We start from the raw sequence: 55,582 nt of genomic DNA, 5'->3' as shown, positions 1-55,582 counted from the left end.
GCGACCCGCCTGGCCCCGGCGCCGATCAGGCCGGGCAGCTCGCCCAGCAACTGGTGGCCGACGAGGACCTCGTACGGCGCGGAGCCCTCGCTGGCTACCCGGATACGGGTCGGGGCGTCGGTCATGCGTTCCTCACTGCGTGGTGTCATGGGTACGGTCCCGGGGCAACGCCAGCGCCTCCAGTACGGCATCGGCCACCTCGTCGGGGGTACGGCCCCCGGTGGCGACGGTGGCGCGGGCGACCTCGGTATAGAGCGGACGGCGCGCCTCCATCAGCTCACGCCACCGCTGCCGCGGATTGACCGCGAGCAACGGACGCGGAGCGTCCAGGCCCACCCGGTGCACGGCGTCGGCGAGTTCGACGTCGAGGAAGACCACCGGCAGGCCCTTGAGGAGGGCGCGGGTGCCGTCGTCCATGACGGCGCCGCCGCCGAGGGCGAGCACCCCGGGGTGCTCGGCGACGGCGGCGCGGACGGCCTCCCGCTCCAGCGCGCGGAAGTGCGGCTCGCCCTCGTCGATGAAGATCTCCGGGATGGGCTTGCCCGCGGTCCGCTCGATGTCGGCGTCGGTGTCGCGGTAGCCGGTGCCCAGCCGCTGGGCGAGCAGGGCACCGATGGTGGACTTGCCCGCTCCGGGCGGGCCCACCAGCACGACGGCGGGAGAGGTCACTTGATGGCCAGGTTGTCGAGGTAGCCCTGGATGTTGCGGCGGGTCTCGGCGACGCTGTCGCCGCCGAACTTCTCCGCCACCGCGTCGGCCAGCACGAGCGCCACCATGGCCTCGGCGACGATGCCCGCGGCCGGGACGGCGCAGACGTCGGAGCGCTGGTGGTGCGCCTGCGTGGCCTCGCCGGTGACCACGTCGACGGTGGCCAGGGCGCGCGGCACGGTCGCGATCGGCTTCATCGCGGCGCGGACGCGCAGCAGCTCGCCGGTGGTGAGACCGCCCTCGGTGCCGCCGGAGCGGCCGGAGGTCCGGCGGAGGCCCTCGTCGGTGGCGACGATCTCGTCGTGCGCCTTGGAGCCGGGCACCCGGGCCAGCTCGAAGCCATCGCCGACCTCGACGCCCTTGATGGCCTGGATGCCCATCAGCGCGGCGGCAAGGCGGGCGTCCAGGCGGCGGTCCCAGTGGACGTGCGAGCCGAGGCCGACGGGCACGCCGTAGGCGAGGACCTCGACGACGCCGCCGAGGGTGTCGCCGTCCTTGTGGGCCTGGTCGATCTCGGCGACCATCGCCTTGCTCGCGTCCTGGTCGAGGCAGCGCACCGGGTCGGCGTCGAGGCGCTCGACATCGGAGGGCTTCGGGTAGACGCCGTACGGGGCCTTGGCCGCGGCCAGTTCCACCACGTGGGAGACGATCTCGATGCCCGCCGTCTCCTTGAGGTAGGAGCGGGCGACGGCGCCGAGGGCGACACGGGCCGCGGTCTCGCGCGCGGAGGCGCGCTCCAGGATCGGGCGGGCCTCGTCGAAGCCGTACTTCTGCATGCCCGCCAGGTCGGCGTGGCCGGGGCGGGGGCGGGTCAGCGGGGCGTTGCGGGCGAGGGCCGCCAGCTCGTCGGGGTCGACCGGGTCGGCGGCCATGACCTTGTCCCACTTGGGCCACTCGGTGTTGCCCACCATGACGGCGACCGGAGAGCCCATGGTCAGGCCGTGGCGGACGCCGCCGAGGAAGGTGACCTCGTCGCGCTCGAACTTCATGCGCGCGCCGCGGCCATAGCCCAGGCGCCGCCGGGCCAGGTGGTCCGCCACCATCTCGGTGGTGATCGGCACACCGGCGGGAAGCCCCTCCAGCGTCGCCACCAGGGCCGGTCCGTGGGACTCTCCGGCCGTCAGCCAGCGCAACCTGCTCAACGGGACTCCTCTTGCTCGCGCCTCGAGATCATGCGGCGGCGCGGCCTGGGGACTTCTCCAGCGGCCCCGGCCCGCCGTCTCCGATCCTCCCACGTCCCACGGGCTTTCCCGGCCGCAGGTCCGGGTTGTGGACGGACAGCGTCAAGTCGTGGTCAGTGGGCGCGGGCCGCGAGGGCCGCCTCGCCCGCGGCGCGCATCGCCCCGAGGGGTGCCGGGGCACGGCCGGTCATCTGCTCGACCTGGAGCGCCGCCTGGTGGACCAGCAGGTCCAGGCCGCCGAGGACGGCGCCGCCGCGCGCCGACCAGGCGGCGGCCAGCGGGGTCGGCCACGGCTCGTACAGCACGTCGAAGAGCGTGCCGGGGCGGTCGGGAACCGCGGCCGTGAGCTCGTCGGTGGCCCCGGCCGGGGTGGTGGCGATCACCAGCGGGGCGGTGAGGGCCTCGGCGGCCCGGGACCAGTCGGCGGTGGTGACGGCGACGCCGAGCCGCTCGCCCCAGTGGCACATCTCGGCGGCGCGCGCCTCGCTACGGACGTAGGCGGTGACCTTTCCGGAGCAGATCCGGGCGAGGGCGGCGAGGGCGGAGGAGGCGGTGGCCCCGGCGCCGAGGACGGCGGCGGACTCGACCCGCTCGACGCCGCGCTCCCGGAGGGCCGCCACGATGCCGGGGATGTCGGTGTTGTCGCCGACGCGGCGGCCGTCGGGGGTGAAGACGACGGTATTGACGGCCTCGACGGAGGCCGCGGTGTCCCGGACGGCGTCGAGCAGCGGGATCACGGCCCGCTTCAGCGGCATGGTGAGCGAGAGCCCGGCCCACTCCCCCGCGGCGCCGAGCCCCTCGAAGAAGCCGGGCAGCCCGGCCTCGTCGACCTCGAAACGGTCGTACGTCCACTCCGCCAGGCCCAGCTCCGCGTAGGCGGCGCGGTGCAGGACCGGGGAGAGCGAGTGGCCGATCGGCGATCCGAGCACGGCGGCCCTGTGACGCCCGGGTTCGGGGCTCATCCCTGCTTCTTCCTCTGGTTCTCGTTGAACTCCTGGACGAGCTTGTCGTGCTCGGCCAGCGTGTTGGCGAACTTCGTCGTCTTGCCGTCGACGGAGACGAAGAAGTACCACTCGCCCTGCTCGGGGTCCATCGCGGCCTTCAGCGCCTCTTCGCCGGGGTTCCCGATGGGACCGGGCGGCAGGCCCTTGACGTGGTACGTGTTGTACGGGTCGTCGTACGACCGGAGCTGCTTGGGGTCGAGGTCGAGCTTGCTCTGGTTCTTGATGTAGTTGTACGTCGAGTCGAACTCGAGCTTGCCGTTCGTCACGGTATTGGTCGGCTTGAGCCGGTTGTAGATGACCCGGGACATCTTGCGGAAGTCGTCGTGGGTCATGCCCTCGGCGTTGACCAGGCTCGCCACGGTGATCAGCTGGAGCGGGGACTTCAGGCCGAGATCCCTGGCCTTGCCCTCCAGGTCGACCTTGGCGTAGTTCTCCTTGGCCCGCGCGACCATCTGCTTGAGGATCTCCTCGGGCTTGGTGCCCTTGCTCGCGTTGTACTGCGAGGGATAGAGGAAACCCTCCAGGGGGTCCTTGATCTTGGGGTCGCTGTCGGCCCAGTCGGGCAGCCCGAGGTTCTTCGCCTGGTTCTTGGCGACGTCCTTGGTGGTGCCCTGCGCGAGACCGAGCTTCGTGTCGATCGCGGCGTAGATCGCGACGGCCCGGCGGCCCTCGGGGATGGTGAGGAAGTTGGCCGTGTTGGTCATCATCGTCACGGCCGCCGCACCCGACATCTCCTTGTGCAGGGTGTACGTGCCGGGCTGGATGGCCTTGCCCTTGGGGTCCTTGCCCGCGGCCTCGGTGAAGGCTCCCGCGCTCTTGACGACACCCGCCTTCTGGAGGATCTCGCCCATCTGGCCGAGACCCGCGCCCTTGGGGATCTCGACCTGGACCTGTCCGGTGCCCTCGCCCTCGTAGTCGGGCGCGGCGCCGAAGTGGGTCTGCCAGTAGTCGTAGGCGAGGTAGCCGCCACCACCCACGACACCGACGAGGACCACGGCGACGAGGAGGCAGGCGGTACCGCTGCGGCGCTTGTTCTTCTTGGACTTCTTGCCGCGCCGGTCCCGGCCGCGGGAGCGTTCCTCGCCCGGCTCGTCCCCGTCACCGGGCTCCGTACGGGCGGGCTCGGGGCGGTCGTCGAAGAGGGAGATCTTCTCCTCGTCGGGCTCCGAGCGCCATTCGGCGTGCTGCTCGAACGTCTGCGGCTGATGCTGCTGGGCCTGCTGCGGCACCTGCTGTTCGTACTGCTGAGGTGCATGCTGCTGGGGTACGTGCTGCTGGTGCTGCTGCGGGTACCCGCCCTGGGTGCCGTAGTAGTCGGGGTGCGCGCCGGCGTAGGGGTCGGCGGACTGCTGCTGCCCGTACTGCTGCTCGCCCGGACCGGCTACGTAGGGACCCCCCGCGTTCTGCGAGGGGTCCCAGCCGTACTGCTGTTGACCGTACTGAGGCTGCTGCGGCTGCTGGGGGTGCTGCTGCTGCCCGTTGTATCCCTGTTCCCCGTACAGAGGGTCCTCGGGATGCCACGGTTGGGAGCCGGAACCCCGGCCATACTCAGTCATCAATCCCCTAGTGCCGCACAGCGGCAGCCGGTCGGTGCTCCGTGGAGCGCGGGTTTTCGAATCGTCCAGTCCTGTACGGGAGACGTTCGAACGGCTGCCATGTCAGCGCGGAACGTTACCGTACTGCGATTAGATGACCACTTCGACAGCCTCGCCGGGAGGCCGGCCCGAGACCTTCTCGATCTCCAGCGCGTTCTGCAGGATGACCACGGCAGCGGCCTGATCGACCACCGACCGGCCCTTCTTGGCGTTGACCCCGGAGGCGCGCAGCCCCTGCGCGGCTGTGACGGTTGTCATCCGCTCGTCGACCAGCCGCACCGGTACGGGCGCCACCCGCCGGGCCATCTCCTTGGCGAAGGTCCGGACCTTGGCCGCGGCCGGCCCCTCTCCCCCCTTGAGGGAGCGGGGCAGACCGACGACCACCTCTATGGGCTCGTACTCCGCGACGATCGCCGCCAGCCGCTTGTGCGCCTGCGGGATGTCCCGCCCCGGCACGGTCTCGACCGGGGTGGCGAGGATCCCGTCGGGGTCGCACGAGGCGACCCCGATCCGGGCGTCCCCGACGTCGACGGCGATGCGCCTGCCTCGTCGCACGGCGATCAGGCCGCTTCCGCGACGAGGCGCTCGACGGCGGCGACCGCCTCGTCGACGGCCTCCGGGTTCTGGCCGCCGCCCTGGGCGACGTCCGGCTTGCCGCCGCCTCCGCCGCCGAGGGTCTTGGCGGCCGTGCGGACCAGGTCGCCGGCCTTCAGCCCGCGCTCGCGCGCGGCCTCGTTGGTGGCGATGACGGTCAGCGGGCGGCCGTTCACCACGGTGAACAGGGCCACGACGGCGGCGCGGCCGCCCTGGATGCGGCCCCGCACGTCGAGGACCAGCTTGCGCAGGTCGTCGGCGCCGGTGCCGTCCGGCACCCGGCCGATGGCCAGCGCCACGCCGTGCACGTCCTTGGCGCCCTCGGCGAGCCCGGCGGCGGCCTGCAGCACCTTCTCGGCGCGGAAGCGCTCGATCTCCTTCTCGGCGTCCTTGAGCTTGGCGAGCATCCCGGAGATCTTCTCCGGCAGCTCCTCCGGACGGCCCTTGACCAGCTCCTGGAGCTGGGCGACGACCGTGTGCTCCTTGGCCAGGAAGTTGTAGGCGTCCGCACCGACCAGGGCCTCGACGCGGCGCACACCGGAACCGATCGAGGACTCGCCGAGCAGCTTCACCAGACCCAGCTGGGCGGTGTTGGCGACGTGCGTACCGCCGCACAGCTCCTTGGAGAAGTCGCCGATGGTCACGACGCGGACCCGCTCGCCGTACTTCTCGCCGAACTCGGCGATGGCGCCCTGCTTCTTGGCCTCGTCGATGCTCATGACCTCGGCGTGCACGTCGAGTTCACGGGAGAGGACCTCGTTGATCCGCTGCTCGACGTCCGTGAGGACGCTGCCCGGCACGGCGGCCGGGGAGCCGAAGTCGAAGCGGAAGCGGCCGGGCGAGTTCTCCGAACCGGCCTGGGCGGCCGTCGGGCCCAGGGCGTCGCGCAGCGCCTGGTGGGTGAGGTGGGTGGCGCTGTGGGCGCGGGCGATGGCGCGGCGGCGCGTGACGTCGATGGAGGCATAGGCGGCGGCACCGACCGTCACCTCGCCGACCTGGACGACGCCCTTGTGGACGTGGACGCCCGGGACGGGCTTCTGCACGTCGCGGACCTCGATCACGGCACCGCTGTCCAGCCGGATGCGGCCCTGGTCGGCGAGCTGGCCGCCGCCCTCGGCGTAGAACGGGGTGCGGTCGAGGACGACCTCGACCTCGTCGCCCTCGGTGGCGGCGGGCGAGGGCACGCCGTCGACGAGCAGGCCGACGACGGTCGACTCGTTCTCGGTGCGGGTGTAGCCGGTGAAGTCGGTCTCACCGGTGGTGTCGGCCACCTCGCGGTAGGCGGACAGGTCGGCGTGGCCGGTCTTCTTGGCCTTGGCGTCGGCCTTGGCCCGCTCCCGCTGCTCCTTCATCAGGCGGCGGAAGCCGTCCTGGTCCACGGTCAGGCCCTGCTCGGCGGCCATCTCGAGGGTGAGGTCGATCGGGAAGCCCCAGGTGTCGTGGAGCAGGAAGGCCTTGTCGCCGGAGAGGACCGTGCCGCCCGAGGCCTTGGTCTCGGTCACGGCGGTGTCGAGGATGTTGGTGCCGCCCTTGAGGGCCTTGAGGAAGGCGGCCTCTTCGGCGAGGGCGACGGTCTCGATGCGCTTGCGGTCGGTGACGAGCTCCGGGTACTGCTGACCCATCGTGTCGATCACGACGCCGAGCAGGTCCTGGACGACCGGACCGGTGGCACCCATGAGCCGCATGTTGCGGATGGCGCGGCGCATGATGCGGCGCAGCACATAGCCGCGGCCCTCGTTGCCGGGGGTGACGCCGTCGCCGATGAGCATCACGGAGGTGCGGATGTGGTCGGCGACCACGCGCATCGACACGTCCGACGCATGCTTGTCGCCGTAGCGGACGCCGGTCAGCTCGGTGGCCTTGTCCATGACGACGCGCAGGGTGTCGGTCTCGTACATGTTCTGCACGCCCTGCAGGATCATGGCGAGACGCTCGAGGCCGAGGCCGGTGTCGATGTTCTTGGAGGGCAGGTCCCCGAGGATCGGGAAGTCCTCCTTGCCGTCGCCCGCACCGCGCTCGTACTGCATGAAGACCAGGTTCCAGATCTCCACGTACCGCTCGTCGTTGACGGCGGGGCCGCCCTCGACGCCGAACTCCGGACCGCGGTCGTAGTTGATCTCGGAGCAGGGGCCACAGGGGCCGGGGACACCCATGGACCAGAAGTTGTCCTTCTTGCCCAGGCGCTGGATGCGCTCGGCGGGGACGCCGATGACGTCGCGCCAGATCCGCTCGGCCTCGTCGTCGTCGAGGTAGACGGTGATCCAGAGCTTCTCCGGCTCCAGGCCGTAGCCGCCGTCCGCCACGGGAGTCGTCAGCAGCTCCCAGGCGTACTTGATGGCGCCTTCCTTGAAGTAGTCGCCGAAGGAGAAGTTGCCGCACATCTGGAAGAACGTGCCGTGGCGGGTGGTCTTGCCGACCTCTTCGATGTCCGGCGTGCGGATGCACTTCTGCACGCTGGTGGCGCGCTGGAAGGACGGCTTGACCTCGCCGAGGAAGTACGGCTTGAAGGGGACCATGCCCGCGTTGACGAGCAGCAGGGTCGGGTCGTCCGCGATGACTGACGCCGAGGGAACGACGGTGTGTCCGCGCTCCTCGAAGAAGCGCAGCCAACGCCTGCGGATTTCAGCCGACTCCATCAGTGGTCCTCTTTCCGGGTGAACGGGTGGTAGGTGTGCTGCTGTTCGAGTGCGACCAGCCGGCGCTGCTCGGGGAGCTCGCGGAGCTCCTGGCGCTCGGGGTCGGGTGCGGCCGCGAGACCGAGCGCGTCCTTGAGCGCCGCCTCGCGGTGCGCCATGCCGTCGCGCACGTCGAGGGCGAAGAGCTTGACCTTGCGGCCCGCGACGACCGCGCGGTCCGCTGCCTGGAGGGCCAGGCTCTCCGGGGTGAGCTTGGCGAGCTTCCGGTTGACCTTGGTGGTGGCCCAGACACCGGCTGCTACACCGGTCGTGAACCAGAAGGTGCGGCGGAACATTCCTGGGGTCAACCCTTCCCACGGGTACGGCGGCTGCCGCGCCGGGCGGACGGCAGTGACGTGCCGGCGAACACGGAGCCTCGCGGCGCGGGCTCCGCGGGCGCGGACTTGCGGCCGATCGCCCGCCGCACGCCGTAGCTGAACGCCGCGACCTTGACCAGGGGTCCACCGAAGGCGGAGGAGACGGTCGAGGAGAGCGCAGAGGCGTTCGCCGTGACCTCCTGGACGTCCGCGGCGATCGAGTCGACGCGGGCGAGCTGGGTGTTGGCGGAGCGCACGGTCGCGGAGGCGTCGGCGAGGAGCGGTACGGCCTGCTCGGAGACGTCGGCCACCAGCTTGGTGGCGGCCTTGAGCGTCTGCGCGAGCCGCACCAGCACCAGGGCGAGGAACGACACGAGGATCGCCCAGAAGACGGCCACGAGGATCCCGGCCACCTCTCCACCGGACACGCTGCACCGCTCCCTGCTGGTCGTCTTCGCCCGGCCGCTCGCTCGCCGCCGGGACGTCTGCGGACGCCCATTGACGTCCAGTACGACCTTATCGCGCCGGGCCTGGACGCCCGTACCGGATTGTCGCCGCGCCCCCCGCGCCCACCAGCCGGAGTTTACGGTGCGCACACTCATCAGTACGCTCTGTGTGCCATGCCACCACTCTCCGGCTCCGCGTCCCCCGACACCCCCTCCCCCGGCCCTCGCGGCGGCGCCGTGCCGGGCCCCGGCCGGCCGGGGCCGCCGGGCAACCTGCCCGCCGAGCCGAGCCGCTTCGTCGGCCGCTGCCGTGAACTGGACGCCCTGGCGGGGCACTTGGAGCGGTCCCGGCTGGTGACGGTCACGGGCGTCGGCGGCGTGGGCAAGACCCGGGTGGTGACACGGCTCGGGGCGGCTCTGCAGGATCGCTTCTGCGATGGGGTGTGGCTGGCCGAACTGTCGGCGCTGACCGACCCGGACCTCCTCGACCACACGGTCGCGGAGGCGCTGGGGCTGACCGACCACACCGACCGGCCCCCGCGCGCCTGCCTGCTGGAGCAGCTCGCCGACCGCCGGCTGCTGCTCGTCCTGGACGGTTGCGAGCAGCTCACCGAGGGGTGCGCGGCACTGGTCCACGCGCTCCTGAGGCGGGCGCCGGAGCTGCGGGTGCTGGCGGCCTCCCGACGGCCCCTGCGCGTCGCGGGCGAGCAGGTCTTCCCGCTGCCGCCGCTGTCCGCCCCGGAGGCCGCGGAGCTCTTCGGGGACCGGGCGGGGCGCGCGCGGCCCGGGGCCGGGGAGGCGGAGCGCACCGCCACGGACGAGCTGTGCCGCAGGCTCGACGGCATCCCGCTGGCCCTGGAGCTGGCGGCGGCACGGCTGGGCGCGCTGTCGGTGAACCAGGTGCTGGAACGGCTGGACGACCGGTTCCGGCTGCTGACCGGCGGCACGCGGGGCGCGCTGCCGCGCCACCAGACGCTGCGCACGGCCATCGGCTGGAGCCACGAACTGTGCACGCCGGCCGAGCGGCTGCTGTGGGCCCGGCTGACGGTCTTCGCGGGCCTCTTCGACCTGGAGGCGGTGGAGTACGTCTGCTCCGGCCCCGAGCTGCCCGCCGAGCGGGTGCTCGACGTGCTCGCCGAGCTGGTGGCGCAGTCGGTGGTGGTACGGGAGGACACCCCGCTGGGGCCGCGCTACCGGCTGCTGGACACCGTGCGGATGTACGGGGCGGGCTGGCTGGACGCGCTGGCGGACGGCGAGCGGATGCGGCGCAGGCACCGCGACTGGTACATGGGCCTGGTCACCTGGTGCGAGCTGGACTGGTTCAGCCCCCGGCAGGCAGAGGTCGCGGCCCGGGTCGACGCCGAGCTGCCGAACCTGCGGATCGCCCTGGAGTACAGCCTGGAGGAGAAGGGCGAGGCCCACATCGGCCAGTACCTGGCGGCGACGCTGTGGTTCTACTGGGTCGGCTGCGGGCGGCTGGCGGAGGGGCGGCACTGGCTGGACCGGGCGCTGCGCGCCGAGGCGGACAACGAGGAGACCCGGCTGAAGGCCCTGTGGGTGCTCGGTCACGTGGCGGCGCTGCAGGGCGATCCGGCGGGTGCCGTCGGGGCGCTGGCGGAGTGCCGGGAGACGGCCTCGCGCAGCGGCCACGCCCGCGCCCTGGCCTACGCGGAGCACCGGACGGGCTGTCTGGCGCTGCTCTCGGACGACATGCCGCGCGCCGAGGAACTGCTGCGGGCCGCGCTCGCGCGCTACCGGGAGATCGGCGAGCTCAACAGCAACGTCCTGATGGGACAGGTGGAGCTGGCGATGGCCGTCGCCTTCCAGGGCGATCTGGCGGGCGCGGTGCGCCTGTGCGAGGAGGTGCGCGACATCTGCGCGGACCACGGCGAGCGCTGGTCGCTGGCCTACGCGCTGTACGTCCTGGGCTTCGCGGCGTGCAGCGGCGGGGACACCGTACGGGCCCGGCCGCTGCTGGAGGAGTGCCTGGCCATCGACCACGCCTTCCACGACCTGGTGGGCGCCGTCCTCGCGGTGGAACTGCTGGCGCTGGTGACGCTCGACGAGGACGAGGGGAACGACGCCGGGGCGGAGGAGGCCGCGGTGCTCCAGGGTGCGGCGGGGCGGCTCTGGCGCTCGGTGGGGCTGCCGCTGTTCGGTTCGCGCCACTTCAACGCGCCGCACGCGCTGTGCGAACGCAGGCTGCGGGAGCTGCTGGGCGCCCGGCGGTACGACGCGTGCGTGCGCGAGGGGGCCCGGCTGGACCTGGACGCGGTGGTGGCGAGGGTGCTGCGCGGGCCCGCGCCGGGCGGGGCGGCGGCGCCGGGGCCCAGGGAGCCCGCACGCGCCCCGCTGCCGGGGGCGCCGGAAACGCACGAGCCCGCCGGCTCGCCGGCCACGGGGGCCGGGGAGACGACGGGCTGAGCTGAGCGCTCGGGAGAGCTACTCCGCTGGATCAGCGGGCGTAGTACTCGACGACGAGCTGCTCGTCGCAGATCACGGGGATCTCCTTGCGGTTCGGCTCGCGGTCCAGGCGGAAGGCCAGCGCGGCCAGGTTGACCTGGAGGTAGCGCGGGGTCTCGCCCTCGGTGTCGTAGCCACCGGCCATGGCGACCTGGAACGGGTGCTTGGCGCGGCTGCGCTCGCGGACCATCACGACGTCGTCGGGACGGACGCGGAACGACGGCTTGTCGACCTTGCCACCGTTGACCTCGATGTGGCCGTGGACGACCATCTGGCGGGCCTGGTAGATGGTGCGGGCGATGCCCGAACGCAGGACCAGCGCGTCGAGGCGGCGCTCGAGCTCGACGACCAGGGCCTCGCCCGTCTTGCCTTCGGCCTTCTTGGCGCGGTCGTAGGCGCGGGCCATCTGGCGCTCGCTGATGTCGTACTGGGCGCGCAGACGCTGCTTCTCGAGCAGACGGACCTTGTAGTCCGAGTTCTGCTTGCGGCCACGGCCGTGCTCGCCCGGCGGGTAGGGGCGGGCCTCGAAGTACTTGACGGCCTTCGGCGTCAGCGCGATGCCGAGCGCACGAGACTTCTTGACCTTGGGACGCGACTGGTTAGGCACGTTCTCCAGACCTCCGTTGTAGGTTAGGTTAGGCTCACCTTACTCAAGGAGATCGCATGTCTCGTCCGGGGAACACCAGTCACATCACGGACAGCACGAAAGAGGCCGACGCAACTGATGGCGTCGACGCGACGGAGGTCCGATCAGATCGTGGTCAGCCGCGTCCCAGCGGACTTGAAATCGCACGGATGCCGTCAGCAGCCGAGCGCACACGAACTCTCGTACAGAGTACATGCTCGGCGGTGCTCATCGTCCCGGGCCTGGTCGGGAGCACCGGCACACGGCCCGAGCTGCTCATGGACCTGCTCGCACCGCTGGCCCGGAGCGTGGGGCCCGACGGCGAGGTGTTCCTGGTCTTCCCCGTGGACTCACCGGTGGTGCGCGCCGCCACGCACGCGCAGGACGACGAGCTGGCGGCCGTGCTGGAACTCACGGACGTCGCGCCGGTCTCGGTGCCCAACCGTATCCGGGGCCGCGCCTGGCTCTCCGGCTGGCTCACCCCGGTGCCCGGGATGACCGAGCCCGGCCGGATGATGCTGCGGCTGGAGGTCGGCGAGAGCAGCGTCGACGACCTGTGGGGGGCGGAGAGCGTCGAGCCGGACGACTTCGCCCGCGCCCAGCCCGACCCGCTGGTCGAGCACGAGGCGGAGCTGCTCCAGCACCTCCACTCCGCGCACGGCGAACAGGTGCGGGCCCTGAGCTCGCTGCTCGGCCCGCGGCGGCCCCGCTGCGCGCGCGACCGCGCCGTGCCGGTGTCCCTGGACCGCTTCGGGCTGCGCGTGCGCTTCACCTCCGCGCACGGTGAGGGCGCCCCGGCGGACCGCTCCTTCGACGCCCGCTTCGAATTCCCCGAACCGGTACGGGACATCGCGGGCCTGCGCCAGGCGATGCACGCCCTGTTCGATGCGGCGGAGGAGTAGCGCGCCCTGTCAGGGGCGCGGGGAACCGTCAGGGCTGAGCCCCGGGGCTCAGCCCTCCGCATCGCCCCGCAAGCGCGAGCGGACCCGCTCCACCACGTCCGCGTACCGCGCTTCCGCACCGTGCCGCGTCGGCTCGTAGTACCGCTTGCCGTGGATCGCGTCCGGCGCGTACTGCTGCGCCGCGATCCCGCCCGGCAGGTCGTGGGGGTAGACGTACCCCTGCGCGTGCCCGAGCTTCTCGGCGCCCTTGTAGTGCCCGTCCCGCAGATGCGGGGGCACCGGCCCGGCCAGGCCCGCCCGGACGTCGGCCAGCGCCGCGTCGATCGCGAGGTACGCCGCGTTGGACTTCGGGGCCAGGGCCAGCGCCACGGCCACCTGGCCGAGCACGATCCGGGCCTCGGGGAAGCCGATCAGCGCGACGGCCTGCGCACCGGCGACCGCGGTCTGCAGGGCGGTGGGATCGGCCAGGCCGATGTCCTCGCTCGCGGAGATCATCAGCCGTCGGGCGATGAACCGGGGGTCCTCCCCCGCCTCGATCATCCGGGCCAGGTAGTGCAGCGTGGCGTCCACGTCGGAGCCGCGGATCGACTTGATGAGCGCGCTGGCCACGTCGTAGTGCTGGTCGCCGGCGCGGTCGTAGCGCACGGCGGCGCGGTCGACGGCGTCCTCCAGCGTCTCCAGGGTGATCTCCGCCTCGCCCTTGGCGATGGCCGATCCGGCGCCCGCCTCCAGAGCCGTCAGCGCCCGGCGCGCGTCGCCCCCGGCGATCCGCAGCAGGTGCGCCTCGGCGTCCTCGGGCAGCGTCACCGCGCCGCCCAAGCCGCGCTCGTCGGCGAGCGCGCGGCGCAGCAGCCCGCGCAGGTCGTCGTCGGTGAGGGCCTGGAGCGTGAGCAGCAGGGAGCGCGACAGCAGCGGCGAGATGATCGAGAAGTACGGGTTCTCCGTCGTGGCCGCGATGAGGGTGACCCAGCGGTTCTCGACGGCGGGCAGCAGGGAGTCCTGCTGGGCCTTGCTGAAGCGGTGGATCTCGTCCAGGAAGAGGACGGTCTCCTTGCCGTAGCCGCCCGAGGCGCGGCGGGCGCCGTCGATGACGGCCCGCACCTCCTTCACCCCGGCGGTGATCGCGGACAGCTCCACGAAGCGCTTGTTGGTGGCCTGGCTGACGACGTAGGCCAGGGTCGTCTTGCCGATGCCGGGCGGACCCCAGAGGATCACCGACGACGGCCCGGCCGGCCCGCCGCTGCCCTCGCCCACCAGCCTGCGCAGCGGTGATCCCCGCTTGAGGAGATGGCCCTGGCCGACGACTTCGTCGAGGGTGCGCGGGCGCATACGGACGGCCAGCGGACTGCTCGCCGGGTCTTTCTCCTGGCGGTCCTCTGCGGCTGCGGTGAACAGGTCGGGTTCCACGTCGGAAACCCTAAGCCACCCCTCCCCCAGCTACCGCTGGGAGGTGCCCCCAACAACGCCGCCGGACCCAGGGGTCCGGCGGCGTTCGTTCAGGCGTGGAGGGCGGCGGTCAGGCGGTGCCGCCGGTCCAGAAGTCCCACCACTTGGTGAGGATCAGCATCCCGATGATGCCGATGTGCAGCACCGGCACCACCCAGTGGAACTCCAGGAACACGCGCTTCAGGCCCTGCGGCGCGGGGATGAAGCCGCTGCGGACGTTCTGCACGGTCACGTACCAGAACATCACGATCGTGCCGACCCAGGCGAGGCAGCACCACAGGCACAGCGACCCGATGACGTACAGCGACTGGTACTGGAGCCAGCTGACGAAGCCGACGCCGAAGAGGCAGCCGGCCTCCATGCCGAGCCAGTACCAGCGGGGGAAGCGGGCACCGGAGAGCAGCGCCAGGCCGATCGCGATGATCGCGCCGTAGCAGGCCAGGCCGAGCATCGGGTTGGGGAACCCGAACGCCTCCGCCTGCTTGCTCTGCATGATGTTGCCGCAGGAGACGATCGGGTTGAGGCTGCACCCCGGGACGTAGTTGGGGTCCTTCAGCAGCTTGAACTTGTCGAGCGTGATGACCCACGACGCCAGCAGACCCATGGCACCGGTGACGACCAGCAGCAGCGCGAAGGAGCGGCTGCCCCCCACGGCGCCCGGGGCGGGGCCGTCCCGCTCCTCGCCGTCGGTGTCGGAGCGGTCGAGTGCCGAAGTGGTCATAGCGCCCTTGATCCCATCAGTCGGTCCTTGCGGCCCATTCTGCACGAGCCGCCGGCGAATCAGCCCTGCCGGGAGAGGAGTTCGCCCACCACGGTGTCGAATGCGACAGGTGTCTGCTCCCCGGACTCCAGGTCCTTGAGCTGCACGACGCCCTCGGCGAGATCCCGTTCGCCCGCGACGAGCGCGAAGCGGGCGCCCGAGCGGTTGGCCGATTTCATGGCGTTCTTCAGGCCCTTGCCGCCGAAGGCGAAGTCCGTGGCGACCCCGGCCCGGCGCAACTCGGTCACCAGGCCGAAGAGCACCCGGCGGGCCTCGTCGCCCACCGGCACGGCGAACACCTGGGTGGCGGCGGGCAGGTCGAGCTCGATGCCCTCCGCCTTCAGCGCCAGCACCGTGCGGTCGACGCCGAGCGCCCAGCCGACGGACGGCAGCGCCGGTCCGCCGATCATCTCGGACAGGCCGTCGTAACGACCGCCGCCGCCCACCGCGGACTGCGAGCCGAGGCCGTCGTGGACGAACTCGAAGGTGGTGCGGGTGTAGTAGTCCAGACCGCGGACCAGCTTCTCGTCGTCCTCGAAGGCGACGCCCGCCGCGGTCAGCAGCTCGCGCACCTGCTCGTGGTACTCCTTGCACGCCTCGCACAGGTGGTCGCGGAGCATCGGGGCGCCGACGAGCTGCTTCTGGACGGCCTCGCGCTTGTCGTCGAGGACGCGCAGCGGGTTGATCTCGATGCGGCGCCGGGTGTCCTCGTCGAGGTCGAGGCCGCGCAGGAAGGACTGGAGGGCGTCCCGGTAGGCGGGGCGGCACTCCTTGTCGCCGAGCGAGTTCAGCAGCAGCCGGAAGTTCTTCAGGCCCAGCGACCTGTAGGCGTCGACGGCCAGGATGATCAGCTCGGCGTCGAGCGCCGGGTCCTCGGCACCGATGGCCTCGGCACCGACCTGCGAGAAGTGGCGGTAGCGGCCGGCCTGCGGGCGCTCGTAGCGGTAGTACGAGCCCGAGTACCAGAGCTTGACCGGCAGGTTGCCGGCCTTGTGCAGGTTGGCCTCCAGGGCCGCGCGCAGCACGGAGGCGGTGCCCTCGGGGCGCAGCGCGAGCTCGTCGCCGCCGCGCGTGGTGAGGGTGTACATCTCCTTGGTCACGATGTCGGTGGACTCGCCCACACCGCGGGAGAAGAGCTCGACCTGCTCGAAACCGGGGGTCTCGATGTAGCCGTACCCGGAGCGCTTGAGCGGCGCGGCGATGGCCTCGCGCACCGCGAGGTAGACCGCGGAGTCGGGCGGGGTCAGGTCGTAGGTGCCCTTGGGGGCCTTGAACGTACTCACGGGAAAATCTTCACATTCCTCGTCGCGGAGCGGCGGTGGCGCCGCCTCCGAGGCCGTGCTGCGCTTCGGCCACTTCCCGCAGGTACGGGTTGGTGGCGCGCTCGCGGCCGATGCTGGTCTGGGGGCCGTGGCCGGACAGCACCACGGTCGAGTCGTCCAGGGGCAGGCACACGCGTGCCAGCGACCGGATCATCTCGGTGTGGTCACCGCCGGGCAGGTCGGTGCGTCCGATGGAGCCGGCGAACAACAGGTCGCCCGAGAAGAACACCGAGGGGACCTCGGCGGTCTCGGGCATCCGGAAGGTCACCGACCCCTTGGTATGGCCGGGCGCGTGCGCGACGGAGAACTCCAGCCCGGCGAGATCCAGCCGGGCGCCATCGGTGAGCTCCTTGACGTCGTCCGGCTCGCCCACGGTGAGCTCGCCCATGAGGGGCTGCCCGATGGAGCGGCCCAGGGCCTTCTCCGGGTCGCTCATCATGTAGCGGTCCGCGGGGTGGATCCAGGCGGGGACGTCGTGGGCGCCGCACACCGGGACGACCGAGGCGACATGGTCGATGTGCCCGTGGGTGAGGACGACGGCGACGGGCTTGAGCCGATGCTTCTTGAGTGCTTCCTCGACGCCCTGGGCGGCCTGGTGGCCCGGGTCGATGATCACGCACTCCTCGCCTGCGGCCGGGGCGACCAGATAGCAATTGGTGCCCCAGGCCCCGGCGGGGAACCCGGCAATAAGCACATTCGTCCTTAAAGATCGACCAGCAGAATTCCAGCAGTGGACCGGCGGGACTCCCCGGCGGGGAGACCCGGCCGGTACAGAGCCTACCGGCGGCACTCCGGTCACAGCGAACCCGTATACGGTACGGGCACACCCGCAACATCCGGACCGCATTCATGGACAAGACGGTATGAGGAGACGACCCGGTGGTCAGTAACGAGCAGCGGCGGCGGCAGCTCGCCCGGGAGAAGTTCGAGCGGCAGCAGGAGCGCCGCGAGGCGGCCCGCCGCAAGGCCCGGCGCCGGAACGCGGTGATCGCGGCGGGGCTCGCCGTGGTGCTGGCCGCGGGCGCGACGGCGTACGCCACGGGCGCCCTGTCCGGCGACGGCGAGAAGAAGGACACGACGGACGCCGCGGCGCCGGACAGCTCCACGCAGCCGAGCAAGGGCCCCGACCCGTGCGCCAAGGCGGCCCCCGGCTCCCCCACCACGAAGACGTGGAAGTCGGAGCCCTCGATGACCATCGACAAGTCGGCCTCCTACGCGATGAAGCTGAGCACGACCTGCGGCGGCATCGACCTCAAACTCGACGCCGAGAAGGCCCCGCACACGGTCAACTCCTTCAACTTCCTGGCCGGCGAGGGGTTCTACGACCACACCAAGTGCCACCGGCTGACGACGGCGGGCATCTACGTCCTGCAGTGCGGCGACCCCACGGGCAACGGCACCGGCGGCTCGGGCTACACGATCCCGGACGAGAACCTCAAGGACTCCCGTATCAAGGACGGCGTCTACCCGGCGGGCACGGTCGCGATGGCCAACACCGGCCAGCCGGACTCCGGCGGCAGCCAGTTCTTCCTCGTCTACCAGGACAGCAAGCTGGACCCGAAGTACACGCCGGTCGGCACCATCGGCGCCGAGGGCATGAAGGTGCTCAAGAAGATCGCCGGCGCGGGCGTGCAGGGCGGTACGCCGGACGGCATGCCCAACGCGACCGTCACGATCGACAAGGCGACCGTGACCAAGTCCTGACCCCTGCCGGTGCGTTCCGCCGTCCAGGGTCCCGCCGCCGTCGCCGTTCCGCGCGTTCGCGGGGTCCGCGTGGCGAAATTTCGGTCGCGCGGGATACGGACAGCCGGGCCGCCGGTCGCCTATGTTGGCGTTGTGTAGGGTGCCTGATCCGACGGCTGCCCGCACCCAATCGATCAAGCCGTCGGACCGGTCAGGGCGCGGCCCTGCCGGAACAACTGTGGACGATGCCCGAGGGGCCGCGCACCGGCCCCGGCATCATGTGGAGGAGGCGCTGTGAGCAGCGACCCATGGGGCCGCGTCGATGAGACGGGGACTGTGTACGTGCGTACCGCCGACGGCGAGCAGGTCGTCGGCTCGTGGCAGGCGGGTTCCCCCGACGAGGCACTCGCCTACTTCGAGCGCAAGTACGAGGGCCTGGTCGTCGAGATCGGCCTCCTCGAGCGCCGGGTCAGGACCACCGACCTGTCGGCCAAGGACGCGACGATCGCGATCGACCACCTGCGGACGCAGGTCGACGAACACCACGCGGTCGGCGATCTGGACGCGCTGCGCGTCCGGCTCGACAAGCTCGTCGCCACGGTCGAGACGCGCCGCGAGGAGCGCAAGGCCGCGAAGGCGAAGCAGTCCGACGAGGCCCGTACGGCGAAGGAGGCGCTGGTCGCCGAGGCCGAGGAGCTGGCCGCGAGCGAGCAGTGGCGGTCGGCCGGCGAGCGGCTGCGCGCCCTGGTCGACACGTGGAAGGGCCTGCCGCGGCTGGACCGCAAGACGGACGACGAGCTGTGGCACCGCTTCTCGCACGCCCGGTCCGCGTTCTCCAAGCGGCGCAAGGCGCACTTCGCCTCGCTGGACGCCCAGCGCGAGGACGCCCGCAAGGCCAAGGAGAAGCTGGTCGCCGAGGCGGAGTCGCTCTCCGGGTCGCTGGACTGGGGCCCGACGGCGGCGCGTTACCGCGAGCTGATGACGGAGTGGAAGGCCGCGGGCCGCGCCCAGCGCGAGGCGGAGGACGAGCTGTGGGCCCGCTTCCGCGGCGCGCAGGACGTCTTCTTCCAGGCGCGCGGCGAGGTGTTCGCCGAGCGCGACGCCGAGCAGCAGGTCAACCTCACCCGTAAGGAGGAGCTGGTCACCGAGGCGGAGAAGCTGCTCCCGGTGACGGACCTGAAGGCGGCGCGGGCCGCGTTCCGTTCGATCAACGAGCGCTGGGAGGCCGTCGGCCATGTGCCGCGGGACGCCCGGCCGAAGATCGAGGGGCGGATGCACACGGTCGAGCGTGCCCTCCAGGAGGCGGAGGAGACCGAGTGGCGGCGCACCAACCCGGAGGCGCGGGCCCGTGCGGCCGGGCTGACCGGTCAGCTGCAGGCCGCGGTCGACAAGCTCCAGGAGCAGGTGGACAAGGCGCGGGCCGCGGGCAATGACGCCAAGGCCGACAAGCTCTCCAAGGAGCTGGAGGGCCGCAAGGCCCTGCTGGACCAGGCGCTGAAGGGCCTGGAGGAGTTCGGCGGCTGAGCACCCCCGCTTCGTAACGGAAGATGGCTCCGACAATCGTCGGAGCCATCTTCCGTTGTGCGGCTACGGCCTGCGGGCCGAGGTCACGCGGTAGACGTCGTAGACGCCCTCCACACCGCGCACCGCCTTGAGGACGTGACCGAGGTGCTTGGGGTCGCCCATCTCGAAGGTGAAGCGCGAGGTGGCCACCCGGTCGCGGGAGGTCTGCACGGCGGCGGACAGGATGTTGACGTGCTGGTCGGACAGGACGCGGGTGACGTCCGACAGCAGCCGGGACCGGTCCAGCGCCTCCACCTGGATGGCGACGAGGAAGACCGAGGACTGGGTCGGCGCCCACTCGACCTCGATGATCCGCTCGGGCTGCTGCGACAGCGAGTCGACGTTGACGCAGTCGGCGCGGTGCACGGAGATGCCGTTGCCGCGGGTGACGAAGCCGATGATCGGGTCGCCCGGCACCGGCGTACAGCAGCGGGCCAGCTTGACCCACACGTCGTCGACGCCCTTGACCACCACACCGGGGTCCGCGCTGGAACGCCGCTTGGAGCGGCCGCGGATGGGCGCGGACTCCTCGATGTCCTCGGTGGCCGCGTCCTCGCCGCCGAGGGCCTGGACGAGCTTCTGCACGACGCCCTGGGCGGCGACGTGCCCCTCGCCGATGGCGGCGTAGAGGGAGGAGATGTCGGGGTAGCGCATCTCGTGCGCGAGGGTGACCAACGAGTCGCCGGTGAGGATGCGCTGGATCGGCAGGTTCTGCTTGCGCATCGCGCGTGCGATGGCGTCCTTGCCCTGCTCGATCGCCTCGTCGCGGCGCTCCTTGGAGAACCAGGCGCGGATCTTGTTGCGGGCACGGGGCGACTTGACGAAGCCCAGCCAGTCGCGGGAGGGGGCCGCGCCCGGCGCCTTGGAGGTGAAGACCTCCACCAGGTCGCCGTTGTCCAGGGTCGATTCGAGCGGGACGAGGCGGCCGTTGACCCGGGCGCCTATGGTGCGGTGGCCGACCTCGGTGTGCACGGCGTAGGCGAAGTCGACCGGGGTGGCCCCGGCCGGGAGCGCTATGACATCGCCCTTGGGCGTGAAGACGAAGACCTCGTTGCGCGAGAGGTCGAAGCGCAGGGACTCCAGGAACTCGCCCGGGTCCTCGGTCTCCTTCTGCCAGTCGAGGAGTTGCCGCAGCCAGGCCATGTCATTGACGGTGTCCTGGTTCTTGCCGACGTTCTTGGGCACGTCGGTGCGCACCTTGGAGGCGCCCGCGACGGCCTCCTGCTTGTACTTCCAGTGCGCGGCGATGCCGTACTCCGCGCGCCGGTGCATGTCGAAGGTGCGGATCTGGAGCTCGACGGGCTTGCCGCTGGGACCTATGACCGTCGTGTGCAGCGACTGGTACATGTTGAACTTGGGCATCGCGATGTAGTCCTTGAACCGCCCCGGGACCGGGTTCCACCGGGCGTGGACGGTGCCGAGCGCCGCGTAGCAGTCGCGGACGGTGTCGACGAGGACGCGGATGCCCACCAGGTCGTAGATCTCGGCGAAGTCACGGCCCCGCACGATCATCTTCTGGTAGACGCTGTAGTAGTGCTTCGGCCTGCCGGTGACGGTGGCCTTGATGCGGGCGGCGCGCAGATCGGCCTGGACCTCGTCGGTGACGATGGCCAGGTACTCGTCGCGCTTGGGGGCACGCTCGGCGACGAGGCGGACGATCTCGTCGTACATCTTGGGGTAGAGGATCGCGAAGGCGAGGTCCTCCAGCTCCCACTTGATGGTGTTCATGCCCAGCCGGTGCGCCAGCGGGGCGTAGATCTCCAGCGTCTCGCGGGCCTTCTTCTCCTGCTTCTCCCGCTTGAGGTAGCGCATGGTGCGCATGTTGTGCAGGCGGTCGGCGAGCTTGATGACCAGGACGCGCGGGTCCTTGGCCATGGCGACGACCATCTTGCGCACGGTCTCCGCCTGCGCGGCCTCGCCGAACTTGACCCGGTCGAGCTTGGTGACGCCGTCCACCAGCAGGGCGACCTGGTCGCCGAAGTCCCGGCGCAGGGTGTCCAGGCCGTACTCGGTGTCCTCGACGGTGTCGTGCAGCAGGCCCGCCATCAGCGTGGCCGGATCCATGCCCAGCTCGGCGAGGATCGTGGTCACCGCGAGCGGGTGGGTGATGTACGGGTCGCCGCTCTTGCGCTTCTGGCCGCGGTGCCAGCGCTCGGCGACCTGGTAGGCACGCTCGATCTGCCGGAGGGTGGCGGTGTCGGCCTTGGGGTCGTTCCCGCGGACGACGCGGAGCAGCGGTTCGAGCACCGGGTTGTACGGGCTGGAGCGCTGGACACCCAGGCGCGCGAGGCGGGCCCGGACCCGGCTGGAGGAGCCGGAGCGCGGTGCGGGCCCCTGCGGGGCGGTGGGCCGGACGGGTGAGGCGCCCGCGGGTGCGGGGGCGGGCTCGGCCGCCGGGCGCGCCGGTGCCGTGCTGCTCCCCTGGCCCGGCGCGGGGTGCGGACCGGCGTCGGACTGCGCGGCGGGCCGGGGCTCGGCCGGGCTGTCGGGACGGCCCTGGGGCGTGCCCTCGGCCGCCGCGGCCTCGGAAGACGGCTTGTCCGGCTGTGCGGCGGTGAGCGGCTGGGCCTCGTCTGGCAAGAGCACTCCTCATGCGGGGTCCGGATCCCCCGTTCAGGTCCGGACTGCCATGGTATCGAGCCGGGCGGCCCGGCTGCCGTGCGCCCGGTGGTGCAATGCGGAACGCGGGGCGGGAACCGGATCTTCCCGGTTCCCGCCCCGCGTTTTCGTCACTGCCGTCCCGTACGGGTCAGAGGGTGATCAGTGCCTCCAGCGGTGCCCCGTCGAGGCCCTCCGCCAGCCGCTGCCGCCCGTCGAGGAAGCCGAGCTCCATCAGCACGGCGACACCCGCCACCTCGGCGCCGGCCCGGCGGATCAGCTGGAGCGCCGCCTCCGCCGTACCGCCGGTGGCCAGCACGTCGTCGATGACCAGGACCCGGTCGCCGGGGCCCACCGCGTCGGCGTGCATCTCGATCTCGGCGGTGCCGTACTCCAGCTCGTACGCCTGGGCGAGGGTCGCTCCGGGGAGCTTGCCCGCCTTGCGGACGGGGATGAAGCCGACCCCGGACCGGACGGCGGCCGGGGCGCCCAGGATGAACCCACGGGCCTCCAGGCCGACGATCTTGGTCGCGGCGAGGCGCTCGCAGATCCCGGCGAAGGTGTCGGTGAGCACCCCGAACGCCGTGGCGTCGGCGAGGAGCGGGGTGATGTCCTTGAACATCACGCCCGGCTTCGGATAGTCCGGCACATCGTGGATGTGCGCGAGCAGCAGGTCGCGCAGCTTCTCGTCGGCCGTGCCGACCCCTATGGCGCTCACCGGCGCTTCCCCGAGGGACGGCCGCGGCCACCGCGGTTGCGGGGCGACGCCTGGTGGACGATCCCGGCCGCGGCCGCGTCCTCCGGCAGCTCGTCGTGCGGGCCGTCCTCGCCCGACTCCGCCTTGGCGGTGGCGGACGCGCGCTTGGCGGCCACGCGCTTGGCCAGGGCCTTCATCTGGGGGTCACGCTCCTTGAAGTCGGCGACCAGCGGGGTCGCGATGAAGATCGAGGAGTAGGCACCGGCCGCGAGGCCGACGAAGAGGGCGAGCGAGATGTCGTTGAGCATGCCCGCGCCGAGGAAACCGCCACCGATGAACAGCAGGCCGGCGACCGGCAGCAGCGCCACCACCGTGGTGTTGATGGAACGCACCAGGGTGCCGTTGAGGCTGCGGTTGGCGATCTCGCTGTAGGTCCAGCGGGTCTGCTTGGTGATGTCCTTCGAGCTCTCCTTCAGACCGTCGAAGACGACGACGGTGTCGTAGAGGGAGTAACCGAGGATGGTGAGCAGACCGATCACGGTGCCCGGGGTGACCTCGAAGCCCACCAGGGCGTAGACGCCCACGGTGATGGTGAGGTCGTGGATCAGGGCGACGAGGGCGGCGAGCGCCATGCGCCACTCGAAGGCGATGGCCAGGTAGATCACCACGAGGAGCATGAAGACCGCGAGACCGGTCCATGCCTTGTTGGCGATCTGGTCACCCCAGCTGGGGCCGACGAGGTCGGTGTTGATCTTGTCCTGGGGGACGTCCAGCTTCTTGGCCAGCGCCTTCTGGGTCGGGATCGACTTCTCCGTGGAGAGGTCGCTGACCTGGACGCGCAGCGTGCCGTTGCCGAGTTTCTGGACGATGGCGGGGTGGCCCGCCGTCTCCTCGGCGGTCCGCTTGGCCTGCTCGACCGAGACCGAGGTCTTGGGCGTGGTGAAGACCGCGCCGCCGGAGAACTCGATGCCGAAGTTCAGACCGCGCACCGCCAGGCCGACGATGGCCGTGATGGTGATGAGGATCGAGATGCCGTACCAGATCTTCCGCTTGCCGACGAAGTCGTAACCGACCTCACCGCGGTAGAGCCGGGCACCGAGGTTGCCGAGCTTGGACATCTCACGCCTCCTTCGGGTCGACGGGAGCGGAGGGGCGACGGGAGGCCCGCAGCGGCGGCTTGGCACCGAGCCGCTTGGGGTCGAGCCCGGACCACGGGTGGCCGCTGGCGAAGAACTTGCGGCGGGCGAGGAGTGTCATCAGCGGCTTGGTGAAGAGGAAGACCACGACGACGTCGAGGAGCGTGGTCAGACCGAGGGTGAACGCGAAGCCCTGCACCTTGCCGACGGTGACGATGAAGAGCACCGCGGCGGCCAGGAAGGACACGAAGTCGGAGACCAGGATGGTGCGGCGGGCCCGCGGCCAGCCCCGCTCGACGGCCGGACGCAGCGTCCGGCCCTCCCTGATCTCGTCCCGGATGCGCTCGAAGTAGACGATGAACGAGTCGGCGGTGATGCCGATCGCGACGATGGCACCGCAGACCGCCGGCAGGTTCAGCGCGAAGCCGATGGCCTGACCCAGCAGCACCATGATCGTGTACGTGAGGATCGCGGAGCACACGAGGCTGGCGAGGGCGACGAGCGCGAGACCGCGGTAGTACGCCACCAGGTAGATGATGACCAGGGCGAGGCCGATGGCGCCGGCGATGAGGCCCGCGCGCAGCTGCTCACCGCCGAGCGCGGCGGTGACGGTCGTCTGGGTGTCGATGCCGAAGGACAGCGGCAGGGCACCGTAGGACAGCACGTTGGCCAGGTCCTGGGCGCTGCCCTGGGTGAAGCCGCCGGAGATCTCCGCCTGGCCGCCGTTGATCGAGGTGGACACGGACGGGTCGGAGACGACCTCGCCGTCCAGGACGATCGCGAACTGGTTCTGCGGGGACTGCTTGGTGGCCAGCTGGCCGGTGACGTCGGCGAACTTCTTGGAGCCGCCGGAGGTGAACTTCAGCTGGACGATCCAGCCGCGGCCCTGCTGGCTGTCGAAGACGGCGGAGGCGCTGCTCACGCCGGTGCCCTCGACGGACACGGGACCGAGGATCTCCTTGGCGGAGCCGTCCTTCTTGCAGGCGACGATCGAGTCGCCCGGGGCGGCGCGCGCGGCGGCCTCGCTCGCGTTGGAGCGGGCCTCCTTGGTGGAGCAGTCCAGCGCGTCGAGCCGCTTCTGGAGCGCGGCGGCGTCGGCCGCCGCGGGGGGCGGCGTGGGGTTGTCCTGCTTGGGCCTGTCGTCCTTCTTGGCGCCCTTGTCGCCCGCGGTGGCGCTCGGGGTCGAGGCCGCGTCGGCCTTCAGGTCGTCGGTGACGGCACGGCCCTGGGTGCTGGCGGACGGGGACGGGGAGCCGGACGGCTTGCCCTTCTCGTCCTTGCTCTTGTCGTCCTTGCCCTTGTCGCCGCTCTTGTCGCCCTTGTCCTTGGCGCCCGCGGAGGCATTGGGGCTGGGCTGCTGCTCGGGCGTCGGGGTGCCCGGAGCGACGCTCAGCACGGGCCGGAAGCCCAGCTTGGCGGTGGTGCCGACCTGCTGGCGGGCCTGCTCGGCGTTCGTCCCCTTGGGGATGTTCACGACGATGTGGTCACGGCCCTGCGTCTGAACCTCGGCCTCGGAGACACCGAGGCCGTTGACACGCCGCTCGATGATGCCGACGGCCGTGTTCATATTGGTTTCATTGATCGCGTTGGGCCGGCCGGGCTCGTTCTTGGCCTTCAGCGTGAAGCTGGTGCCACCCGCGAGGTCGATGCCCAGCCGTGGCGTGGTGCGCCCGGAGGCGAACATCCCCCCAATGAGCGCCACCATGGCGATCAGGATCAGGGCCAGGACACGGCCCGGCCTGCCCTGGCCGCCCGGGGACCTACGGCCCTTCTTCGGTGCTGCCACCTTGTCGTTTCTCCCTGTCCAACCGCCCGGCGTCGGGTGTTCGCCGGACGGCCACGAAGTCTTGTGGGGACCTGCCCCCGCCGGAGCCTAGACCGAAAGGGAACCGCGGCGCACTCATCGGTGAGTGCTCCGCGGTTCCCGAGTGGTGTTACTTCGCTTCGGTGTCGCCCGGCTTGCCGTCCCGCTTGGCTTCCCCGGTCTCCGCAGCACCCGCCTCGTCGGCCTTCTCCGCGGTGTCCTTGCCGAGGTCGATCTTCTTGTCGGCCTTCTCCTCGGCCGGGGCCTCCGCCTCGGTCAGCGAGGAGGCGTCGTCCGGGACGACAGGGGTCTCGGACTCGTCGGGCTCGATGCCGTGGACGATGCGGTTGTACTCCTCGTCCTCCAGGACCGCGCCGATGGCGTTCTTCGCGAAGATGCAGTGCACGCCCGGGGCGACCTCGAGGAGGACCGAGTCGTCGCTGACCTCCTTGACGGTGGCGTACATGCCGCCGATCGTCCGCACACCGGTGCCCGGCTGCATCTGGTCACGCATCTGCGCCGCCTGGCGCTGCTTGTTCTTGGCCGACCGGGTCATCAGGAACATGGCCCCGATAAGCACGATGAACGGCAGGAGAGTCATTGGATTCACGGGACGGGGTTTCCTTCACACGACCACGGGGGGCGCGGCCTGGTCTACGGGGGTGGTATGCCGCACCATACGGTCGGCATCGGCGGAGTCTAAGCGAGTCCGCGCCTAGGGAACAACGCTCAGCATGGCACCGGGGTTCCTGACCCGACCAGCCCACGCGCCGTCACGCGTCGAACAAGCCGGGTGCCCCGGTGCCGCCCGCCGCCTGCCGGGGCGGCTCCATGCCGAGGTGCGCCCAGGCCGCGGGGGTGGCGATCCGGCCCCTGGGCGTACGGGCCAGCAGGCCCTCCCGCACCAGGAAGGGCTCGGCGACCTCCTCGACCGTCTCGCGTTCCTCGCCGACGGCCACGGCCAGGGTGGAGAGCCCGACGGGGCCGCCGCCGAAGAGCTTGAGCAGCGCGGTCAGCACGGCGCGGTCCAGCCGGTCGAGGCCGCGGGCGTCGACCTCGTACACGTCGAGCGCCCGCGCGGCGACCTCGCGGGTGATGACGCCGTCCACCTTGACCTGGGCGTAGTCGCGGACGCGGCGGAGCAGGCGGTTGGCGATGCGGGGGGTGCCGCGGGAGCGGCCCGCGATCTCGGCGGCGCCGTCGGCGTCCGTCTCGACGTCGAGCAGGCGGGCGGAGCGGTGGATGACGCGCTGGAGCTCGGCGGGCGCATAGAACTCCATGTGGCCGGTGAAGCCGAAGCGGTCGCGCAGCGGGGGCGGCAGCAGCCCGGCCCGGGTGGTGGCGCCGACCAGGGTGAAGGGCGGCAGCTCCAGAGGGATGGCGGTGGCGCCGGGGCCCTTGCCGACGATGACGTCGACCCGGAAGTCCTCCATCGCCATGTAGAGCATCTCCTCGGCGGGGCGGGACATGCGGTGGATCTCGTCGAGGAAGAGGACCTCGCCCTCGGTGAGGGAGGAGAGGATCGCGGCCAGGTCCCCGGCGTGCTGGATGGCGGGGCCGGAGGTGATGCGGATGGGCGCGCCCATCTCGGCGGCGATGATCATCGAGAGGGTGGTCTTGCCGAGGCCGGGGGCGCCGGAGAGCAGGACGTGGTCGGCGGTGGCACCTCGGGCGCGCGCGGCCTTCAGCACGAGGTCGAGCTGCTCGCGCACCCGCTCCTGCCCGACGAACTCACCGAGGTCCTTGGGCCGCAGGGCGGCCTCGACAGCCTGCTCCTCGCGGTCGGCGGCGGTCCCGACGAGGCGGTCGCCGTCGGCGGGCGGTGTCGGGAGTGCGGAGTCGTCGTCCCAGTTCACGGGTGAGGCCTTACGGTTCGTGGCGGTCAGGGGCAGGTGCGTCGGGGCGGGTGCGGTCCGCTGAAGGACCCGGAGTCCCGGTGGGGGAACCGGGGGCCCGCCCTCTCACCGGGTGCGGTCGTCCGCCCGCACAGCCGGGCCAGGGGCGGGGCCGGCGAGAGGCACCCACGGTCAGCGGGCCCGGTTCAGCGTCTGGAGCGCGGCCCGGAGCAGCTGGCCCACCTGCGGCTGGGCACCTGCGGCCACCGTCGCCTCGGCCTGCGGCGCCACGGCCGTCACCGCGTCCTCCGCCTCGCGCGGCGCGTACCCCAGTCCGACCAGGGCCGCGTGCAGCTGATCGCGCCATCCGGCGGCAGCGGCGACGGGCGCGGCCGTCCTCCCGCCGGAGCCGACCGGTTCGCCGAGCCGGTCCTTGAGCTCCAGGAGCAGCTTCTGCGCGCCCTTCTTGCCGATGCCCGGCACGGCGGTGAGCGCCTTCTCGTCACCGGTCGAGACGGCGCGCCGCAGTGTGTCCGGGCTGTGCACGGCGAGCATCGCCTGTGCGAGGCGGGGCCCGACGCCGCTGGCGGTCTGGAGCAGCTCGAAGGTCTGCCGCTCGTCGTCGTCGGCGAAGCCGTAGAGGGTGAGGGAGTCCTCGCGCACCACGAGGGAGGTGGCGAGCTTGGCGTGCTCACCGAGGCGCAGCCCGGACAGGGTGCCGGGGGTGCACTGGACGGCCATGCCGATACCGCCGATCTCGACGACGGCGATGTCGGGGGCGAGGGCCGCCACGGGGCCGGAGACAAAGGCGATCATGCGCTGCCCTTCGGGGTTCGTACGGCCGCGTCCAGCGGGCGCGTGGTGCGGCGGTGGGCGGCGACGGCCTCCTGGAGGCGGTTGGTCGCGGGGGCCCGCCAGATGTGACAGATGGCCAGGGCGAGGGCGTCGGCGGCATCCGCCGGTTTGGGCGGCGCGTCGAGCCTGAGCAGCCGGGTGACCATGGCGCCGACCTGTGCCTTGTCGGCGCGGCCGGAGCCGGTGACGGCGGCCTTGACCTCGCTGGGGGTGTGCAGGGCGACGGGGAGGCCGCGGCGGGCGGCGCAGAGCATGGCGACCGCGCTGGCCTGGGCGGTGCCCATGACCGTCCGCACGTTGTGCTGGCTGAAGACGCGCTCCACCGCCACGTACTCCGGACGGTACTCGTCGAGCCACTGCTCCATGCCGCGCTCGATGAGGACGAGGCGGTCGGCGACGTCGGCGTCCGCCGGCGTGCGGACGACGCCCACGCCGAGCATGCGCAGCGGCCGGCCCGCGATGCCGTCCACCACGCCGATGCCGCACCGCGTCAGGCCCGGATCCACCCCCAGCACCCGCATGGCGTGCCCTCCCCTTCGCCGTTCGGCCCTGTGTTCCTGCTGCTGTCGCAGGCTATCGGCTGCCACTGACAACGGCGGATCACGCCGACGGGCCGACGGGTGGTGTCCCGTCGGCCCGTCGGTGAGCCCGTGTGCGCGCCTGTCGTCAGGCGTCGACCTTGGCCATGACCTCGTCGGAGACGTCGAAGTTGGCGAAGACGTTCTGCACGTCGTCGCTGTCCTCCAGCGCGTCGATCAGCTTGAAGATCTTGCGCGCGCCCTCTTCGTCGAGCTCCACCTGCATGGTGGGCACGAAGTTGGCCTCGGCGGAGTCGTAGTCGATGCCCTGCTCCTGGAGCGCGGTGCGGACGGCGACCATGTCCGTGGCCTCGCTGAGGACCTCGAAGGACTCGCCGAGGTCGTTGACCTCCTCGGCGCCCGCGTCCAGGACGGCACCCAGGACGTCGTCCTCGCTGAGCTCGCCCTTGGGGACGATCACGACGCCCTTGCGGTTGAAGAGGTACGAGACCGAGCCCGGGTCGGCCATGGAGCCGCCGTTGCGGGTCATGGCGACGCGGACGTCGGAGGCGGCGCGGTTGCGGTTGTCGGTGAGGCACTCGATGAGCACCGCGACACCGTTCGGGCCGTAGCCCTCGTACATGATCGTCTCGTAGTCGGCGCCGCCGGCCTCGAGACCGCCACCGCGCTTGACCGCGGAGTCGATGTTCTTGTTGGGGACCGAGCTCTTCTTCGCCTTCTGGATGGCGTCGTAGAGCGTCGGGTTGCCCTCGATGTCGACGCCGCCCATGCGGGCCGCGACCTCGATGTTCTTGATCAGCTTCGCGAAGAGCTTGCCGCGCTTGGCATCGATCACGGCCTTCTTGTGCTTAGTCGTAGCCCATTTAGAGTGGCCGGACATCCGCCTGTCTCCTTCGCGTAACCAAATTCCGAACGAACGACTGTGATCCTACCGGGATCGCGCAACCACTCTCCCAACCAGCACCCCTCACACGGAGGCGGGGACCTTCTGCCGGGTCATTTCGACGAACAGGGCGTGCACGCGGTGATCGCCGGTGAGCTCGGGGTGGAAGGACGTGGCCAGCACATTGCCCTGCCGCACGGCCACGGTGTGACCGTCGTAGGTCGCGAGCACCTCGGCCGCCGCGCCGACGGACTCGACCCAGGGGGCGCGGATGAAGACGCCCTCGACCGGGCCGCCCTCGATGCCGGACACCTCGACGGACGCCTCGAAGGACTCGTTCTGGCGGCCGAAGGCGTTGCGGCGCACGATCATGTCGATGCCGCCGAGGGTCTCCTGGTCAGCACGGCCGTCGAGGAGCTTGTCCGCGACCATGATCATGCCGGCGCAGGTGCCGTAGACCGGCAGCCCGGCCCGGATGCGCTCCCGCAGGGGCTCCAGCATGCCGAAGGCGACGGCGAGCTTGGACATGGTGGTGGACTCGCCGCCGGGGATCACCAGGCCGTCGAGGCCGTCGAGCTCCTCGGGGCGGCGGACCGGGCGGCCGACGGCGTCCGCCGCGGCGAGGGCGATCAGATGTTCACGGACGTCGCCCTGGAGGGCGAGTACGCCGATGACGGGGCTGTCGGCGGTGGACACGGTGGGTACCTCTCAACAACGGGACGGCCGGTGGGCGGCCCGCAGCTGCGGGCCGCCCACCGGTGAGACAACGGGACTACCAGCCGCGGTTGGCGTAGCGCTCCGACTCGGGGAGGGTGTCGCAGTTGATGCCGACCATGGCCTCGCCCAGGTTGCGGGAGACGTCCGCGATGACGCTCGGGTCGTCGTAGAAGGTGGTGGCCTTCACGATGGCGGCGGCGCGCTTGGCCGGGTCACCGGACTTGAAGATGCCGGAGCCGACGAAGACGCCCTCGGCGCCGAGCTGGCGCATCAGCGCGGCGTCGGCGGGGGTGGCCACGCCACCGGCGGAGAACAGCACGACCGGCAGCTTGCCGAGCTCGGCGACCTCCTTGACCAGCTCGTACGGGGCGCGCAGCTCCTTGGCGGCGGCGTACAGCTCGTTGTTGTCGTAGCCGCGCAGACGGGCGATCTCGCCCTTGATCTGACGCAGGTGACGGACGGCCTCGACGACGTTGCCGGTGCCCGCCTCGCCCTTCGAACGGATCATGGCCGCACCCTCGGCGATCCGGCGGAGCGCCTCGCCCAGGTTGGTGGCACCGCAGACGAACGGGGTGGTGAAGGCCCACTTGTCGCTGTGGTTGACCTCGTCGGCGGGGGTGAGGACCTCGGACTCGTCGATGTAGTCGACGCCGAGGGACTGGAGCACCTGGGCCTCGACGAAGTGGCCGATGCGGGACTTGGCCATCACCGGGATGGAGACCGCGTTGATGATGCCGTCGATCATGTCCGGGTCGGACATCCGGGCCACGCCGCCGTCCTTGCGGATGTCAGCGGGCACCCGCTCCAGGGCCATGACCGCGACCGCGCCCGCGTCCTCGGCGATCTTGGCTTCCTCCGGCGTGACGACGTCCATGATCACGCCACCCTTGAGCTGCTCGGCCATGCCGCGCTTGACGCGCGCGGTGCCGGTCTCGGGAGTGGCGGACGTGCTGGGAGCCGTGCTGGACACGTTGTGACCTCACTAATCAAGGGCGGCGTTGCTGCACCCTCATACAAACGGCCCCCCGGTCAAGGAAAAAGAGCCAATTCGAGGCCAGTGGCTTGTCAGGCACGGGTGACCGGCCGACGGCCCATGCCGGGCCCTTCCGCTCAGGTCCCCGCGCGGTCGCCCAGCGCCGCCGGCGGCTCGTCGTCCATCTCGAATGCCAACGGGAACGGCGCGTGGCCCGCCAGCCGGAACCAACGCACCTTCCGGTGCGTACGGACCGCGCGCGCCGCGCGGACCGTGTCGTTGTGGAAGCGCCGGGCCATCGGCACCCTGCGGACGGCGGCCGTCAGCTCCCCCAGCGACTCCTCGCCGCCCGGCGCCACCCGCACCGCCTCGACCTGCGGCTCCTCCGCGAACACGGCGCGCAGCGCCTGGCTCAGCTCGCTCTCGGCCACCTCGCGCTGTTCCTCCTCCGCCTGCCGGGCGGCGTGCGCGGCCTGGTAGAGCACGATCGAGGCGGCCGGGTCGAGGACTCCGGCGGTGGCGAGCTCCTGGGCGACCGAGGCGCGCCGCAGCAACTGCGCGTCCAGTGCGGCCCGCGCGGCGTCGATACGGCTGTGCAGCCGGTCCAGTCGGCCGGCCGTCCAGCTCAGATAGATGCCGATGACGACGAGCGCGGCGACGATCCAGATCACAGTGGTCACGCCGGGCCACGTTACCGCTCACCGCGGGGCCGTCTCCGCGCCCGGGCCTCACCCTGCCCGATCCGGCCGGATCCATACCCGGCCCCGGTGCGGCTCCGGCCGAGCCCCGGTCCGGCACCGGTCACGCACCGGTCCGACTCCGATCCGGCTCTGGTCAGGCTCCGATCCGGCCCCGATCACGGCTCTGGTCCGACTCTGGTTAGACCCCGATCCGGCTCCGGCCGGGCTCCGATCCGACTCCAGTCCGACTCCGATCCGGCTCCGATCCGGCTCCGCGCCCGGCCCTCACCCGACCGATCCGGCCGGACCCACACCCGGCCCCGGTCGGGCACCGATCCGGCTCTGGTCAGACCCCGATCCGGCTCCGGTCAGGCACCGGTCCAGCTCCGCGCCCGGCCCTCACCCGACCGATCCGGCCGGACCCACACCCGGCCCCGGCCCGGCCCCGGCCCGACTCCGGCCGAGCCCCGGTCCGGCCCCGGGTCTCCACCGCGGCCCTCCGGCCGCGGGTCCGTTGCCGGCTGCGGCGGGAGCGCCTTGAGGACGCCTCAAGGAGGCCGTGCGGAGCGCGGTCGGGGGTCCGATGGTCTCCCTCGCCACGCAGTGGAGCCGCACACCGGATACCGCGGAAAGTGGCGGGCCGGGGAAAAGGCCCGCCGTCCACCCACGGGTGGAGTCCCCGCCGGGCAGATGTCCACCCGGCTCTCGACCCCGGCTCCGATCCGCCTCCACCCGGCCCGCGCCTAGCGTTCTCGGAAGACGCCGCAGAAGACGCCGCACCGGACGGAGGCCCTCATGGACCGGCGCACCAGGCGAGCTCTCCTCGCCCCTCTGGCCATCGACATCCTGCTGCCGCTCGCGCTGTTCTACATACTGCGCGCGCAGGGCATCACCCAATGGCAGGCCCTCCTGTTCAGCAGCGCGATCCCCGCCGCCCACGCCCTCGGCACGGCCGTCCTCCGCCGTCGCGTCGAGTTCTTCGACCTGTTCATCGTCGGGCTGCTCGCCGTCTCCGCGGGGACGTCACTGATCAGCGGAAATCCCCGGGTGCTGCTGCTGAAGGACGCGGCGCTCCCGGCGCTGCTGGGGCTGTGGATCATAGGCACGCTGTTCCTGTCGCGGCCGTTCACGTTCCACTTCGGTGCGAAGCTGCGCACCGGAGCCGCGGTGGAAGAGGCCGAACGCGCCTGGCGGGAGATGCCGGAGTACCGCGGCGCGCTGCGCGGGCTCACCGTCCTCTGGGGCTGCGGCCAGTTGCTGGACGCGGCGCTGAGCACGGTCGAGGCGCTGACGCTGCCGGTCGATGTGGTGCCACTGGTCGGGCGGATCCAGTCCATCACCCTGATAGCCCTGGTCGTCGTGGTCACGGTGCGGCGCAGCAGGGGGTTCCGGGCACGGTACGGACAGTCCCTGTTCGGTACGGGTCCCGGCGCGCGGGAGCGGCTGGAGGAGGCGCCCAGCCGCACCTGAGCGGCCCGCCGGCGGGGGAAGCGACCCGCCGACGGCAGCCCTCAGTCCCTCGCCAGCCCGAAGCGGGAGAAGAGGCCGGTGCGCTCATCGGCGGCCACCGAGACCGCACCGGCCGTCACCGTCTCGTAGACGGCCAGGATGTCCGCACCGACCCTCGACCAGTCGAAGCGCCGTACGTGCTTGCTGCCCCGCTCGCTGAGCCCGGCCCGGCGCTCGGGGTCGCCCAGCAGCCGTACGGCGGCGGCGGCCAGCGCGTCCGCGTCCTCGTTGGCGAACAGCTCGCCCGCCGAGCCCTGGTCGAGGACCTGGGCGAAGGCGTCCAGGTCGCTGGCGAGGACGGGCACGCCCGCCGACATCGCCTCCACGAGGATGATGCCGAAGGACTCCCCGCCGGTGTTGGGCGCCACATAGACATCGACGCTGCGCAGCAGCCGTGCCTTGTCCTCGTCGCTGACCATGCCGAGGAACTCGACGCTCTCCCGCATCTCACGGGGCAGGCCGGCCACGGCCTCTTCCTGGTCGCCGCGCCCGGCGACCAGCAACCGGGTGCCGGGGCACTCCGTGAGGATGCCCGGCAGGGCCCGCATCAGGACGGGCAGGCCCTTGCGCGGCTCGTCGATGCGGCCCATGAAGCCGATGGTCGGGGCGCCGGGGCGGCCCCGCCACTCCTCCTTGGGCTCGGCGCGGGCGAAGAAGTCCACGTCGACGCCGTTGGGGATGACGACGGCATCGCCGCCCAGGTGCTCGACCAGGGTCCTGCGGGCGTATTCGCTGACCGCGATCCGCGCGCTGATCTTCTCCAGCGCCGGCTGCAGGATCGGATAGGCCGCGATCATCGCGCGGGAGCGCGGATTGGAGGTGTGGAAGGTCGCCACGATCGGGCCCTGCGCGGCCCAGCAGGTGAGGAGTCCCAGCGAAGGGGAGGTGGGTTCGTGGATGTGGATGACGTCGAAGTCGCCGTCGTGCAGCCAGCGCCGCACCCGGGCGGCCGACAGGAAGCCGAAGTTCAGCCGTGCCACCGAGCCGTTGTACGGGACGGGCACGGCCCGGCCCGCGGAGACGACGAAGGGCGGCAGCGGCGTCTCGTCGTCCGCCGGGGCCAGCACCGACACCTCGTGGCCCAGCCGGATGAGGTGCTCGGCCAGGTCACGGATATGGAACTGGACGCCGCCGGGGACGTCCCACGAATAAGGACAGACGATCCCGATCCTCAAGGCTTCTCCGTTCCGGAGCTCTTGTCGGTGGGCTCATCATCGCGCCGGGCGAGGTCTGCGAGCCACAGTCGCTGGAGCATGTGCCAGTCCTGCGGGTGGTCGGCGATGCCCGAGGCGAAGGCATCGGCGAGCTGCTGGGTCAGCGCGGCGGCCTTCTCCGCGCGGGTGCCGGTCTCGGGTACCTCCAGCGGTGCGTGGATCTTCCCCTTCATCACCGGCGAGCGGTCGTACCAGAGGGTCACCGGCAGCAGCACGGCGCCGGTCTGCACCGCGAGCATCGCGGGCCCCGCGGGCATCTTCGCCGCCTCGCCGAAGAACTTGACCTCTATCCCGGAGGAGGACAGATCGCGGTCGGCCACCAGACAGACCACGCCCCCGGCGCGCAGCCGCCGCGCGAGCGTCCCGAAGGCGCTGCCGCCCGCGTGCGGGAGGACCTCCATACCGAGGCCCTCGCGGTAGGCGACGAAGCGGTCGTAGAGCGTCTCCGGCTTGAGCCGCTCGGCGACCGTGGTGAAGGGCACCCCGAGCCGGGTGGTGAGCCAGGCGCCCGCGAGGTCGTAGTTGCCCATGTGGGGCAGGGCCAGCACCACGCCGCGGCCGCTCGCCAGCGCCGCCTCCAGGTGGGGCAGCCCCTCGGGGACGAAGCCCTCGCGGACGCGCTCGGCACTCCACGTCGGCAGCCGGAAGGACTCCATCCAGTAGCGCATGTACGAGCGCATGCCCGACCGCGAGAGCCGGGCGAGCCGGTCCGGCCCCGCGTCGGGCAGGACGCGGGCGAGGTTGGACTCCAGGCGCAGCACGCCCTTGCCGCGCCGCCGCCAGGCGAGGTCGGCGATCTGCTGTCCGAGCCCGGTGGCCACGGGCTCGGGGAGCTTCTTCACCGTGCCCCAGCCGAGTCCGTACAGGGCGTCGGTCAGCTTCTCGTTCACGCGGGCCCGTCCCCCCGGTCCGCCGTTCCGGCCGCCATCGCGTCCGCCTCGGCGGCCTCCCGGCGCACGGTCACCACGCGCTGGACCATGGTGATCAGGCTGCCGACGGCCACGATCCACAGCGCCACCGGCAGCAGGTACTGGATGCCCGGCACACCGAACTTGTGCAGCCCGGCGAAGCCACAGGCCACCAGGGAGATCACCAGCCGCTCGGCGCGCTCGACCAGGCCGTTGACGTTGACCGGCAGCCCGATGCTCTCGCCGCGCGCCTTGGTGTACGACACGACCTGGCCGCTGGCGAGGCAGAAGATCGTGACCGCGCACAGGGTGAGGCTGTCGCCCCGCCCGGCGTACCAGAGCGCGAGGCCGCCGAAGATCGCCGCGTCGGCCACCCGGTCCAGCGTCGAGTCGAGGAACGCGCCCCACCGGCTGGAGCGCCCCAGCTGGCGGGCCATGTTGCCGTCGACCAGGTCGGAGAAGACGAACAGCGTGATGACGACCGTGCCCCAGAAGAACTCGCCCCGGGGGTAGAAGGCCAGCGCACCCGCGATGACACCGCCGGTGCCGACGAGGGTGACCGCGTCGGGGCTGACGCCCAGGCGGATGAGCAGGGCGGCGAACGGCGTGAGAACACGCGTGAAGAACGCACGCGCGTACTTGTTCAGCATGGCCTTCCCGGAGGGTCGTGACGGGCCGCGTGGTCAGGAGGCCACCGGCTGGCCCATCGTAGCCAGGCGGCCAGGGGCCGCCGCGCACGCATCGCTCCGTCCGGCCCCCGTCCCCCTTGTCGCACCCCCGCCACCGCGCGGCCACGACCCGTTCCGGGAGCGTTCCCGGGCCGTCCCCGCCCCCGCCCGCCGCCTTCCGGGAATCGCCCCCCGGTATACGCCTCTGTGTGCGATGTATGGACGCAGCGTTACCACAGTGGAAAGCTCGAAGGACCGCAGGTGTCGACCGGGAGGCGGGACACATGGGCGAGAAGACGGGCACATATCCAGGGGCCGCGGGCAGTGCGGAGTCGGCCGACCGGCCGAGCCACGTGCGCAACGTGGTGCTGGTCGGCCACAGCGGCTCGGGAAAGACCACGCTGGTCGAGGCGCTGGCCCTCGCGACCGGCGCGGTCAATCGGGCCGGCCGGGTCGAGGACGGCGGCGCGCTGTCCGACTACGACGAGATCGAGCACCGCCAGCAGCGTTCCGTACAACTGTCCCTGGTCCCCGTCGGCTGGGCCGGGATCAAGATCAACCTCTTGGACGCACCCGGCTACGCCGACTTCGTCGGCGAGCTGAGGGCCGGTCTGCGGGCGGCGGACGCGGCCCTCTTCGTCGTCTCGGCGGCGGAGGGCACCGAGGGCATCACCGGAGCCACCCGCACGGTGTGGGAGGAGTGCGCCGCCGTCGGCATGCCGCGGGCCATCGTGATCACCCATCTGGAGGCCGCCCGCGCCGACTTCGACGAGATGACGGAGTCCTGCCGCAGCGCCTTCGGCGGCGACTCCCCCGACGGTGTGCTCCCGCTCTACCTCCCGCTGCACGGGCCCGAGGGGCCCGACGGCCACCGCGGCGTCGCGGGCCTCATCGGCCTGCTCTCGCAGCGCGTCTTCGACTACTCCTCCGGCGAACGGGCGGAGACCGCGCCCGCCCCCGACCAACTGCCGCTGATCGAGGCGGCCCGCAACCGGCTCATCGAGGGAATCATCGCCGAGAGCGAGGACGAGACCCTCATGGACCGCTACCTGAGCGGCGAGGAGATCGACGTCAAGACCCTCGTCGAGGACCTGGAACGCGCCGTGGCACGCGGCAGCTTCCACCCCGTGCTCGCCGCCGCCCCCGCCCCCGAGGGCGCCCGGCAGGGCCTCGGCACCGTCGAGCTGCTGGAACTCGTCACCGGCGGCTTCCCCACCCCCCTGGAGCGCAGCGTCCCCACCGTCACCACCCCCGACGGCCGCCCCCACGCCCCCCTGACCTGCGACCCGGCGGGCCCCCTCGCCGCAGAGGTGATCAAGACCTCCTCCGACCCCTACGTCGGCCGGATCTCCCTGGTCCGCGTCTTCTCCGGCACCCTGCGCCCCGACGAGACCGTGCACGTCTCCGGCCACAGCCTGGAGGACCGCGGCCACGAGAGCCACGACGTGGACGAGCGCGTCGGCGCCCTCTCCTCGCCCTTCGGCAAGCACCAGCGCCAGCTCGCCCAGGCCATCGCCGGGGACATCGCCTGCGTCGCCAAACTCGGTCACGCCGAGACCGGTGACACCCTCTCCGGACGGAACGACCCGCTCCTGATGGAACCCTGGCGGATGCCGGACCCCCTGCTGCCCGTCGCCATCGAGGCCCACAGCAAGGCCGACGAGGACAAACTGTCGCAGGGCCTCGCCCGGCTGGTCGCCGAGGACCCCACCATGCGCCTGGAGCAGAACCAGCACACCCACCAGGTCGTCCTCTGGTGCCTCGGCGAGGCCCACCGCGACGTCGCCCTGGAACGGCTGCGCACCCGCTACGGCGTACGGGTCGACACGGTGCCCCACAAGGTGTCGCTCCGCGAGACCTTCGGCTCGAAGGCCACCGGCCGCGGCCGGCACGTCAAACAGTCCGGCGGCCACGGCCAGTACGCCATCTGCGAGATCGAGGTCGAGCCGCTGCCCGGCGGCTCCGGCATCGAGTTCGTCGACAAGGTCGTGGGCGGCGCCGTGCCCCGCCAGTTCATCCCCTCCGTGGAGAAGGGCGTACGCGCCCAGGCCGCGCGCGGCGTCGCCGCCGGATACCCCCTGGTCGACGTGCGGGTGACGCTGCTCGACGGCAAGGCCCACTCAGTGGACTCCTCCGACGCCGCCTTCCAGACCGCGGGCGCCCTCGCCCTCCGCGAGGCCGCCGGCGAGACCCGTATCCATCTCCTCGAACCGGTCGCCGAGATGGAGATCCTCGTCGCCGACGAATACGTGGGCCCCGTCATGAGCGACCTCTCGGGACGGCGCGGCCGCGTCGTCGGCACCGAGCAGTCCGGCAGCGGCCGCACCCTCGTCCGGGCCGAGGTGCCCGAGATCGAGATCGGCCGCTACGCGGTGGACCTGCGCTCCCTCTCCCACGGCACCGGGCGGTTCAGCCGCCGCTACGCCCGCCACGAGCCCATGCCGCCCCAGCTCGCCGAGCGCATCAGCGAACTCACCGAGAACGGAGCATAGTTCGCAAGCCGCCCGCCCCAACTCGTCCGGGGCGGGCGGCTTTGCGATCTCCTGCGACAGGCGGCACCCCGCACGGATACGCTGGTATACGCGGACCAACACGTATGACACGGGCGGCCGTCGGAAGCCGCACCGGAATCGGGCATGCGCGGCATTGGGGGCATCAGTGGCAGCAGGGGATCCGTTCGACTTCAGCCCGGGGGCACAGATCCCGCTCTCGGGCTCCTCCGGGCAGACCGCGGCGACCCAGGCACTCGCCTCCGCCGCCTACCGCGACGGCCCCGTGGACGAGCTCCTCAAGGCCAACTCCGACTGGGCCACCTCCGAGGTCAAGCCGCCCCGCATATCGCTGTTCGAGCCGAACCTGGGCGAGGCGTTCTCCCGCGCCGTCCAGCTCCGGGTGCTCGGCGGCGGCCGCAAACCGCTGATCCAGTCCTTCGGCCTCGACCCCCAGCCCGTCGTCGAGCACTGCCTGGCCGCCAGCCGCATCCGCAAGCAGCGCGACATCCGACTCACCGTCATCATGCTGGTGGCAGGCGTGCTGTTCCTGCCCGGCGTCCTCCTGTGGCTCGGCGCCTTCCAGCTCCGCCGCACCCTCGCGGGCGCGCAGAACAAACGGGCCGGGGCCCTCGGCATGGTCCTGCTCTCGGCCCTCGCCATCGGCGCCGTCATCCTCATGATCAAGCTGCCGTTCCACGGCTTCTGGGGCATCTACCTCCGCGCCATGCTCATCGCCCCGCTCATCGGCGGTTTCCTCGCCCACCGCGTCTGCGAGAACACCGCGAAGGACCTCCGCGACCGCTGGTCCGGACTCCTCGCCGGCGGCGGCATCGGCGCGAAGATCCCCGAAGCCGTCCCCAAGAACCCCGGCGAGACCGCCGCCGAGCGCCTGCGCCAGTCCCTGGAACGGCTCGCGGCCGAACAGCACAGCAACGTCGTCTTCTACGCCGGCCCCAAGGGCATACTCGGCATGGGCACCCGCTGGGGCAGCTGGCAGCTCGCCGAGGAGCTCGTCCCCGCCGACCCCGAGAAGGAGATCAACCCCTTCCGCAGCTGGGACGTCATCCGCGCCATCCACGACCAGCTCCGCCTGCTGGAGCGCAGCCCCCTGCACACCGGCGGCTTCCCCACCCCCGCCGTCGAGCACTGGGTCGTCTCCCCCGTCGGCGAGGGCGCCGGATCCGTCTCCCGCCCCGAGGGCACCGACGGCTTCCAGATACGGGGCGCGGAGCTCCAGAAGATCTGCAACGAGCAGCAGTTCGGCGCCGGCAGCAGGCACTACCTCGGCGTGCAGTTCGTCCTCTGGGACGGCCAGCTGGTGATCACCCTTCTGATCACCGTCACCGTCCTCCACAAGACCCTGCGCATCGAGGTCACCGGCCACGCCCTCGGCCCCGTCCACGGCCTCTTCATGGGCACCCCCTCACCCCGCACCAAGACCGTCACCAAGACCGTCAAGTTCTGGGAGACCCGCACCCGGAACCTGCCGATCGTGCCCGCCAAGGAGGTCGTCCGGCTCGCCGCCCGCGCCCCCCTCACCTGGTACCCGCCCCTGCTGGAGTTCTGGGGCGGCAAGCTCGTCCTGCCCGAGCCGTTCGGTCTGCGCCACGCCTGGGCCGACAAGCCGTGGCGCCACCGCTTCATGGCCGACGACGCGCTCCGCGCCACCACCCCGGTCCTCCGCGTGGTGCACCAGGCGGCGCTGCGCGTCCTCGCGGAGAACGGCGTCGACACCGAGCGCTTCGCCGGCCGCGCGATGAACCTGAGCGGCGCCGTCCAGGACCCCCAGCCGCGCGCGGCGGACGTCTACAACGCCTGACCGGCCGTCACCCGCTGGGCCTCACCGGAAGATCCCGGTGTGGCCCAGCGAATACCGGCCCGGCTGCGGGTACACCGCCAGCCCGTGCGGCCCGGAGCCCACCGGGATCTTCGCGATCAGATGCCCGTCGGCGGTGTCGATCGCGTACACCTCGGAGTCGTAACGCCCGGACAGCCACAGCACCTTGCCGTCCGCCGACACCCCGCCCATGTCCGGGCTGCCACCGCCCGGCAGTTCCCACTTCTCCACCAGCTTGCGGCTCGGCAGGTCCAGCACCGAGATCGATCCCTCGCCCCGGTTGGAGATGTACATCGACCTGGAGTCCCGGCTGACGTACAGCCCGTGCGCGCCCTTGCCCGTCGGCATCAGCGTGGGCTCGGTGAACTTGTCGCCGTCCAGCACCCAGATGCCGTCGGCCATCATGTCGGCGACGTACCAGGTCTTCCCGTCGGAGGAGATCTTCACGTCCTGCGGCATCGCCCCGTCGAACGGCAGCTTCTGCTGGCCGATGACCTTCATCTTCGCCGTGTCGACCTTGAGCAGTTCGCCCGAGAACTCGCACGAGACGATGAAGTACTTCCCGTCCGGCGAGAAGTCCGCGTGGTTGACCCCCTTGCACTTCACCGGCTCGGTCTTCTTCCGCTTCATGGTGTGCGCGTCCCGGAAGACCAGCTCCCGGTCCATCGACGCCATCACCACCGCGTACTTGCCGTCGGGGGTGAAGTAGAGGTTGTACGGGTCGTGCACGTCGACCGGCTTGCCCGCCTTGCCGGTGGCCGGGTCGATGGGCGTCAGGGTGTGCCCCCGGTCGTTGTTGACCCACAGCGTCTTCAGGTCCCACGACGGCACCACGTGCTGCGGCTGGGAGCCCACCGGGATCGTCTCGATCACCTTGTACGTCTTCGGGTCGATGACGCTCACCGTGTCCGACTCCGTATTGGGCACATAGACCCGCGACGGGAAGTTCTTCACCACGGGCGACAGCAGATTCGGCCGGTCCGCGGCGTACAGGTCGTGCGGATCCAGCAGGGGCGGCATCCCCGGCAGCCCGTGCTGGGCCGCTTCCGCCTTGCGCTGCGTGCCCTCCCCGGGATGGGCGTCGGCCGCCTCGTCGCTCGAGCCCCCGCCGCAGCCCGAGACCAGCAGGGCGGCGGCCGCGGCGAACAGCAGGGCCACGCGGGCACCGCGCGGACGGGACCGGCGGAGAGGACGACGGCCGTGTCGGTCGTACCAGGACTGGATCATCGGGTCAGCAGCTCCGTAGTCGTCACCGCGCGCAGACCGCGGCGGTGCAGGCCGTCGAGGATCGCGGGCAGCGCGGCGACCGTGCCGGCGTGCCCGAAGTGCAGGCTCACGATCGAACCGGGCCGCACCGCGCCCAGCACCGTGCGCTGGACCTCCTCCGCGCCCGGGTCGGTGTAGTCGAGGGAGTCCACGTCGTACGAGAGGACGTGCGGATACCCGGCCCTGCGGGCCAGCGCGGCCACCCGGTCGGTGGCGAACTGCGCGCGCGACGGCCGGAACCAGCGCCCGATGCCCCCGGTCAGCCGCCGCAGCCGGTCCGCGCACTGCGTGATCTCCGCGTACGCGGCGTCCTCCGGCATCGCGGCGATGTCGAGGTGGCGCATGGTGTGATTGCCCAGCTCGTGCCCGCCGTCGAGGACGCGCCGGGCGAGCTGCGGCTGCTCGTCGAGCCACTGCCCGACCGCGAGCACGGTCACCTTCGCCCCGGCCCGCTCGGCCTCCGCCAGCAGCCCGGTCGCGGACCGCTGGTCGCCCTGGCCGTGGAAGGTGAGTGCCACGGCGCTGCCGGTACGGGGGCCGTGGTCGATCTGGGCGGGGAGTCCCGCCGGGAGCGGCGGCACGGACGGGGCCGGCGGCGCCGTCGCCCGTACGGTCGGATCGGTGACCCGGGCGGCCGGGCGCCCGTCGTGCCGCCCGCAGCCCGCGGCGGCGGCCCCCGCGAGGGCGCCGCCCGCGGCCGCGCGCAGCACAGTGCGGCGGTGAAGGAAAGTCACCGCACTATCATCACTGCTTTTTATTGAGGCTTTGGGAGATTTGCCCGTTTTTCCACGGCGCGTGCCCCCATTGGCTGGATATAAGGACTATTACGCTGCGGGCCAGACATCCGCGAGCATCTTGCGGGTGTCCGCGAGCAGTTGAGGCAGGACTCGCGTGTGGCCGATGATCGGCATGAAGTTGGTGTCGCCACCCCAGCGCGGGACGATGTGCTGGTGCAGGTGGGCGGCGATGCCGGCGCCCGCGGCATCGCCTTGGTTCATGCCCAAGTTGAAGCCGTGCGCACCGGAGGCGGCGCGCAGCGCGGTCATCGCGCGCTTGGTGAATTCGGCCAGCTCAAGGGTCTCGGCGGCGTTGAGCTCGGTGTAGTCGGCGACGTGCCGGAAGGGGACGACCAGGAGGTGGCCGCCATTGTAGGGGTAGAGGTTCAGCACGGCGTAGACGTGCTGCCCCCGGGCGACGACGAGGCCGTCCTCGTCGCTCTTGGCCGGGATGGTGCAGAACGGGCAGCCGTCACCGGCCCCCGGGCCGCTCGGCTTGCTCTCTCCTTGGATGTACGCCATCCGGTGGGGCGTCCACAGGCGCTGAAAGGCGTCCGGGGACCCTACTCCGATCTGCTGCTCCGGCTCAGTCGTCATGCGAGCCAGCATATTCCCCGACGGGAGAACGAAGAGGGGCGGCCCTGGTGGGCTGCCCCTCTCAGCCCCGCATGCGCGGGGACCACACAATCAACTGACCGCCGTTCTACGGCTACAACGGTCCACCCCCGCTCACGCGGGGACCAAATCACACCTGTACGCGGCGCTCCACCACGTCAACGAGCTCCTGCAGAGCGAGGTCACGGGGAACCCCGTTCTTCTGCGAACCATCGCGGTAGCGGAAGGAGACCGTGCCCGCCTGCATGTCCTCGTCACCGACGATGATCATGAACGGGACCTTGAGCTTCTGATGGGTGCGGATCTTCTTCTGCATACGGTCCGAGGAGGCATCCACCTCGACCCGCAGGCCCTTGCGCTTCGCCTCGGCGGCGAACTCCTGCAGGTACTCGACGTGCGCGTCACCGATCGGGATGCCGACCGCCTGGACCGGGGCCAGCCACGCCGGGAACGCACCCGCGTAGTGCTCCAGCAGGACGGCGAAGAACCTTTCGATGCTGCCGAACAGCGCACGGTGGATCATGACCGGCTGCTGACGGGAGCCGTCTGCGGCGGTGTACTCAAGATCGAACCTTTGCGGAAGGTTGAAATCGAGCTGAATGGTGCTCATCTGCCACGTACGGCCAATGGCATCCTTGGCCTGCACCGAGATCTTCGGGCCGTAGAAGGCCGCGCCGCCCGGGTCGGCGACCAGCTCGAGGCCCTGCTTCTCGGCCACCTTGCGCAGGGTCTCGGTGGCCTCCTCCCAGGTCTCGTCACTGCCGACGAACTTCTCCGGGTCCTTGGTGGACAGCTCCAGGTAGAAGTCGTTCAGTCCGTAGTCGCGCAGCAGGTCGAGGACGAAGGTGAGCGTCGTGTCGAGCTCCTCCGCCATCTGCTCGCGGGTGCAGTAAATGTGCGCGTCGTCCTGCGTGAAGCCACGGGCACGGGTCAGGCCGTGCACGACGCCGGACTTCTCGTAGCGGTAGACCGTGCCGAACTCGAACAGCCTCAGCGGCAGCTCACGGTACGAGCGACCGCGCGCGTCGAAGATGAGGTTGTGCATCGGGCAGTTCATGGGCTTGAGGTAGTAGTCCGTGCCCGCGTCGAGCTGCATGGGGGGGTACATGCCGTCGGCGTACCAGTCCAGGTGGCCCGACTTCTCAAAGAGGGCGCCCTTGGTGGCGTGCGGGGTGTAGACGAACTCGTACCCTTCCTCCTCGTGCCGGCGGCGCGAGTAGTCCTCCATGACCCGGCGGATGATGCCGCCGCGCGGGTGGAAGACCGCGAGACCCGAGCCGATCTCGTCCGGGATGGAGAAGAGGTCCAGCTCGCTGCCGAGCTTGCGGTGGTCGCGCTTCTCCGCCTCCGCGAGGAACTCCAGGTGCGCCTTCAGCTCATCCTTCGACGGCCAGGCGGTGCCGTAGATGCGCTGGAGCTGCTTGTTCTTCTCGCTGCCGCGCCAGTAGGCCGACGCGTTCCTCATCAGCTTGAACGCCGGGATGAACCGGGTCGTCGGCAGGTGCGGGCCGCGGCAGAGGTCCTTCCAGCACAGCTCGCCGGTCTTCGCGTCCAGGTTGTCGTAGATGGTGAGCTCGCCCGCGCCCACCTCGACGTCCGCGCCGTCGTCGTGCGAGGCGGAGCCCTTGAGGCCGATCAGCTCCAGCTTGTAGGGCTCGTTCGCGAGCTCCTCGCGGGCGGCCTCGTCGGTGACCACGCGGCGGGAGAACTTCTGGCCCCGCTTCTGGATCTCCTGCATCTTCTTCTCGATGGCCTTGAGGTCATCGGGGTGGAAGGGCTTCTCGACGTCGAAGTCGTAGTAGAAGCCGTCCTTGACCGGCGGGCCGATGCCCAGCTTGGCCTCGGGGAAGAGCTCCTGCACGGCCTGGGCCATGACGTGCGCGGTGGAGTGGCGCAGGATGTCGAGGCCGTCCTTGGAAGAGATCTCGACGGGCTCGATCTCCTCGCCGTCGGCGACGACGTACGCGAGGTCCTTCAGCTCGCCTGCGACACGCGCGGCGACGATGGTGCGCTCCCCGGCGAACAGGTCGGCGGCAGTAGTGCCCGTCGTCACCACGCGCTCTTCCCGCTCGGAATCGCGATGGATGATCACACGGACGTCTGACACCGGTCTCTCCTGACTCAAGGGGGCGCGACAGTGGGCACTGCGCGCCTGAATCGTACCGAGCCCGGCCCCTTGGGCGCGAAACGGTTTGCACAGGCGTACGGGAGCCCTCCTGGAATCCCTTGCGGCAGGCCGGTCACGCGTCGTCGAAGAAGTCCGGATTCTCCTGCAGGGACTTGAGCAGCCGGTCCCGTTCGGCGTCGTCCACCGTGACGGGGGCGATGCCCGTGGCGTCGGCCAGCCTGCGGAACCCGCCCCTGCTCTCCAGCCGTCCGCTCACCCTGAGGGGCAGCCCCAGGAGGTGGGCACGGCCCGCGAGCCGGTAGTCGTCCTCGCCGAGCACGACCCGCACCTGGGCGACCTCCGCCCCCGTGAGGACCCGGAGCCGCACCACGCCCGCCCCTGCCGGATGGTCGCGGCGCATCCGCACCACGGCGCCCGTGATCCGTACGGGCACGGAGGGCTCGTTCCGGACGTACCGGGCACCGGCTTCCCGGAGGGCGGGCAGGTCGCCCGGGGTGAACTCCACCGGTTCCGGGCGGGCGGCGAAGCCCTCGGGCGGGCCCGCCGCCGGTGACCAGTGGACGTCGATGCGGATGCCCTCGGAGCCGCGCACAAGGGCGCCGATCGCCTCGGTGAGCTCCTGGCACACGCCCGCCTCGACAGCCGATTCGAACGCTTCCCGGCCTCCGGTGGCGCGCTGGTAGTCGGTGGCGTCCCGGGTCGCGTAGAGGGCCCTGAGCAGGGTGGTGGTGACCGTGCGGCCGTCGTGGTCGCGTTCGTCGGGGCCGACGGGCAGGAAGACGGTCAGCTCCCGGCCGCCGGGGGCGGGCCCGACCAGCAGCCGGTCCAGGGCGGCCTCGGCGCGGCGGCGGTGGCGGGCGCCGTGGTAGCCGACCGGTGCGTGGGCCGTGAGCGCGGCGGCCAGCAGCATCCCGCGCGCCCCGGCCCGTAACCGCTCCTGCGCCACCCAGGCGGCGGCCGGGACACCGGTGTCGGGCACCTCGCGCCGCCAGTGGATCTCGTCGCCCGGGACGCGCAGGGAGAGCAGGACGTCGCGCGCGGAGGGGGCGGGGCTGCGCTCCAGTGCCGTGAGTGCCTCGGCGAGGAGGTCGGCGCTGTCGGGATAGCCGCGGCTCTCGGGGAGCAGGATGCTGGTGCCGGTGCCGTCGGGCGGCGTCCAGCGGCTGTACGCGCCGGGGGCGCCGCCGCGCCGCCGCCAGCCGTGGCGGGCGAGCAGGGCGCCGAGGATCGCGGGGTCGGCGGGCACGGGCGGCCGTATCGGGTGTCGGCTCGGGCGGTGCATCAGGGTCTCCCTCCCGCCCCGACCCGCGTCATGATCTCGCAGAGCGCCCGGTCGTCGAAGATGCGCGTGGTCGGGATGCGCACGGTGGTCCGGTTCCTGCCGGTCACCGGGTGTCCGGCGAGGTTGGTCCAGTAGCAGCAGTGGCGTAGTGCGAGGCTGTCGTGTCCGGCGTGGAGCCAGTCGTCACGGGCGCGGGGGACGATCATCACGACGAGGATCTTGTGCACCGAGACGGGGGTGCGGGCGAGCTTGGCCAGGTGGTCGTTGTCGAGGGTGAAGGCGAAGGTCGGGGGCCCGGGTGGTCTGGTGGCCCGGGGGTCGGTGCGGGCGGCGGCCCGGGGGCCCAGCTGGTAGGTGCACTTGAGCTGGACCTTGATGGTGACCTCGTCGTCGACGGTGTGGCCGGGGGCGCTGTGGCTGACGTGCCAGTCGATGCCGTAGTCGGGGAAGGGCTGCGCGAGGGAGCAGCCGGCCGCGGCGGCGACCGCGTGCAGATAGCCGACCTGGAGCGTCTCCATGCATGCGGTGGTGGCCAGCGCGCCGCGCGTAGGGGCGATCGGTCCCGGCCGCGTGGGGGTCGGCCCGCCCCGTTCGGGCCGTGGGAACGACATGTCCGAATCCCTCCGGGCGTGGTCGGACCGTTCGGTCCGTACATGTGTGTTGTCTCCTTTGCAACTCCACTGCAAACAAGGGCGGTTCGTATGACGGAATCCCCGGGTATCACCTCGCGGGGAGGGTGAAATCTCGCCATTCGGCAGACAAGCGCGAGGAGTTGGGGAGATGTGCTGGTTCGAGGGGCCACTCGCCGCTTTTGACACCGAGACCACGGGGGTCGATGTCGAGCAGGACCGGGTCGTGTCCGCGGCGGTCGTGGTGCAGTCGTCCGAGGGGGCGCCGCCTCTGGTCACCCGATGGCTGGTGGATCCTGGAATTCCGGTTCCACCGGGGGCGACGGCCGTCCACGGCCTGACGGACGATCACCTCCAGCGCAACGGGCGCTGGCCCGCGCCGGTGATGGAGGAGGTGGCACGGGCGCTGGCGGAGCAGGCGGCGCACGGCATACCCCTGGTGGTGATGAACGCGCCGTTCGACCTGACCTTGCTGGACCGCGAGTTGCGGCGGCATCGCGCCTCGTCGCTGGCGGGGTATCTGGGGTCGGTCCCGCTGTGTGTGCTGGACCCCTGGGTGCTGGACAAGCACCTGGACCGCTACCGCAAGGGCCGCCGCACCCTGACCGATCTGTGCGGCCAGTACGGCGTCGAGCTGACGGGCGCGCACGACGCGGCGGCGGACGCGCTGGCCGCGCTGGAGGTCGTACGGGCGCTGGGCCGGCGCTTCGCGTCACGCCTGGAGCGACTGACGCCGGTGGAGCTGCACGCGCGGCAGACGGTGTGGCACGCGGCACAGGCCCGCGGGCTCCAGGCGTGGTTCGCCCGGAACGGGTCGGAGGAGGCGTGCGACCCGGCATGGCCGATGCGCCCGGCGCTGACCACCGCGGCCTGATGAGAGCCCCGGTCCGCTCCCCCGGGAACAGAGGCCGTCAACGCACAAGGCCGGTACGTCGATTGACGTACCGGCCTTCTCGGGTGGGCGATACTGGGATCGAACCAGTGACCCCTTCGGTGTGAACGAAGTGCTCTCCCGCTGAGCTAATCGCCCGAGTGTCTGTCGGGGTTTCCCCCGGCGACGCACTGAACAATACAGGTCGCGGCGGCCCTTCATCAAATTCCCTCGGTCCCGGCCGCCAGCCTGGCCCGGAGCCCGCGCCGTCCGCCGCGCATCGCCCAGGTGTGGTTGGCGACGAAGAGGGGGCGGGCGGGGATCGCGAGGCGGCGCATCAGGGGTTTGCGGACCTCGACCTCCTGCTCGAAGCGGGCCTGGCTGCCGGTCGGCCCGTGCGGCAGGACGGTCCAGCGCGCCCAGCCCTCGAGGTCGCCGGTCATGTCGACCTCCAGGGTCCGGGCCACGGGGTCGCGGCGGCCCCGGACGGCGATGCGGAGCTCGTACGGCAGGAGGGAGCGGAGTCGCAGGCTGCCGGTGTCGTCCCCGGTCGGGGTCATCCCGCGCACCAGGGGCCACCAGGAGGGGTAGTCGTCGAGGCGCTCCAGCCGTCCGTAGAGGGTGTCCGGCGGGGCCGCGAAGGTCCACGTCGTACGGAAGCGGTACCGGTTCGGGGCGGCCAGGGCCGACGGGAGGGGCATGGGTCCAGAGCACACCAAAAAGCCGAAGGTCCGCAAGGACGAACCTTGCGGACCTTCGGCGTGGGTGGGCGATACTGGGATCGAACCAGTGACCTCTTCGGTGTGAACGAAGCGCTCTCCCGCTGAGCTAATCGCCCGGGATTCCGTCGGGGTCGCCCCCGGCGCACCGCAAACATTACCGCATGTCAGACGGTGTTCGGTACCGGTCGGCCCGGCACCCGGCGGCGGGCACGCCACGGCATGACCGTGCCGCACTTCGCCGCCGCGACCCCGGCGGGCGGACGCGGGCGGGCACCGCGGCGATCACCGGCCGACCGGGGCGGACGGCTCCGCCGGGGCCGCTCCCCGATCGCGGCCGTTCCGGTTCCGCCGTCGGCCTCCGTCGCACCGGGCCGCCGCTCGTCACTCTCCGCATTCATACGCTCCAACACACCCGGTCGAACCGCAACTCACCGGAATGGCCGTATTCACAAGCGAACGGCTCCGCCGTACGAGGTATCCGAACAGTCTTAAAACGGTCAGAGGGGTTTACAACGGCACCGTAGGTGGCATGTCGATTTCGCCGACGTGCGAATCCCCGAGCGCACACTGAGCGAAAGGCCCTGGCGCTTATGAACACCACGGTCAGCTGCGAGCTGCACCTGCGCCTCGTCGTGTCGAGCGAATCCTCACTGCCTGTACCCGCAGGCCTGCGGTACGACACGGCCGATCCGTATGCCGTGCACGCCACCTTCCACACCGGAGCCGAAGAGACGGTCGAGTGGGTCTTCGCCAGAGATCTCCTCGCCGAGGGTCTGCACCGGCCCACCGGCACCGGCGACGTCCGTGTCTGGCCGTCCCGCAGCCACGGTCAGGGCGTCGTGTGCATCGCACTGAGCTCCCCTGAGGGCGAGGCCCTGCTGGAGGCCCCCGCGAGGGCTCTGGAGTCGTTCCTGAAGCGGACCGACGCGGCGGTGCCACCGGGTACCGAACACCGTCACTTCGACCTGGATACGGAGCTCTCGCACATCCTGGCGGAGAGCTGACCACAGGCCGGGGCTGACTCCGGGCGCGCCCGCCCACTCGGGGGGTCGGGTGCGCGTCGTCTCGCATAGGGCAGGCCGTACGGCGCCGTCACCGCGGATCCACCGCGGGCGACGGCGCCGTCGCGTTGCGGAGCCGATAGAGTCGGGTCCCGATCGAACAAATGCCGCCCCAACCCCCGCCGGCCAGGGAGCGAACGAACCGTGCTGATCAACCACGACACCCGGTACGCGCTCGACGCCGTGGTGGGCCTCGTGAACACCGCGAACCCGGGTCCCGAGGGCGGTCCGCCCGACACGCTCACCGATCTCGCCGCGCTGCGGGAGTTCGTCGAGCGCCACGACGTCAGCGGTGTCGGCACCCTCCGGGAGCAGGACCTCGTGGCCGTACGGGCAGTGCGGGACCGGTTCGCACGGGCGTTCTCCGCCGAGGACACGGCCGCGCTCGCGGAGCTGCTGAACGCCATGGTGGCGGAGGCCGGGACCACGCCGCGGCTGACCGATCACGACGGTTACGACTGGCACGTGCACTACTTCGCGCCGGGCGCGTCCGTCGCCGAGCACCTGGCCGCGGACGGTGGCATGGCGCTGGCCTTCCTCGTCGTCGCGGGTGAGCGGGAGCGGCTGCGGCGGTGTGCGGCACCGGACTGCGGGCGGGCCTTCGTGGACCTCTCCCGCAACCGGTCGCGCCGCTACTGCGACGGGCGCACCTGCGGGAACCGGCTCCATGTCGCCGCGTACCGGGCGCGGCGCAAAGAGGCCACCGGCTGAGGCGCCGGGCGCCCTCGGCACGGTCCGACGAAACGTCAGGGAAAAGGCCGTCGGGAACAGCTCGGCGGAATACCGGGAAATGGCGTGGACAATCGCCTCGGCGGCCTCGGATAACGGTGGCCGGGGCTCCCTTTTCTGACGGGTCGACAGTCGGGCGGCGGCCGCGGCGGGTCCGCCGGATTCCGCTAGATTCCGTGCTTTTTCAGAATGGCTTCGATATCCGAGAAGTCGTCGGCGCCGCCGGAATTCTTACCCTTGGCCTGAGCTCGGGGTGTGGCGCGGCCCGGATTCAGTGACGGAGCGGAGGCGCCGGGGGTCAGCGCCTCGCGGCCCGCGGCGGCCTCGGCGGCCTTCCGCTCCTTGCGGCTGGGCTTGCCGCTGCGCCGCTCCACCGCTCTGGTCAGCATGAAGAGCGCCGCGGAGAGCGCGAGCACGCCGAAGCCCAGCCAGACGCCCGGGTCGAAGACCAGGCCGGTGAGCCAGCGGAGTATCCCGGTCATGGCCAGGCCGACCGGGACCAGGGCGTAGGCGGCGATCCGGGTCGCGGCGAGGAAGCGCTTCCGGTAGGCCGTCATGGCCGCTGTGCCGAGGCCGGCCGCGGACACCGCCGTGGCAATGATCGTCGAGGCCAGCATCCTGCTCCTCCTGCTTCTGGCGCTGTGCGGGGGCTCCCCGGCCGGGGTGCCTCCTTCCATCCTGCACCGGTCCGCACCGCAGTGGCCACGGTCCGCGGGGAGGCTCCGGGAGATCTCGGGGTCATCTCGGGGGGCGCGCTCCTCCCCAGGGCTGACCCGGCTGGAAGACTGGCCTCATGAGCGACACCACTACCGGCACCACCGCGCGTGCCACCCTCGACGTCTGGTGCGAGTTGCAGTGCCCGGACTGCCGTACCGCCCTCACCGACCTCCACGCCCTGCGCGACCGCTACGGCGACCGGCTGGACATCCGGCTGCGGCACTTCCCGCTGGAGCGGCACAAGCACGCGTACGCCGCGGCGCAGGCCGCGGAGGAGGCCGCCGAGCAGGGGCAGGCGTGGCCGTACGTCGAGGCGGTGCTGGACCGCGTCGACGAGCTGGCCGCGCGGGGCGAGGAGCTGCTCCTGGAGGTGGCCGGTTCGCTGGGGCTGGACGCGGACGAGATGGACACCGCGCTGATCGACGGGCGGCACCTGCTGATGGTCGACGCGGATCAGGCGGAAGGGAAGGCGATCGGCGTCAAGGGCACTCCGACGTATGTGATCGGCGGGGAACTGCTGGACGGCTCGAAGAGCCAGGAGGGGCTGCGCGAGCGCCTCACGGAGATCGTGGACGGGATTCTGGGCGCCTGATCCCCCGCTCCCCGGCGCCTGTGGTCACGCCCCTTGCGGGGCGCGGCCCGCGTTGTCAGAGCAGGGGCTTGTACAGGTGGTATTCCGTCGGGCGGTAGCCCAGGGACTCGTACAGGCGCAGGGCGGGCGTGTTGCCCGCGAAGACGTTGAGGCCGATGTCCGTGGCGCCGGTGGCCAGCGCCTCCGCCTCGGCGAGCAGCATCAGGGAGCGTCCGTGGCCGTGGCCGCGGTGTTCCTCGGCGACCTCGACGTCGTAGACGTAGGCGCCGGGCTCGTCGGGGCCGTGGTCGCGCAGGGCCACCCAGAGGGTGCCGACGGGGGCGCCGTGGTGGGTGAGGACCCTCAGCAGCGCGTGGGTGGTGGCCAGGCCGTCGGGGAGCGCGCTGCGGTGGTCGGCCGCGGCCTTGGCCCGCGCCTCGTCCGCGGGCACGCCCCGGTCGGTCCAGCTCCGGGCGTACTCGGCCCGCGCGTGCTCGTCCCAGGCGGTGTACTCGTCCTCGGTCATGGGCCGCCCCTCGGTGCCCTCGGGCAGCCGGGGGGCGGTGGTGAGCGGTTTGGCCATGTTGCGGTTGCGCTCGACGTAGCCGAGCGCGCCCGCGAGTCCCAGGGCGACCTCCGCCTCCGCGTCCACGGAGACCTCGACGCGGCCGCACCCCCAGCCGCGCAGCACTTCCTCGGCGGCGAGCGCGGCGACGGTGCCGCGGCCCCGGTGGCGGTCCCGCTCGTCGATCCCCAGCCGGACGATCCGGCCGACTTTGGGGCCGAACCGGTCGTCGGTGGCCAGGTCGATGCGGCCCACGGGTCTGCTGTTGACGCAGACCTCGTACGAGCGGGACCGGCCGCCGGCGGCGGTGCGCTGTTCGGGTGCGGTGGGGCGCAGGGTGGTGGTCACGCTGGTTTTCTACCTGCCTCGCGCCCGTACGTCACGTGCTTTACGGATCGATGTCCGCCGCCGACCGCTCCTCGAAGATCCGCGCGGCCTTGGCGGTCACGGGGCCCGGGGCGGTGGGGAGTTCACGGCCGTCGACGGCGCGGACGGCCTGGACGTCGCGGAGGGTGGAGGTCAGGAAGACCTCTTCGGCGCGGTCCAGGACGTCGGCGGGCAGGACGGTCTCGCGGGCGCCGGTCCACTCGACGACGAGGGCGCGGGTGATGCCCGCGAGGCAGCCGGAGGCGAGGGGCGGGGTGTGGAGCTCTCCGTCGAGGACGACGAAGACGTTGGAGCCGGTGCCCTCGCAGAGCTCGCCGGAGGTGTTGGCGAAGAGGGCCTCGGTGGCGCCCCGCTCCCGGGCCCTGGCGAGGGCGACGACGTTCTCGGCGTACGAGGTGGACTTGATCCCGGCGAGGGCGCCGCGTTCGTTGCGGGTCCAGGGGACGGTGACGGCGGTGGTGGTGTCCGGCCGCCGGGAGGTCTCGCCGAGGGCGACGAAGAGCGTGGGTGCGGCGGGCTCGCGGTCCGAGCCGAGGGGGGCGAGGCCGCCGGTGTAGGTGATGCGGAGCCTGCCGAGCGGCATGGGGTTGGCGTCGAGGACGGCCGCGCAGGCCCGGCGCACCTCGTCGAGGTCGGGGTCGGGGAGTCCGAGGCCCCGGGCGGAGGCGGTCAGCCTGGCGAGGTGGCGGGTCAGGGCGAAGGGGCGGCCGTGGGCGGCCTTGAGCGTCTCGAAGACTCCGTCGCCGACCGTCAGTCCGTGGTCGAAGACCGAGACCCGGGCGCTGTTCTCGTCGTGCAGGGAACCGTTGAGCCAGATCGTCACCGTTTCGTCCCTCCGAGCGGCTGATGGGTGCCCGACGCTATCGCGAGCAGCCGGGAAGCCTTCAGCTCCGTCTCGGCCCACTCCCGTTCGGGGTCGGAGCCCCAGGTGATCCCGGCGCCGGTGCCGAAGCGCAGGGTGGGGCGGGAGGTGCGGTCGATCCAGAAAGTGCGGATGCCGACGGCGAGTTCCCCGGTGCCGCGGTCGGCGTCGACCCAGCCGACGCCGCCGCAGTACGGGCCGCGGGGCACGGTCTCCAGGGAGCGGATGATGTCGAGGGCGCTGGCCTTGGGGGCGCCGGTGACCGAGCCGGGCGGGAAGGTGCCCGCGAAGAGCTCCGCCCATCCGGCGCCGTCGGCGAGTGTGCCGCGGACGGTCGAGACGAGGTGGACGAGGCCCGGGTGGGGTTCGACCGCGCAGAGCGCGGGGACGGTCACCGAGCCGGTGGCGCAGACGCGTCCGAGGTCGTTGCGGACGAGGTCCACGATCATGACGTTCTCGGCGTGGTCCTTCTCCAGCAGGTCCTCGGCGGTGCGGCCGGTGCCCTTGATCGGGCCGGACTCGACGGTGCGGCCGGAGCGGCGCAGGTAGAGCTCCGGGGAGGCGGTGGCGACCTCGACGCCGTGGGCGGGCAGGCGGACCGTGCCCGCGTAGGGGGCGGGGTTGCCCCGGGCGAGGAGCGCGGTCAGGGCGTCGACGTCGGCGCGGGTGCCGTCCGCGGGGTCCGTCAGGGGCGCGCTGAGCACGCGGCAGAGGTTGGCCTGGTAGACCTCGCCGGCCGCGATGTGCTCGCGGATGCGGCGCACGCCCGCGGTGTAGGCGGCGCGGTCGAGGGAGGACGTCCAGTCCTCGGGGGCGGGGCCGCGCCACCGGCCGGGGACCGCGGCGGGCGCGGGAGCGGGCCGTACGTCCCCGAAGCGGGCGCACAGGAGCTCTCCCTCGAAGTCCGCGACCACCGCCCACCAGCCCGTGGAGTCCAGGGCTGCCGGGTCGCGGGTGACGTCACGGAGATCGGTGGCGAGGAGGCCGCCGAAGCGGGCCATCGGGGGGAGGCGGTGCACGTCATCGAGTCTATGGCGGGGCCGCGCCGGGTGGCCTGGACGAACAATCAGCGCAGCACGCTGCGGAAACGGAATTTGAGCTGGCGCTGGAATCCGCTAGAGTTCAACACGTCGCCGGGACGCGGAAGCGAAACGGACAGACACTGCGGACGTAGCTCAGTTGGTAGAGCACCACCTTGCCAAGGTGGATGTCGCGAGTTCGAGTCTCGTCGTCCGCTCGAGTTGGGGGATCTTCCCGAACCCCCGCACTCCTGGTGGAGTGGCCGAGAGGCGAGGCAACGGCCTGCAAAGCCGTCTACACGGGTTCAAATCCCGTCTCCACCTCCAAGGACGATTAGCTCAGCGGGAGAGCGCTTCCCTGACACGGAAGAGGTCACTGGTTCAATCCCAGTATCGTCCACCGAGATCCTCGCGGATCTCCCCGCGCGATTAGCTCAGCGGGAGAGCGCTTCCCTGACACGGAAGAGGTCACTGGTTCAATCCCAGTATCGCGCACGCAGCACCACCCCGGACGATTAGCTCAGCGGGAGAGCGCTTCCCTGACACGGAAGAGGTCACTGGTTCAATCCCAGTATCGTCCACCGAGGTCCACGTGGATCTCCCCGCGCGATTAGCTCAGCGGGAGAGCGCTTCCCTGACACGGAAGAGGTCACTGGTTCAATCCCAGTATCGCGCACACAGATCGGCCGAGGGCCGGGGTCCGAGACCCCGGCCCGCTGACCATGACCACCGCGTACAGCTCGGGGGTCGGGC

The 55,582-nt window shown here is 71.6% G+C and carries 50 protein-coding genes and 8 tRNA genes; 17 read left to right on the top strand and 41 right to left on the bottom strand.

From position 1 onward, the window contains the following. Nucleotides 1-132: 132 nt before the first annotated feature. The 8 genes from ACWD4A_RS21735 to ACWD4A_RS21700 form a co-directional block, all read right to left on the bottom strand. Nucleotides 133-669 carry a shikimate kinase gene (locus tag ACWD4A_RS21735; RefSeq protein ID WP_451196193.1) on the bottom strand — a complete coding sequence of 179 codons (537 nt, stop codon included), beginning with the start codon at nucleotides 667-669 and terminating at the stop codon, nucleotides 133-135. Further along, on the bottom strand, nucleotides 666-1,850 hold the full coding sequence (gene aroC / locus ACWD4A_RS21730; RefSeq protein WP_451196191.1) for a chorismate synthase: 1,185 nt from the start codon (nucleotides 1,848-1,850) through the stop codon (nucleotides 666-668). Before aroC ends, ACWD4A_RS21735 begins: the two co-directional genes overlap by 4 nt. A 152-nt stretch (nucleotides 1,851-2,002) precedes the next feature. After that, nucleotides 2,003-2,851 (bottom strand): shikimate dehydrogenase, encoded by an 849-nt coding sequence (locus ACWD4A_RS21725; RefSeq protein ID WP_451196189.1) that lies wholly within the window; start codon nucleotides 2,849-2,851, stop codon nucleotides 2,003-2,005. Continuing rightward, nucleotides 2,848-4,449 (bottom strand): endolytic transglycosylase MltG, encoded by a 1,602-nt coding sequence (gene mltG, locus ACWD4A_RS21720; protein ID WP_451196186.1) that lies wholly within the window; start codon nucleotides 4,447-4,449, stop codon nucleotides 2,848-2,850. Before mltG ends, ACWD4A_RS21725 begins: the two co-directional genes overlap by 4 nt. A gap of 129 nt (nucleotides 4,450-4,578) precedes the next feature. After that, nucleotides 4,579-5,049, bottom strand: coding sequence for a Holliday junction resolvase RuvX (gene ruvX, locus ACWD4A_RS21715; RefSeq protein ID WP_451196196.1), 471 nt, complete (start codon nucleotides 5,047-5,049; stop codon nucleotides 4,579-4,581). Next, a complete protein-coding gene (alaS, locus tag ACWD4A_RS21710; protein WP_451196184.1) occupies nucleotides 5,049-7,718 on the bottom strand; it encodes an alanine--tRNA ligase in 2,670 nt (889 codons plus the stop codon). Before alaS ends, ruvX begins: the two co-directional genes overlap by 1 nt. Further along, on the bottom strand, nucleotides 7,718-8,053 hold the full coding sequence (locus ACWD4A_RS21705; RefSeq protein ID WP_451196181.1) for a DUF6167 family protein: 336 nt from the start codon (nucleotides 8,051-8,053) through the stop codon (nucleotides 7,718-7,720). Before ACWD4A_RS21705 ends, alaS begins: the two co-directional genes overlap by 1 nt. An 8-nt stretch (nucleotides 8,054-8,061) precedes the next feature. Further along, nucleotides 8,062-8,502 carry a DUF948 domain-containing protein gene (locus ACWD4A_RS21700; RefSeq protein WP_451196179.1) on the bottom strand — a complete coding sequence of 147 codons (441 nt, stop codon included), beginning with the start codon at nucleotides 8,500-8,502 and terminating at the stop codon, nucleotides 8,062-8,064. 192 nt (nucleotides 8,503-8,694) lie between these two features. Here ACWD4A_RS21700 and ACWD4A_RS21695 point away from each other — a divergent pair, with 192 nt between their 5' ends. Further along, on the top strand, nucleotides 8,695-10,944 hold the full coding sequence (locus tag ACWD4A_RS21695) for an ATP-binding protein (protein WP_451196177.1): 2,250 nt from the start codon (nucleotides 8,695-8,697) through the stop codon (nucleotides 10,942-10,944). Nucleotides 10,945-10,975: 31 nt separating this feature from the next. On the opposite strand, the gene rpsD is transcribed toward ACWD4A_RS21695, so the two are convergent. Then, complete coding sequence (rpsD, locus tag ACWD4A_RS21690; protein WP_451196174.1) at nucleotides 10,976-11,590, bottom strand: 30S ribosomal protein S4; 615 nt, start codon at nucleotides 11,588-11,590, stop codon at nucleotides 10,976-10,978. A gap of 188 nt (nucleotides 11,591-11,778) precedes the next feature. Here rpsD and ACWD4A_RS21685 point away from each other — a divergent pair, with 188 nt between their 5' ends. Continuing rightward, the gene (locus ACWD4A_RS21685; protein ID WP_451196171.1) at nucleotides 11,779-12,510 is read left to right on the top strand and encodes a DUF2470 domain-containing protein; all 732 of its coding nucleotides are present in this window, start codon (nucleotides 11,779-11,781) and stop codon (nucleotides 12,508-12,510) included. Nucleotides 12,511-12,558: 48 nt separating this feature from the next. Here the strand turns inward: ACWD4A_RS21685 and ACWD4A_RS21680 are convergent, their stop codons facing one another. The 4 genes from ACWD4A_RS21680 to ACWD4A_RS21665 all read right to left on the bottom strand — a co-directional run bounded on the left by ACWD4A_RS21680 (nucleotide 12,559) and on the right by ACWD4A_RS21665 (nucleotide 16,732). Further along, the gene (locus tag ACWD4A_RS21680; protein ID WP_451196169.1) at nucleotides 12,559-13,917 is read right to left on the bottom strand and encodes a replication-associated recombination protein A; all 1,359 of its coding nucleotides are present in this window, start codon (nucleotides 13,915-13,917) and stop codon (nucleotides 12,559-12,561) included. Nucleotides 13,918-14,026: 109 nt separating this feature from the next. Continuing rightward, a complete protein-coding gene (locus tag ACWD4A_RS21675) occupies nucleotides 14,027-14,677 on the bottom strand; it encodes a vitamin K epoxide reductase family protein (RefSeq protein WP_451196167.1) in 651 nt (216 codons plus the stop codon). 59 nt (nucleotides 14,678-14,736) lie between these two features. Further along, nucleotides 14,737-15,999: a histidine--tRNA ligase gene (hisS, locus tag ACWD4A_RS21670; protein WP_451196165.1), complete on the bottom strand. Its 1,263-nt coding sequence runs from the start codon at nucleotides 15,997-15,999 to the stop codon at nucleotides 14,737-14,739. 10 nt (nucleotides 16,000-16,009) lie between these two features. Then, entirely contained in the window at nucleotides 16,010-16,732 is a 723-nt protein-coding gene (locus ACWD4A_RS21665; protein WP_451196163.1) for an MBL fold metallo-hydrolase, read from the bottom strand. Nucleotides 16,733-16,917: 185 nt separating this feature from the next. On the opposite strand from ACWD4A_RS21665, the gene ACWD4A_RS21660 reads away from it, so the two are divergent. Together ACWD4A_RS21660 and ACWD4A_RS21655 are read left to right on the top strand one after the other, a co-directional pair. Then, nucleotides 16,918-17,742, top strand: coding sequence for a peptidylprolyl isomerase (locus tag ACWD4A_RS21660; RefSeq protein WP_451196162.1), 825 nt, complete (start codon nucleotides 16,918-16,920; stop codon nucleotides 17,740-17,742). A 273-nt stretch (nucleotides 17,743-18,015) separates the two neighbouring features. Then, nucleotides 18,016-19,245, top strand: coding sequence for a DUF349 domain-containing protein (locus ACWD4A_RS21655; protein ID WP_451196159.1), 1,230 nt, complete (start codon nucleotides 18,016-18,018; stop codon nucleotides 19,243-19,245). A gap of 63 nt (nucleotides 19,246-19,308) precedes the next feature. Here ACWD4A_RS21655 and ACWD4A_RS21650 read toward each other — a convergent pair whose 3' ends face one another. The 12 genes from ACWD4A_RS21650 to ACWD4A_RS21595 form a co-directional block, all read right to left on the bottom strand. Next, entirely contained in the window at nucleotides 19,309-21,864 is a 2,556-nt protein-coding gene (locus ACWD4A_RS21650) for a RelA/SpoT family protein (RefSeq protein ID WP_451196157.1), read from the bottom strand. Between the two features lie 169 nt (nucleotides 21,865-22,033). After that, entirely contained in the window at nucleotides 22,034-22,600 is a 567-nt protein-coding gene (locus ACWD4A_RS21645) for an adenine phosphoribosyltransferase (protein WP_451196155.1), read from the bottom strand. Next, the gene (gene secF, locus ACWD4A_RS21640; RefSeq protein WP_451196153.1) at nucleotides 22,597-23,697 is read right to left on the bottom strand and encodes a protein translocase subunit SecF; all 1,101 of its coding nucleotides are present in this window, start codon (nucleotides 23,695-23,697) and stop codon (nucleotides 22,597-22,599) included. The genes ACWD4A_RS21645 and secF overlap by 4 nt, the downstream gene beginning before the upstream one ends. Nucleotide 23,698: 1 nt before the next feature. Beyond that, nucleotides 23,699-25,501: a protein translocase subunit SecD gene (gene secD, locus ACWD4A_RS21635; protein ID WP_451196151.1), complete on the bottom strand. Its 1,803-nt coding sequence runs from the start codon at nucleotides 25,499-25,501 to the stop codon at nucleotides 23,699-23,701. A gap of 148 nt (nucleotides 25,502-25,649) precedes the next feature. Then, the gene (gene yajC / locus ACWD4A_RS21630) at nucleotides 25,650-26,129 is read right to left on the bottom strand and encodes a preprotein translocase subunit YajC (RefSeq protein ID WP_451196149.1); all 480 of its coding nucleotides are present in this window, start codon (nucleotides 26,127-26,129) and stop codon (nucleotides 25,650-25,652) included. A gap of 163 nt (nucleotides 26,130-26,292) precedes the next feature. After that, complete coding sequence (gene ruvB, locus ACWD4A_RS21625) at nucleotides 26,293-27,375, bottom strand: Holliday junction branch migration DNA helicase RuvB (protein ID WP_451196146.1); 1,083 nt, start codon at nucleotides 27,373-27,375, stop codon at nucleotides 26,293-26,295. Between the two features lie 171 nt (nucleotides 27,376-27,546). After that, nucleotides 27,547-28,170 carry a Holliday junction branch migration protein RuvA gene (gene ruvA, locus ACWD4A_RS21620; RefSeq protein WP_451196143.1) on the bottom strand — a complete coding sequence of 208 codons (624 nt, stop codon included), beginning with the start codon at nucleotides 28,168-28,170 and terminating at the stop codon, nucleotides 27,547-27,549. Beyond that, the gene (ruvC, locus tag ACWD4A_RS21615; RefSeq protein WP_451196141.1) at nucleotides 28,167-28,730 is read right to left on the bottom strand and encodes a crossover junction endodeoxyribonuclease RuvC; all 564 of its coding nucleotides are present in this window, start codon (nucleotides 28,728-28,730) and stop codon (nucleotides 28,167-28,169) included. Before ruvC ends, ruvA begins: the two co-directional genes overlap by 4 nt. A gap of 145 nt (nucleotides 28,731-28,875) precedes the next feature. After that, on the bottom strand, nucleotides 28,876-29,628 hold the full coding sequence (locus tag ACWD4A_RS21610; protein WP_451196139.1) for a YebC/PmpR family DNA-binding transcriptional regulator: 753 nt from the start codon (nucleotides 29,626-29,628) through the stop codon (nucleotides 28,876-28,878). A gap of 87 nt (nucleotides 29,629-29,715) precedes the next feature. After that, nucleotides 29,716-30,327: a pyridoxal 5'-phosphate synthase glutaminase subunit PdxT gene (gene pdxT / locus ACWD4A_RS21605; protein WP_451196136.1), complete on the bottom strand. Its 612-nt coding sequence runs from the start codon at nucleotides 30,325-30,327 to the stop codon at nucleotides 29,716-29,718. 76 nt (nucleotides 30,328-30,403) lie between these two features. After that, complete coding sequence (gene pdxS / locus ACWD4A_RS21600) at nucleotides 30,404-31,318, bottom strand: pyridoxal 5'-phosphate synthase lyase subunit PdxS (RefSeq protein ID WP_451196134.1); 915 nt, start codon at nucleotides 31,316-31,318, stop codon at nucleotides 30,404-30,406. Between the two features lie 140 nt (nucleotides 31,319-31,458). Further along, on the bottom strand, nucleotides 31,459-32,001 hold the full coding sequence (locus tag ACWD4A_RS21595; protein WP_451196133.1) for a hypothetical protein: 543 nt from the start codon (nucleotides 31,999-32,001) through the stop codon (nucleotides 31,459-31,461). A gap of 795 nt (nucleotides 32,002-32,796) precedes the next feature. Here ACWD4A_RS21595 and ACWD4A_RS21590 point away from each other — a divergent pair. Further along, complete coding sequence (locus tag ACWD4A_RS21590) at nucleotides 32,797-33,471, top strand: VC0807 family protein (RefSeq protein WP_451196131.1); 675 nt, start codon at nucleotides 32,797-32,799, stop codon at nucleotides 33,469-33,471. A gap of 41 nt (nucleotides 33,472-33,512) precedes the next feature. On the opposite strand, the gene ACWD4A_RS21585 is transcribed toward ACWD4A_RS21590, so the two are convergent. Genes ACWD4A_RS21585 through pgsA form a run of 3 tightly spaced genes read right to left on the bottom strand, consistent with a single transcriptional unit; the run spans nucleotide 33,513 to nucleotide 36,282 of the window. Then, nucleotides 33,513-34,685, bottom strand: a complete 1,173-nt coding sequence (locus ACWD4A_RS21585) for a glycosyltransferase family 4 protein (RefSeq protein ID WP_451196129.1) — start codon at nucleotides 34,683-34,685, stop codon at nucleotides 33,513-33,515. Then, nucleotides 34,682-35,614, bottom strand: a complete 933-nt coding sequence (locus ACWD4A_RS21580) for a phosphatidylinositol mannoside acyltransferase (RefSeq protein WP_451196127.1) — start codon at nucleotides 35,612-35,614, stop codon at nucleotides 34,682-34,684. Before ACWD4A_RS21580 ends, ACWD4A_RS21585 begins: the two co-directional genes overlap by 4 nt. After that, nucleotides 35,611-36,282 carry a phosphatidylinositol phosphate synthase gene (gene pgsA, locus ACWD4A_RS21575; protein ID WP_451196125.1) on the bottom strand — a complete coding sequence of 224 codons (672 nt, stop codon included), beginning with the start codon at nucleotides 36,280-36,282 and terminating at the stop codon, nucleotides 35,611-35,613. The genes ACWD4A_RS21580 and pgsA overlap by 4 nt, the downstream gene beginning before the upstream one ends. 302 nt (nucleotides 36,283-36,584) lie before the next feature. Here pgsA and ACWD4A_RS21570 point away from each other — a divergent pair, with 302 nt between their 5' ends. Together ACWD4A_RS21570 and ACWD4A_RS21565 are read left to right on the top strand one after the other, a co-directional pair. Further along, nucleotides 36,585-38,792: an elongation factor G-like protein EF-G2 gene (locus ACWD4A_RS21570; RefSeq protein ID WP_451196123.1), complete on the top strand. Its 2,208-nt coding sequence runs from the start codon at nucleotides 36,585-36,587 to the stop codon at nucleotides 38,790-38,792. A 166-nt stretch (nucleotides 38,793-38,958) separates the two neighbouring features. After that, entirely contained in the window at nucleotides 38,959-40,611 is a 1,653-nt protein-coding gene (locus tag ACWD4A_RS21565) for a hypothetical protein (protein WP_451196121.1), read from the top strand. A 21-nt stretch (nucleotides 40,612-40,632) separates the two neighbouring features. Here ACWD4A_RS21565 and ACWD4A_RS21560 read toward each other — a convergent pair whose 3' ends face one another. The 6 genes from ACWD4A_RS21560 to ACWD4A_RS21535 form a co-directional block, all read right to left on the bottom strand. Continuing rightward, the gene (locus tag ACWD4A_RS21560; protein WP_451196118.1) at nucleotides 40,633-41,856 is read right to left on the bottom strand and encodes a YVTN family beta-propeller repeat protein; all 1,224 of its coding nucleotides are present in this window, start codon (nucleotides 41,854-41,856) and stop codon (nucleotides 40,633-40,635) included. Continuing rightward, nucleotides 41,853-42,629 (bottom strand): polysaccharide deacetylase family protein, encoded by a 777-nt coding sequence (locus tag ACWD4A_RS21555; protein WP_451196117.1) that lies wholly within the window; start codon nucleotides 42,627-42,629, stop codon nucleotides 41,853-41,855. The genes ACWD4A_RS21560 and ACWD4A_RS21555 overlap by 4 nt, the downstream gene beginning before the upstream one ends. 90 nt (nucleotides 42,630-42,719) lie before the next feature. Further along, nucleotides 42,720-43,280, bottom strand: coding sequence for an HIT family protein (locus ACWD4A_RS21550; RefSeq protein WP_451196116.1), 561 nt, complete (start codon nucleotides 43,278-43,280; stop codon nucleotides 42,720-42,722). Between the two features lie 136 nt (nucleotides 43,281-43,416). Further along, nucleotides 43,417-45,393 carry a threonine--tRNA ligase gene (thrS, locus tag ACWD4A_RS21545; protein ID WP_451196113.1) on the bottom strand — a complete coding sequence of 659 codons (1,977 nt, stop codon included), beginning with the start codon at nucleotides 45,391-45,393 and terminating at the stop codon, nucleotides 43,417-43,419. A gap of 133 nt (nucleotides 45,394-45,526) precedes the next feature. Beyond that, complete coding sequence (locus tag ACWD4A_RS21540) at nucleotides 45,527-46,696, bottom strand: hypothetical protein (RefSeq protein ID WP_451196111.1); 1,170 nt, start codon at nucleotides 46,694-46,696, stop codon at nucleotides 45,527-45,529. Next, entirely contained in the window at nucleotides 46,696-47,307 is a 612-nt protein-coding gene (locus ACWD4A_RS21535; RefSeq protein ID WP_451196108.1) for a DUF4365 domain-containing protein, read from the bottom strand. Before ACWD4A_RS21535 ends, ACWD4A_RS21540 begins: the two co-directional genes overlap by 1 nt. 169 nt (nucleotides 47,308-47,476) lie before the next feature. Between ACWD4A_RS21535 and ACWD4A_RS21530 the strand changes: the two genes are divergently transcribed. Continuing rightward, nucleotides 47,477-48,199: an exonuclease domain-containing protein gene (locus ACWD4A_RS21530; RefSeq protein WP_451196105.1), complete on the top strand. Its 723-nt coding sequence runs from the start codon at nucleotides 47,477-47,479 to the stop codon at nucleotides 48,197-48,199. An 84-nt stretch (nucleotides 48,200-48,283) separates the two neighbouring features. On the opposite strand, the gene ACWD4A_RS21525 is transcribed toward ACWD4A_RS21530, so the two are convergent. The 3 genes from ACWD4A_RS21525 to ACWD4A_RS21515 all read right to left on the bottom strand — a co-directional run bounded on the left by ACWD4A_RS21525 (nucleotide 48,284) and on the right by ACWD4A_RS21515 (nucleotide 49,034). Next, a tRNA-Val gene (locus ACWD4A_RS21525) sits at nucleotides 48,284-48,355 on the bottom strand. Nucleotides 48,356-48,417: 62 nt separating this feature from the next. Further along, nucleotides 48,418-48,897 (bottom strand): SRPBCC family protein, encoded by a 480-nt coding sequence (locus ACWD4A_RS21520; protein WP_451196103.1) that lies wholly within the window; start codon nucleotides 48,895-48,897, stop codon nucleotides 48,418-48,420. A 65-nt stretch (nucleotides 48,898-48,962) separates the two neighbouring features. After that, a tRNA-Val gene (locus ACWD4A_RS21515) sits at nucleotides 48,963-49,034 on the bottom strand. Between the two features lie 474 nt (nucleotides 49,035-49,508). Here ACWD4A_RS21515 and ACWD4A_RS21510 point away from each other — a divergent pair. Then, nucleotides 49,509-49,922, top strand: coding sequence for an SsgA family sporulation/cell division regulator (locus tag ACWD4A_RS21510; RefSeq protein ID WP_003959770.1), 414 nt, complete (start codon nucleotides 49,509-49,511; stop codon nucleotides 49,920-49,922). A gap of 201 nt (nucleotides 49,923-50,123) precedes the next feature. After that, nucleotides 50,124-50,690: a CGNR zinc finger domain-containing protein gene (locus tag ACWD4A_RS21505; RefSeq protein WP_451196101.1), complete on the top strand. Its 567-nt coding sequence runs from the start codon at nucleotides 50,124-50,126 to the stop codon at nucleotides 50,688-50,690. Nucleotides 50,691-50,875: 185 nt separating this feature from the next. On the opposite strand, the gene ACWD4A_RS21500 is transcribed toward ACWD4A_RS21505, so the two are convergent. Continuing rightward, nucleotides 50,876-51,325, bottom strand: a complete 450-nt coding sequence (locus tag ACWD4A_RS21500) for a hypothetical protein (RefSeq protein WP_451196100.1) — start codon at nucleotides 51,323-51,325, stop codon at nucleotides 50,876-50,878. Nucleotides 51,326-51,501: 176 nt separating this feature from the next. On the opposite strand from ACWD4A_RS21500, the gene ACWD4A_RS21495 reads away from it, so the two are divergent. Beyond that, nucleotides 51,502-52,017, top strand: coding sequence for a DsbA family protein (locus tag ACWD4A_RS21495; RefSeq protein ID WP_451196098.1), 516 nt, complete (start codon nucleotides 51,502-51,504; stop codon nucleotides 52,015-52,017). Nucleotides 52,018-52,072: 55 nt separating this feature from the next. Here ACWD4A_RS21495 and ACWD4A_RS21490 read toward each other — a convergent pair whose 3' ends face one another. The 3 genes from ACWD4A_RS21490 to ACWD4A_RS21480 are packed head-to-tail and all read right to left on the bottom strand — an operon-like array spanning nucleotide 52,073 to nucleotide 54,829. After that, on the bottom strand, nucleotides 52,073-52,909 hold the full coding sequence (locus ACWD4A_RS21490; RefSeq protein ID WP_451196096.1) for a GNAT family N-acetyltransferase: 837 nt from the start codon (nucleotides 52,907-52,909) through the stop codon (nucleotides 52,073-52,075). A gap of 40 nt (nucleotides 52,910-52,949) precedes the next feature. Continuing rightward, nucleotides 52,950-53,771, bottom strand: coding sequence for an aminotransferase class IV (locus ACWD4A_RS21485; RefSeq protein WP_451196094.1), 822 nt, complete (start codon nucleotides 53,769-53,771; stop codon nucleotides 52,950-52,952). Beyond that, nucleotides 53,768-54,829, bottom strand: coding sequence for a chorismate-binding protein (locus ACWD4A_RS21480; RefSeq protein WP_451196093.1), 1,062 nt, complete (start codon nucleotides 54,827-54,829; stop codon nucleotides 53,768-53,770). The genes ACWD4A_RS21485 and ACWD4A_RS21480 overlap by 4 nt, the downstream gene beginning before the upstream one ends. A 145-nt stretch (nucleotides 54,830-54,974) precedes the next feature. Between ACWD4A_RS21480 and ACWD4A_RS21475 the strand changes: the two genes are divergently transcribed. The 6 genes from ACWD4A_RS21475 (at nucleotide 54,975) to ACWD4A_RS21450 (ending at nucleotide 55,505) form a co-directional block, all read left to right on the top strand. Continuing rightward, nucleotides 54,975-55,047 (top strand) — tRNA-Gly (locus ACWD4A_RS21475). A gap of 35 nt (nucleotides 55,048-55,082) precedes the next feature. Beyond that, nucleotides 55,083-55,156: transfer RNA gene (locus tag ACWD4A_RS21470), tRNA-Cys, on the top strand. 1 nt (nucleotide 55,157) lies between these two features. After that, nucleotides 55,158-55,229: transfer RNA gene (locus tag ACWD4A_RS21465), tRNA-Val, on the top strand. A 23-nt stretch (nucleotides 55,230-55,252) separates the two neighbouring features. Next, nucleotides 55,253-55,324 (top strand) — tRNA-Val (locus ACWD4A_RS21460). 14 nt (nucleotides 55,325-55,338) lie between these two features. Further along, a tRNA-Val gene (locus tag ACWD4A_RS21455) sits at nucleotides 55,339-55,410 on the top strand. Nucleotides 55,411-55,433: 23 nt separating this feature from the next. Beyond that, nucleotides 55,434-55,505: transfer RNA gene (locus ACWD4A_RS21450), tRNA-Val, on the top strand. The last annotated feature ends 77 nt before the right edge of the window (nucleotides 55,506-55,582 follow it).

The sequence above is a fragment of the Streptomyces sp. NPDC002537 genome (assembly GCF_053594975.1).
The sequence above is the reverse complement of the archived record's forward strand: the minus strand, read 5'-3'. Positions and strand labels throughout refer to the sequence as shown.

Coding starts and splice junctions, on each gene's coding strand:
- ACWD4A_RS21725 (WP_451196189.1), bottom strand. CDS start 2,851: ATGAGCCCCGAACCCGGGCGTCACAGGGCCGCCGTGCTCGGATCGCCG.
- mltG (WP_451196186.1), bottom strand. CDS start 4,449: ATGACTGAGTATGGCCGGGGTTCCGGCTCCCAACCGTGGCATCCCGAG.
- alaS (WP_451196184.1), bottom strand. CDS start 7,718: ATGGAGTCGGCTGAAATCCGCAGGCGTTGGCTGCGCTTCTTCGAGGAG.
- ACWD4A_RS21705 (WP_451196181.1), bottom strand. CDS start 8,053: ATGTTCCGCCGCACCTTCTGGTTCACGACCGGTGTAGCAGCCGGTGTC.
- ACWD4A_RS21695 (WP_451196177.1), top strand. CDS start 8,695: ATGCCACCACTCTCCGGCTCCGCGTCCCCCGACACCCCCTCCCCCGGC.
- ACWD4A_RS21685 (WP_451196171.1), top strand. CDS start 11,779: ATGCCGTCAGCAGCCGAGCGCACACGAACTCTCGTACAGAGTACATGC.
- ACWD4A_RS21675 (WP_451196167.1), bottom strand. CDS start 14,677: ATGACCACTTCGGCACTCGACCGCTCCGACACCGACGGCGAGGAGCGG.
- secF (WP_451196153.1), bottom strand. CDS start 23,697: ATGTCCAAGCTCGGCAACCTCGGTGCCCGGCTCTACCGCGGTGAGGTC.
- ruvA (WP_451196143.1), bottom strand. CDS start 28,170: ATGATCGCCTTTGTCTCCGGCCCCGTGGCGGCCCTCGCCCCCGACATC.
- ruvC (WP_451196141.1), bottom strand. CDS start 28,730: ATGCGGGTGCTGGGGGTGGATCCGGGCCTGACGCGGTGCGGCATCGGC.
- ACWD4A_RS21610 (WP_451196139.1), bottom strand. CDS start 29,628: ATGTCCGGCCACTCTAAATGGGCTACGACTAAGCACAAGAAGGCCGTG.
- ACWD4A_RS21590 (WP_451196131.1), top strand. CDS start 32,797: ATGGACCGGCGCACCAGGCGAGCTCTCCTCGCCCCTCTGGCCATCGAC.
- pgsA (WP_451196125.1), bottom strand. CDS start 36,282: ATGCTGAACAAGTACGCGCGTGCGTTCTTCACGCGTGTTCTCACGCCG.
- ACWD4A_RS21570 (WP_451196123.1), top strand. CDS start 36,585: ATGGGCGAGAAGACGGGCACATATCCAGGGGCCGCGGGCAGTGCGGAG.
- ACWD4A_RS21560 (WP_451196118.1), bottom strand. CDS start 41,856: ATGATCCAGTCCTGGTACGACCGACACGGCCGTCGTCCTCTCCGCCGG.
- ACWD4A_RS21550 (WP_451196116.1), bottom strand. CDS start 43,280: ATGCTGGCTCGCATGACGACTGAGCCGGAGCAGCAGATCGGAGTAGGG.
- ACWD4A_RS21540 (WP_451196111.1), bottom strand. CDS start 46,696: ATGCACCGCCCGAGCCGACACCCGATACGGCCGCCCGTGCCCGCCGAC.
- ACWD4A_RS21535 (WP_451196108.1), bottom strand. CDS start 47,307: ATGTCGTTCCCACGGCCCGAACGGGGCGGGCCGACCCCCACGCGGCCG.
- ACWD4A_RS21530 (WP_451196105.1), top strand. CDS start 47,477: ATGTGCTGGTTCGAGGGGCCACTCGCCGCTTTTGACACCGAGACCACG.
- ACWD4A_RS21520 (WP_451196103.1), bottom strand. CDS start 48,897: ATGCCCCTCCCGTCGGCCCTGGCCGCCCCGAACCGGTACCGCTTCCGT.
- ACWD4A_RS21510 (WP_003959770.1), top strand. CDS start 49,509: ATGAACACCACGGTCAGCTGCGAGCTGCACCTGCGCCTCGTCGTGTCG.
- ACWD4A_RS21500 (WP_451196100.1), bottom strand. CDS start 51,325: ATGCTGGCCTCGACGATCATTGCCACGGCGGTGTCCGCGGCCGGCCTC.
- ACWD4A_RS21495 (WP_451196098.1), top strand. CDS start 51,502: ATGAGCGACACCACTACCGGCACCACCGCGCGTGCCACCCTCGACGTC.